This is a genomic window from Mangrovibacterium marinum, from assembly GCF_003046625.1.
GTDB classification, from domain to species: domain Bacteria; phylum Bacteroidota; class Bacteroidia; order Bacteroidales; family Prolixibacteraceae; genus Mangrovibacterium; species Mangrovibacterium marinum.
The window spans coordinates 115344-173014 of record NZ_QAAD01000002.1; the positions used below are offsets into that span (position 1 = coordinate 115344).

The 57671-nt window shown below is 47.8% G+C and carries 36 protein-coding genes (1 of these 36 only partly in view); 7 read left to right on the top strand and 29 right to left on the bottom strand.

Going from position 1 to position 57671, the window contains the following annotated elements; genetic code table 11:
• Window positions 1–23: 23 nt before the first annotated feature.
• The 18 genes from C8N47_RS02315 to C8N47_RS02400 all read right to left on the bottom strand — a co-directional run bounded on the left by C8N47_RS02315 (window position 24) and on the right by C8N47_RS02400 (window position 30746).
• Complete coding sequence (locus tag C8N47_RS02315; protein ID WP_107820907.1) at window positions 24–1223, bottom strand: glycoside hydrolase family 88 protein; 1200 nt, start codon at window positions 1221–1223, stop codon at window positions 24–26.
• 214 nt (window positions 1224–1437) lie between these two features.
• The gene (locus C8N47_RS02320; protein WP_107821096.1) at window positions 1438–2685 is read right to left on the bottom strand and encodes an alginate lyase family protein; all 1248 of its coding nucleotides are present in this window, start codon (window positions 2683–2685) and stop codon (window positions 1438–1440) included.
• Window positions 2686–2833: 148 nt separating this feature from the next.
• Window positions 2834–4453, bottom strand: coding sequence for a DUF4979 domain-containing protein (locus tag C8N47_RS02325; RefSeq protein WP_107820908.1), 1620 nt, complete (start codon window positions 4451–4453; stop codon window positions 2834–2836).
• A gap of 72 nt (window positions 4454–4525) precedes the next feature.
• A complete protein-coding gene (locus C8N47_RS02330) occupies window positions 4526–6310 on the bottom strand; it encodes a RagB/SusD family nutrient uptake outer membrane protein (RefSeq protein WP_107820909.1) in 1785 nt (594 codons plus the stop codon).
• A 15-nt stretch (window positions 6311–6325) separates the two neighbouring features.
• Window positions 6326–9727 carry a TonB-dependent receptor gene (locus C8N47_RS02335; RefSeq protein WP_170111263.1) on the bottom strand — a complete coding sequence of 1134 codons (3402 nt, stop codon included), beginning with the start codon at window positions 9725–9727 and terminating at the stop codon, window positions 6326–6328.
• 247 nt (window positions 9728–9974) lie between these two features.
• Window positions 9975–10949 (bottom strand): FecR family protein, encoded by a 975-nt coding sequence (locus C8N47_RS02340; protein WP_107820911.1) that lies wholly within the window; start codon window positions 10947–10949, stop codon window positions 9975–9977.
• A gap of 65 nt (window positions 10950–11014) precedes the next feature.
• Entirely contained in the window at window positions 11015–11608 is a 594-nt protein-coding gene (locus C8N47_RS02345; RefSeq protein WP_107820912.1) for an RNA polymerase sigma-70 factor, read from the bottom strand.
• A 1112-nt stretch (window positions 11609–12720) separates the two neighbouring features.
• Window positions 12721–13929 (bottom strand): glycoside hydrolase family 27 protein, encoded by a 1209-nt coding sequence (locus tag C8N47_RS02350; RefSeq protein ID WP_107820913.1) that lies wholly within the window; start codon window positions 13927–13929, stop codon window positions 12721–12723.
• 94 nt (window positions 13930–14023) lie between these two features.
• Window positions 14024–15424 carry an MFS transporter gene (locus C8N47_RS02355; protein ID WP_107820914.1) on the bottom strand — a complete coding sequence of 467 codons (1401 nt, stop codon included), beginning with the start codon at window positions 15422–15424 and terminating at the stop codon, window positions 14024–14026.
• Between the two features lie 6 nt (window positions 15425–15430).
• Entirely contained in the window at window positions 15431–16630 is a 1200-nt protein-coding gene (locus C8N47_RS02360) for an AGE family epimerase/isomerase (protein WP_245915657.1), read from the bottom strand.
• A 25-nt stretch (window positions 16631–16655) separates the two neighbouring features.
• Entirely contained in the window at window positions 16656–17807 is a 1152-nt protein-coding gene (locus tag C8N47_RS02365; protein ID WP_281257076.1) for a glycoside hydrolase family 130 protein, read from the bottom strand.
• A gap of 51 nt (window positions 17808–17858) precedes the next feature.
• Window positions 17859–18962 (bottom strand): glycoside hydrolase family 26 protein, encoded by a 1104-nt coding sequence (locus C8N47_RS02370; RefSeq protein ID WP_107820915.1) that lies wholly within the window; start codon window positions 18960–18962, stop codon window positions 17859–17861.
• 42 nt (window positions 18963–19004) lie between these two features.
• Window positions 19005–20774, bottom strand: coding sequence for an acetylxylan esterase (locus C8N47_RS02375; RefSeq protein ID WP_211316016.1), 1770 nt, complete (start codon window positions 20772–20774; stop codon window positions 19005–19007).
• Between the two features lie 9 nt (window positions 20775–20783).
• Window positions 20784–22187, bottom strand: a complete 1404-nt coding sequence (locus C8N47_RS02380) for a glycosyl hydrolase (protein ID WP_107820916.1) — start codon at window positions 22185–22187, stop codon at window positions 20784–20786.
• Window positions 22188–22254: 67 nt separating this feature from the next.
• On the bottom strand, window positions 22255–24537 hold the full coding sequence (locus tag C8N47_RS02385) for an IPT/TIG domain-containing protein (protein WP_107821100.1): 2283 nt from the start codon (window positions 24535–24537) through the stop codon (window positions 22255–22257).
• 21 nt (window positions 24538–24558) lie between these two features.
• Window positions 24559–25833, bottom strand: a complete 1275-nt coding sequence (locus C8N47_RS02390; RefSeq protein ID WP_107820917.1) for a glycan-binding surface protein — start codon at window positions 25831–25833, stop codon at window positions 24559–24561.
• A gap of 17 nt (window positions 25834–25850) precedes the next feature.
• A complete protein-coding gene (locus tag C8N47_RS02395; RefSeq protein WP_107820918.1) occupies window positions 25851–27539 on the bottom strand; it encodes a RagB/SusD family nutrient uptake outer membrane protein in 1689 nt (562 codons plus the stop codon).
• Window positions 27540–27557: 18 nt separating this feature from the next.
• Entirely contained in the window at window positions 27558–30746 is a 3189-nt protein-coding gene (locus tag C8N47_RS02400; RefSeq protein WP_107820919.1) for a SusC/RagA family TonB-linked outer membrane protein, read from the bottom strand.
• Between the two features lie 343 nt (window positions 30747–31089).
• On the opposite strand from C8N47_RS02400, the gene C8N47_RS02405 reads away from it, so the two are divergent.
• The 6 genes from C8N47_RS02405 (at window position 31090) to C8N47_RS02430 (ending at window position 44169) form a co-directional block, all read left to right on the top strand.
• Window positions 31090–31968 (top strand): AraC family transcriptional regulator, encoded by an 879-nt coding sequence (locus C8N47_RS02405; RefSeq protein WP_107820920.1) that lies wholly within the window; start codon window positions 31090–31092, stop codon window positions 31966–31968.
• A gap of 441 nt (window positions 31969–32409) precedes the next feature.
• Window positions 32410–34266, top strand: a complete 1857-nt coding sequence (gene bamA, locus C8N47_RS02410; protein ID WP_107820921.1) for an outer membrane protein assembly factor BamA — start codon at window positions 32410–32412, stop codon at window positions 34264–34266.
• A gap of 11 nt (window positions 34267–34277) precedes the next feature.
• Window positions 34278–38138, top strand: a complete 3861-nt coding sequence (locus C8N47_RS02415; protein ID WP_170111264.1) for a translocation/assembly module TamB domain-containing protein — start codon at window positions 34278–34280, stop codon at window positions 38136–38138.
• Between the two features lie 111 nt (window positions 38139–38249).
• Window positions 38250–40346 (top strand): ATP-binding protein, encoded by a 2097-nt coding sequence (locus tag C8N47_RS02420; protein WP_107820923.1) that lies wholly within the window; start codon window positions 38250–38252, stop codon window positions 40344–40346.
• 224 nt (window positions 40347–40570) lie between these two features.
• Window positions 40571–43024 (top strand): phenylalanine--tRNA ligase subunit beta, encoded by a 2454-nt coding sequence (pheT, locus tag C8N47_RS02425; RefSeq protein WP_107820924.1) that lies wholly within the window; start codon window positions 40571–40573, stop codon window positions 43022–43024.
• Between the two features lie 218 nt (window positions 43025–43242).
• Entirely contained in the window at window positions 43243–44169 is a 927-nt protein-coding gene (locus tag C8N47_RS02430) for a DMT family transporter (RefSeq protein WP_107820925.1), read from the top strand.
• A gap of 1284 nt (window positions 44170–45453) precedes the next feature.
• Here C8N47_RS02430 and C8N47_RS02435 read toward each other — a convergent pair.
• Window positions 45454–47415 carry an alpha-L-arabinofuranosidase C-terminal domain-containing protein gene (locus C8N47_RS02435; protein ID WP_107820926.1) on the bottom strand — a complete coding sequence of 654 codons (1962 nt, stop codon included), beginning with the start codon at window positions 47413–47415 and terminating at the stop codon, window positions 45454–45456.
• A 362-nt stretch (window positions 47416–47777) separates the two neighbouring features.
• On the opposite strand from C8N47_RS02435, the gene C8N47_RS02440 reads away from it, so the two are divergent.
• On the top strand, window positions 47778–48074 hold the full coding sequence (locus C8N47_RS02440; protein ID WP_107820927.1) for a YtxH domain-containing protein: 297 nt from the start codon (window positions 47778–47780) through the stop codon (window positions 48072–48074).
• A gap of 580 nt (window positions 48075–48654) precedes the next feature.
• Here the strand turns inward: C8N47_RS02440 and C8N47_RS02445 are convergent.
• From C8N47_RS02445 to tamL, 10 genes are all read right to left on the bottom strand, one after another.
• Entirely contained in the window at window positions 48655–49206 is a 552-nt protein-coding gene (locus tag C8N47_RS02445) for a 2-oxoacid:ferredoxin oxidoreductase subunit gamma family protein (protein ID WP_107821101.1), read from the bottom strand.
• A gap of 5 nt (window positions 49207–49211) precedes the next feature.
• Complete coding sequence (locus C8N47_RS02450) at window positions 49212–50018, bottom strand: thiamine pyrophosphate-dependent enzyme (protein ID WP_107820928.1); 807 nt, start codon at window positions 50016–50018, stop codon at window positions 49212–49214.
• A 3-nt stretch (window positions 50019–50021) separates the two neighbouring features.
• Entirely contained in the window at window positions 50022–51116 is a 1095-nt protein-coding gene (locus tag C8N47_RS02455) for a 3-methyl-2-oxobutanoate dehydrogenase subunit VorB (RefSeq protein ID WP_245915658.1), read from the bottom strand.
• A 17-nt stretch (window positions 51117–51133) separates the two neighbouring features.
• Entirely contained in the window at window positions 51134–51370 is a 237-nt protein-coding gene (locus C8N47_RS02460) for a 4Fe-4S dicluster domain-containing protein (protein ID WP_107820930.1), read from the bottom strand.
• Between the two features lie 195 nt (window positions 51371–51565).
• Window positions 51566–52126, bottom strand: a complete 561-nt coding sequence (locus tag C8N47_RS02465; protein ID WP_107820931.1) for a Crp/Fnr family transcriptional regulator — start codon at window positions 52124–52126, stop codon at window positions 51566–51568.
• 16 nt (window positions 52127–52142) lie between these two features.
• The gene (locus tag C8N47_RS02470; RefSeq protein ID WP_107820932.1) at window positions 52143–53456 is read right to left on the bottom strand and encodes an aminotransferase class I/II-fold pyridoxal phosphate-dependent enzyme; all 1314 of its coding nucleotides are present in this window, start codon (window positions 53454–53456) and stop codon (window positions 52143–52145) included.
• 143 nt (window positions 53457–53599) lie between these two features.
• Window positions 53600–54130: a flavodoxin domain-containing protein gene (locus C8N47_RS02475; RefSeq protein ID WP_107820933.1), complete on the bottom strand. Its 531-nt coding sequence runs from the start codon at window positions 54128–54130 to the stop codon at window positions 53600–53602.
• Between the two features lie 11 nt (window positions 54131–54141).
• Window positions 54142–54981, bottom strand: a complete 840-nt coding sequence (locus C8N47_RS02480) for a prephenate dehydratase (RefSeq protein ID WP_107820934.1) — start codon at window positions 54979–54981, stop codon at window positions 54142–54144.
• A 168-nt stretch (window positions 54982–55149) separates the two neighbouring features.
• Window positions 55150–56418 (bottom strand): hypothetical protein, encoded by a 1269-nt coding sequence (locus C8N47_RS02485; protein WP_107820935.1) that lies wholly within the window; start codon window positions 56416–56418, stop codon window positions 55150–55152.
• A gap of 192 nt (window positions 56419–56610) precedes the next feature.
• Window positions 56611–57671, bottom strand: partial view of a translocation and assembly module lipoprotein TamL gene (gene tamL / locus C8N47_RS02490; RefSeq protein WP_107820936.1) — the end only. Its footprint extends 1288 nt past the window's final position; 1061 of the gene's 2349 nt are visible here — the last part of the coding sequence; its start codon lies off the right edge, out of view — the gene reads right to left on this strand; it ends in the stop codon at window positions 56611–56613.

A 57671-nucleotide genomic window follows, 5' to 3' on the forward strand; every position in this document is an offset into this window, starting at 1 on the left:
TGTTTAGTTGGTATTTGGTTACTCTATTCCTGATAAAACTTTTTCAAACGCAGTAATGCCTCCAAATAATAATAATCGGCATAAATAATGGAGGCATCTATTTCGCTTCCATTCGGATGATGGCCGGTTGAGTGCAACAAGAACGATTGATTTTTATCGCCACTCAAATACCCGTCGGATGACAGTTTGGCCAATAAGGCGACCGCCGCACCTTTATATTTCGTTTTCAGTTTTTCATCTTTCACGTAGGTTGAAAGTTCCAACATACCCGATGCAGCAACGGCAGCAGCCGAAGCGTCTTTCGGTGAATTTGGGATCGCCGGATCATCAAAATCCCAGTAAGGCATGCCATCTTCCGGTAAACGCTCCAGAAAGTGGTCGGCCAGCTTCTCGGCCATGGTTAAAAATTCTTCTTTGCCGGTTTCGCGATAACATAAGGTGTAACCGTAGATTCCCCAACCCTGTCCGCGAGCCCACATGGAGCCATCGCTATAGCCTTGGTGCGTAACGCCTTTGATGAAATGTCCGTCAACCGTATCGAACACCGCGACATGGTAGATTGAATAATCCGGGCGAACCAAGGTGGTCATGCAGGTTTCGGCGTGTTTGACTGCCATATCGTACAGCTCGTGGCTTCCCCCGTTTTTAGAAGCCCAGAACAACAGCTCCAGGTTAATCATGTTGTCGATGATCGTATTATGCGGCCATCCCATTTTCTCCCGCATGGCTGGCCACGACAGGATTGTACCAACTTTGGGATTGTACAGCGTTGCCAGCGAATCGGCTGCTGTCAACAAAAAGTCGTGGTAAGCAGAATCTTTTGTCAGGCGATAGCCATTACCGAAACTGCAATACAACATAAAACCCAAGTCATGATTGTCAACCGGCACATCCAGTACACCGGTCAAAGGTTCGGTAAATTTTTGGGCATTCTGCAAAATCGCACTATCCCCCGATGCTTCGTAGGCATACCACAAAACGCCCGGCCAAAAACCGCTGCACCAGTCGTGAATACCTACTTTGTTCCATTCTTTCTGTCCTTGCAGGATATTGCGTGGAAGACTGTCGGCAGACGAGAGTGTACCCATCGTCGCCTTAGTCTTCTCCACACAATAAGCCAACTGTTTTCCTGAGTCAAACGTCTCTGTCGTTTTGACGGTCGTCGTACAGGAAATCATGAGCCCTACTACTATTACTACTACAAACTGAACTATTTTTTTCATCTCAACACCATTTCACTTTTAATTATCAACAACTTACCGTGAGATCACCTCTTCAAAAGCCCTAAAATTCAGGACTGAGAATCCCCACCTGACCAATATCTGCTAGATATAGATCCAGTAACTGACCTGCTGAATGCAACTACCGGCAACCAGCACTTATTGAACAAATATTCCGTTTAACCTAATCTCAGAAGAAATGCACCAATAGTCACCTCTATTCCCTGGTGAATAAAAGTGTTCCAAATCCAAATACATCGTATCCGCCGCTATTGGGATCGTAATCGCCACCGCCGCCTTCCGGACGATGCATGTTCAGGACTAAGCTTACATTCGGAGCAGCCGCCTTTGCTCGCTTAACATAGTGGTTGTAGATCATTTCCCAGATGGGCCGTTTTCCACCACGCCCTACATCGCTTACCTGAGTATGATTCACATTATCGCAGTTGTTATAGGGCTCGAAGTACACGCTGCCAAGGTTGAAATTATAGCGGGCTGTATATTCAGCTCCTTTCAGTACCCGGTTATCATCATAACCGTAAAGGTCGTCCCCCTGAGTCCAGGCCATTTCGCAGATTACACCCAGTAGTCCGACACATAGCAACGAGTGTCCCTGGTCGCGACCACTTTCCTGCAATTGCCCCAATCCATCGGGGTGCACGTAGTAGATGGCCTTTTTGAGCTGCCCGTTTCCTGTCCCATCAATCAAATACTTCATCGCAAAATTGTACATCGACGCATCATCGGTCAGAATACCGATTGCCATTAGATTGGCTAAGTTTGCCAGATCCCAGTTCGCCCAATAGTGACTGATACAGGTGTTCCAATGCGTATCGACAAAAGCTTTGCTTACCGGATAAAAGACATCCACCATCCACTGTTTAAACTTTTCAAAATCAGCAGTAGACCATCCATCGTAAGTACGCATAATTTCAGCAGCATTGGCAAACTGATAACCATAAATACCGGCAGCCAGTGCCCGGTTTGAATCTCCTGTAATCGATTTACAAGTAGATGCCCAGGCGTTCAATATCTGAATTGCTTTATTGGCATGAGCCACGTCACCGGTCACCTTCCAACGAATTGCATTTTGGTAGGCTGCTGCAACATCGTTAAATGCTCTGGAATAATTATCAGGATCCGGTTCTTCGCGGGAATTTCCACCACGAATCAACTTTTCGACCGGCCCCTGCATGGTATAATTAGCCGATGAATGGCTATTGGCTGTTAATTTATTCCAGCCATCCAACCAAGGCTGCGTGCCTGCATCAACCTTAGCCTTTACCCGATCAAAATCGGATGCGGAATGCAGCATCCCGGGATGCACAAATGTTTTGTTTTCATCAATGGGGAACTCCTCTTCTACCGGTGGATTTTCATTATCATCCGGCACAATATCATCATCTCCCCCACTCCCGCAACTGTACAACGACAGGATTCCACCTGCCAGAAGAATTGCGAGCATTATCAAATTTTTTAGATTTTTTTTCATGTCATTACTCTTTTCTGTTCCCATCAGAATGCCCAATGGCTTTGTTGATTAATTATTATTGGTTTCTGAAAAGGAGCAGCCACGCCTGATCAACTGGACATGACTACTCTTCTCTCACACCTTACTTGGTAAGAAAGGCTTGCAATTCCTCTTTCGTTTTAAATGTTCTGATCCAATCTACTTCATAGCCGGTTTCCTCGGTTGAAGTAATATCGGCTATTTTAAGCGTAAATGATCCCAGATCTGTGTCGGCTGCAAAATTAGGGTCTATTGAGCAATCGTAGTAGATTACATTCTTATCCAGAAAGTCTGTTAGGTACGCATTATTCTTGGCACCATCAAAACGGTCTAATTTAATGTTACCTGATCCGGGCTTTGGCGCACCAGTACCGGTAAATGAAATCTTAAACGCAAGAATCGGATAGGTCGAAGAATAATGCCATTTCCCATTGGGCGAAGTTTCCGGGAAAGTAGCGCCTTCAACGAAGTTCAAGTCTGCACGACGCTTCGATGTTCCTTCAAATTGTACCGGATCAAAGGTTACTTTCAATTTACCATTTTCAATCACATTGGCCGCGTTTTGCATACCCACCCAGTAATCAGTTGCACTTGGATCGTCAAACTCATAAATCAGCTTACCTCTTGGCGGAGCAACATACTCCTTCAAGGCATCCAGACTTTCAAAGGATTTCACCCAGTCAACCTGATACCCGGTCTCGTCTGAAGTGATATCGGCCACTTTCCATTGGAATGTAGTCAATTGGGTCGGTTCTGTTGTTGAAAGTGTTGCTCCGGCGCCAAAGGTGTTCCGCAAATCGTAGTAATAAACATCTCCAACCAGAACACCATCCCAGTTATTCGATCCGTCCTTGTACTTTCCGATGTTGGTATCAAAGATGAAGTTCCCGCTTGATGGTTTGTTGATCATTCGGATGGCTACAATAGGATACAACCCCGCATGCACTTCTGCTCCACCTTGCAGACTAAAATCGGCCCGACGTTTAGCGGCCGACATATCGTAGCTCACTTTCATCAAACCTCCTGAAACCTCCGTTGTGGAATTGTGGGAAGTGGTCCACCCTTCAGCGTCGCCGTCGGTACTAAACTCGAAATTTAAACCAACAAACGGATAGGAAAATACCGGTCCGGTCAACAATTGCGGACCAATCTCCAAGGTAATAGCACCGCGTATACCACCGTCGGGAACAGTTACCACAATTTCATTATCGGTGATGGATACAATCTGAGCAGTTACACCACCCCCAAATGTCACGGTTACATCATTCGCATCAGTACCAAAATTTTCGCCAGTGATGGTTAGCTGGGAACCAGCGGTTGCTTCGTTGGGCGATATTCCGCTGATTTTTGCTCCCGGTACAAACGCAAATTCATCTTCAAACTCCTTTGTATGGGTCCATACGCTCACGGCAACAATCCCGGTTCCGGCATCGGCAGGTACACGCACAACCATCTGTTCATCAGAATAACTCACAAAATCGGTTACTTTAACGCCATTGAATGTAACAACGGCTGCCTGAGAATACGTTCCAAAATTGGATCCCGTTATGGTAATTTGCTCTCCGGGACGCCCTGTCTTAGGGGTAAAATCCACGATTGTGATATCGGGATATTGATAAATATCAAGGTCCTCGCTCCTCATCATATCGCTACAGGATGTGTTAAAAATCCCTCCTGAGATGAGCGCAACTAAAATGAATATATAATTATATAGTCGTTTCATATCAATCTTATTTAATAGTTGCTCCGGTTGGTCTAATTCGCCGGAGCAACCACGGATGTTTTACTAAAATGATTAATTGTAACCTGGATTTTGTAACAAATTACTGTTCAAGTTAATTTCCTCCAGTGGAAGAGGGTAGAGATAGTCTGTGCGTTGGAAGTTGCGGTTACTTGCCGGATCCAGCAACAGGACGCTGCGATCGCCAACACCGGTAGTTTTAACGGTTTCCCCGTAAGGGTACGCACTTGGTGTGTAAAGGGCAGCATTACCTTCAAAATTAGTCCCCTGGATCACATTTCCGCATACATCCTGATTCAAAACCTGTTCGGCAATGCCCCAACGTTTCAGGTCATTGAAACGACTGTTTTCGCCAAACAATTCCACAGCTCTCTCGCGAAGAATCTCTTCGTAAACATCCAATCCGTTTGCGCTGGCAAACGCATTTGTTAACGGCGGCAGTCCAGCCCGTATTTTGATTTTATTGATTGATTCATTCAACTGTTCATCAGTAATACTACCATTCAATTCGTATAACGCTTCGGCATAAATCAAGTAAATTTCGGGTAGACGGATTATCGGATAATCAAACGACTCCTGATTGGCGGCTCTGTATGTGCCATATTCGTACGAACGGAATTTACGACATGAATAGCCAGCTCCACTCTGTCCGCCAGGGCCTGTCAATTTCACCGAACCGTCAGCCGGAGTATCCCATGTTGCAACATCTGCAAAATAAGAAGTTACACGATAGTCGCGGTTCTTATATTCGTCAGACACGTTAGTATACCCCTGGAAAAGAGGCGATTTATCAACCGGCAGTCCATCGGAACATAAGAACATGTCCATGAATTTACGTGACGGGGCAAAATAAAACGCAACAGTATGGCTGATGTTCGTATTTCCCTGTCTGAGTGCAAAGTCGAACTTACTGTAAAGAATATATTCCTTGTTGGTTGATTTATCCAAGCCGGCAGGATTCGAGCCTTCATCTTCCAGGTCAAACAGATACAAGTTACTCAGGTTACTCAATTGATCATTGTGATTCCAAAGCTCGTAACCGCCATTGTCCATAATGTCTTTGGCCAGATCTTTCGCTTCAGTCAGCATTTCCGTAGCTGAAGGATATTCGGAAGGTTTTGCGGAACCGGCACCTTCGATTACACCGTCTCCATCCGTTGTTTCACCAACATTCATTTCCCAGGTAGCCTCATACAACAGTGCTTTTGCTTTTAAGGCTTCGGCAGCCCATTTGCTGATTTTACCTTTATCGCTGGCCGGAATATTTTGCTCCAATGGTAAATCAGGAATCGCTTCCTCCAGATCTTTTATAATTTGAGCAAACACTTCGTATCGGCTATTTCGTTTCCCTTGCAGCTCCGGAGAATCCAAATCAAGCACTTTTGCTACAATCGGGACTCCGCCATAACGTTGTAACAAAAAGAAATGGTGATACGCCCGAAAGAACTTCGCGACCGCAACATACTGTGCAATTTCAGAATCATCTCCTGCGTATTCATCTGCTTTTTCCAAAACCATATTCACAGCTCGAAGTGCTTTGTATGTTTTTGTCCAATAATCATCTGTTGCGGAAGGAGTCACAGTGCCACGTCCGTAATCCCGGGCCAGGGCAGTTAAATCGGTACCCACATCCATCATGTCGGCGTTTATGCCAATATCTTGTGGCTTCCAGCCCAATAATCGATCGTAAAAATAGTTGGTTGCCGCCTTAAAGTGTTCAGGCGATTTATAATAGGCTGCTTCTGTAATCGCATCAAGCGGTTCCAGGTCGATAAACCGGTCTTCACATGCTGTAAACAGCATGATTGATGATAGTATAAATAATTGTATCTTTTTCATGTTGAGATTTTTTGATTAGAATGTTAGGTTTAAACCGAATGAATAGGTTCGGTAGAAGGGATACGCGCTATTGGTACTTTCGCCGTATTCCGGATCGTAACCATCTTTCAAACTGGTAAATTCAAACAAATCGTTTCCGGAGAAATAAATCCGCAACTTTTGAATATTGTATTTATAGACCCGAATATTCTCGAGATTGTAACCAATTACCAGCGATTTCAACCGCACATAACGGTTATTTTGCAACATGAAATCGTTGTGCCACCAGTTCCATCTTGCGCGATCTGTGTTATAAGTCATCCTTGGGTAAGCAGCACCGGGATTCTGCTCGGTCCAGGTTTTCCCGATATATTGAGGTGCCTGGTTGGTATACACCGTAAAGAAAGGAAACGACATATAACCACTTCGTTCTATTTTTTGAGACATCACCCCCTGGAAGAGCGCACTCATGTCGAAGTTTTTGTACTTCAGCCCCAGATTAATACCATAATTGTAGTGCGGGGCAGCGTCGCCCATGTATTTTACGTCTCCGTTCTTCTGATCGATATTTCCCGAGTCGGTAATATTATTTGAACCATCTAAGTCAATCCTTTTGGTATCACCCGGGCGCAGTGCTTTTGTGGCATCGGATTGAGCAGGAATCTGTCCGCCGTTACCGGTAGAAGCGTAATAAGCGTCAACATCGGACTGATCCTTAAAGAAACCATTGGTCTCGTACATAAACCAGGAGTTTAGTGCGTAGCCCTGGACACGACTGTTTTTACCCGCAACATATTTACTTACACCTTCCATGCTCACCAGCTCGTTTCTGCTATCACCAACATTGACTGAAACATTGTATTCAAAATCGCCGGACTTGTTTTTATAGCCCAATACAGCTTCCCATCCATGAGTTTTCAAATCCCCACTGTTTGTCTTCGGTGCAGTACCGCCCAACAAATCCGGATAGTTAACCTCAATTAACATGTCTTTGTTACGCTTAGTGTAATAGTCGAACGATCCGAATATTTTGTTGTCCAGCAAACGAAAATCGACACCATAAGTAGCAGTTGTTAAGCGCTCCCAGGTAGCTGTATTAGTCGTGATACTTTTCACTGTTGCAGCATTCTGCTGTGCGGCCGGTGTACCAAACACTGAAGTTGGTAGATCCATGATTGACAGATAATTTGAGAAATTGGAAATACCCACCTGGCTACCAATTTCTCCATAACTGGCCCTCAGCTTCAGGAAAGAAACCGGGCTAATGGATTTCATGAAATTTTCTTCTGTTACAACCCATCCGACAGAACCACCGCCATAATTAGCCCATCGGTATCCCGGAGCAAATTTGGATGATCCATCGCGGCGTCCATTCAATTCGAATAAGTATTTCGATTTGTAGGCGTAATTTAAACGACCAACATACGAATACAATCCCCAGATACCGTGTCCGCCGGTTGCTTCAACTTTTTCTTCAGTCGAGCCCAGGTTGATATCGTATACACCATAATCGATAAAGCCTTTACGGTAACCATACAAACGACTGTCTTCCCGTTTTTCAGAGGTAATACCGGCCATGACTGAGAAATCGTGGTCTCCGAGGGTTTTGTTATAGTTCAGAAAACCGCCGTAGTTTTGGTAAGTTGTGTTGATTCGCTCCTGGCGAATATCGGGAGTCGAATTGACAGACTCAGGTGTCAACTCGCCAAACCAACTGTACTGCGGAATGTTAATCCGGTACATCTGATAATCGTAAAATTCTTTGCTGATTGCGGCTGTTGCCTTAAAGCTCAAACCTTTCATAATGTCGACTGTTGCAGCAAAATTCAGTTTTAGCTGATCGCGCCACTTATTTTCACGTCCCCCTTCCGAAGTTGCTGCAACCGAGTTACGGTTACCAGCAATGTTAAAGTTGGCATACCATTGGCCATAAGGGTTTTTAGCAGGAAAAAACGGCGGGTCGAAGGTAATCGCGGTAGCATCCAATCCGGTGGAAGGAGAGCTCACATGCGTATTAAAATAAGATACACCTGACTCCAGTTTCAACCAGTCCGTTACATCATAATCGTAGTTGAACATGGCGTTGTATTGTACTTTACCGTCGTAAGCTGTTTTCAACATACCCACATCTTCAGAGTAGCCGCCGGAAATACGATAACTTGACTTCTCGGAAGAGCCAGAGATGCTTACATTCTGCTGATTGGAAACAGAAGAGCCGAACAGATCTTCGAACCGGGGAGCATTACCGATAAAGATATCGCCCCAGTACTGCGTAGTGTAAATGCCTTCTTTCCCGGACTGCATATCCAACAAGTTCTGCTTATTCATCCATCCCCAGTAGTTGGCCTGTGCACCATCCTGTTCAGCAGCTTCCAACCAAACGGTAGCATACTGCGACATACTGGGCGACGGTGGTTTAATTCCCACTGAATTTATTCGAACAGTGCTGTTGACATCAACTTTCATTTTTCCTTTTCCCCGCTTTGTAGTCACGAGAATAACACCGTTGGCAGCACGTGAACCGTAAATAGCTGCTGACGCGTCTTTCAGGATACTGATTGCTTCAATATCATCTGGATTCATGTTATAAAAAGTCTCGTTGTTGATCACAGGAGAACCATCGATCACGATGAGTGGATCACCTCCGTTTACTGAGGATACCCCTCGAATTTGAAAGTCAATCCCCTCATTCCCGGGACGAGCAGATGAACGGGTAACAACTAAGCCTGGGGACTGTCCTTGTAACGACAAAGCAGGACTACTTACAGCCCGATCTTTAAACGTTTCAGACGAAACCGTCTCGATAGAACCAGTCAATGTAGCTTTTTTCTGTGTACCGTAACCAATAGCAACGACTTCTTCGATGCCAATGGCGTCTTCCTTCATGGTAATATTGAAGGTCGAATTTCCAGCTACCTCTATTTCCTGGGTGAGCATCCCTACGAACGAGAAAAGCAGCACATCGGTTGAGGAAACATCTCCCAGTGTGAAATTACCGTCAAAGTCGGCGATAGTACCCTTGGTAGTCCCTTTTACAATGACCGTTACTCCGGGCAAAGGCTCTCCCGATACGTCTTTAACCTGACCGGTCACTGTTTTTTTATCTTGCTCACTCCTAACCGGTGCCGATTTTTCACCAGGTGTTGTTATAATAATGTGACGATCCATAATTTTATAACTCACCTGCTGCCCTTCGAACAACTTCGCCAGAACATCTTCAATCGATTTGTTTTCAATAGAGAATGTCACTTCGCGATTAACATCAAGTTGACTCGCATTGTACATGAAAGAGTAGTCTGACTGATCTTCAATTTGCTTCAGCACGTCTTTAACGACCTTACTTTCAACCTGCAAACTAATTTTTGATTGTTGACTATACCCCGCTCCATAAGAGCTTACCAGACCAACAATACACAGAAGTAGAAATGTCAATTTCATCTTTAGAAACAATTTTCTTCGGGAAATAGAATTTAGCCAATTCCTCCCCGAACTACAGTTTTTTTTCATAGTTTTGTTAGGATTACCAGTCATTAGCGGAAACGGTTGTTATGTGGCGTAACAAGCTTTTCCTGACTGTGTTAATAATTAATACTTTTTAGAAAGGCTTATCTTCGTGGTAGGCCTTTTTTTTTGATTTTACTTATACCGGATTTAAGTTTTTCATTTCACGACATGTTCAATTCATTTAAGGTTTAGTAATCTTGACGGTTTCACCATCGATTTGGTAATTAATCGGTTTTAACTCACGAATCAACTCCAGCACCTCGTGTAAAGACTCGGTCTTCACTCTAAAGGTGTATTTCTGGTTATCAATCAGCTCATTGGACAGCGCTATATCCACGCCATACCATCGCTCCAGATATTTACAAATCAGGTTAAAGGGTTTTTCATCGAAGACCAGTTCATTATTGGTCCAGGCCGAAATCATACTTATATCCGCGTTATTGACCCGAAACCGATTAGCCTCCTTACTGTAGGTTACCAACTGACCGGGCTTTATACGCAAGACTTCTTGTTTATTTTGCTCAATACCAACACTCCCGTGCTTTAAGCCAACCTCCACCGTGTGATCATTCGCGTAGGCATTCACATTGAAGGAGGTACCATACACTTTCACATCCAATTCGCGGGTATGTACAATAAATGCCTTACGGCTGCTTTTGCGCACATCGAAATAAGCTTCTCCGTCCAATTCAACAAACCGGTTTTCGGCTCCGAATGAATTATTGTAGCGCAGCATTGTTCCGCCATTCAGCCGAACGACTGAACTATCGGGAAGCATAATTTGTGTTTTTTGACCGGCAGGGGCCGAGACTTCGGTGTAGAAATCGCTCGACTGATTCGTGTCGGTTGCCAGAAAATAGGTGGTGATCCCGAGTGTCAAAAAAAGAAGAACCACCGATGCATATTTGAAATATTGCAGATAGACCGTTTTTTTCTTCAGGTCGGATTGGGATTGATGCAAAAGCCTCTTCTGGATTTTATTCCACTGGTATTGGCTTTCAAGTAACATCTCTCCCTCGAGTGCTTCTTCTTCCCAAGCAGCTTTCTCAACATTAAATGCCTGGAGGTTTTTCCCTTGCCGCAACCAAGTCAATAGTCGGGACTGGTCGTGACGATCTGCCTTCGCCGACAAGTATTTTCGAATGAGTTCTTTCATTTTATTGGTCTTTACTCATAAGGAGTACACCCAATCATGAAAATCACTACCTCGTTTTTCAAAAATTATTTCAGAATAAATGAAATCAGCAAGGTCAATAGCGGATATTTATGAACCAACGCACTCTTTATCTGCAACTTTGCTTCGTAGAGATGTTTTTCTACGGCTTTTGTTGAAATGCCCAGCAATTCGGCAATTTCTTTATTTTTCAGGCCTTCCAGTTTCGACTTTACAAACACCAGTTTTCTTTTTTCAGGCAAATTTTCGATTTCCTGCTTAATGGCATCAATCAATTCCTCTTCAATTGATTTTCCTTCAAGACCGGTAAAATCGAGTTCAAACAGGTGTTGCATATCGATCTCGGGGAGCGACAGCACATCGTCAACAGCATATTCGAGCTTTTTATCACGCAGGAAATTGAAGCAGCGGTTCCGAAGCATGACAAACAGGTAGCTTTCAACCGATTGATTGGGTTTAAGTGTTTCTCTTTTTTCCCAAAGTTTTAAGTAACACTCCTGCACCAAATCAGCTGCAACATGATAGTCGGGAACAAACAAGCGGCAATAGCTCAGCATTCGGGGATGGGTCAGCTTGAAAAGTCCTTCAAATGCTTCGGTATCTCCTAAAACCAGCTTTCTATGGCGTTCGTCCTTATTCACGCTTACAAAGTAAATAAATCCGATATAATTCCCATCAGTAATTATTCATTGCGATCACAATCTTCCGGCCTTAAATGCAGCTGTTTCTCATTTAGATGGAGCGCTGTGCTATTCCTTCCGAAATCAAAATACCAGTCGCACAAGCGATTTGCTCGTCGTGGAATTTGTTCATTATATGAAGAAGCAACGCAATTTGTTTTCGAAATATTACAAGGATTATCCTGTCCGGATCTTTTTGACCCCCGTTATGATTAACACGCGCTATCGTGCGCCAACCAATCCCTATTCACTCATCTCCCGGTTGATCTGGCGCCATGTCGGAAAAGAGACAGCCCGGGCTATTTCAGCAGAAAACGTCCCTTCATCGGTCATCAGAATGAGGACGTGCGAATCGTTGCAACACATTCGACATAAAAAACATTCATGATTCCCGGGAATCACCAACAGAAATGAAAGTTTCGGATTTTTTCAACGATGCTGTTGTCATTGTTTTCACAAGTTGTCGGGTTGTCGTTCTAAAACGCCATCAACAAGAAAGAAGGCGTTTCGATCAATGAGAAAACGTTGGGAACCGGTTGGCCTATTTTTTTCAAGGCCGAAATCAAATGAAAAGCTTAGAGAATCCCGATGATATCGGGATGAACTTAGCTTTTCGGCAGATGGCGGTTGCAGATAAAAATCAGCCATGACCTTTTTGTTTCGTTTTTGTGTCCCCGTCAGACCGGCCGGGCAGGACTACAAAAATGAAAACCCGTCCGGTAGGACAAAAGATCCGCGTTGAGAAAAAGTAGGAGAGAAAAAAGCAGGCTCTGAAACGTCATGGAAGGAACTTTCAAAGCGCATACCAGCAGCCCTCGGTAACTCTCCCCTGAAATGAACCAATCCTGTCGAATTGATTCAATTCTGTCCCCTCTCTGCAAGCAGAGCGGGGGCGACGGGAACCATCCCAAAGGCATCCCCGATGCGGTTGGAAACCCTGCCTACGCAGGCAGGCGCATCACCCGATGTGACTTTCAGAAAAATAGCCTCCAACAAAGCTTCACTTACCGAGCTCTGTTGGAGGCTAACTATTTATTGCCGTTTTCCGGATGGGACGAAAAAATCGGGAACGCTTATTTTTTCACCAGGCGCAACATCAGCACATCATGCACGCCGATTGTGGCTTTCAGCGGCTTCGAGGTATTGCCCAGATCCTGGTGATTAAACAAGTCGCGCAATTGGTAAGTTTCGTGCTCCAGATGGGCAAATTTCTGGTTCAGGTCGTCACCCAATTCATGCTTTTGCCAGTTGAAATCCAGCTCGAATGCTTTTTCATTCATATTCACAAAGGTGATGGCCCAGTCGCCGTTTTGCAGGGGCTTAATCCAGGTTTCAATGTTGTTCTCGTTCAGGAAACGAAATCCCTGAATGCCGAGCGAATCCTGATTCACTGCAATCACTTCTTTGTTGGTCAGGGTTTTGCGGGTCTCTTCACTCATCGTACGAATGTCATTCCCCATAATCAGCGGTGAAGCCAGCATACACCACATGGCCAGGTGGCTGCGGTTTTCAGCATCGGTAAATTCATTCCCCACCTCCATCATATCCAGATCGTTCCAATGGCCGGGGCCGGCATATTTGCGAATATCCTTGCGCATGTTAATGATTTTCCACACCCCAAAGGACGACCAGCTTCCGTGACCATACTCACAATCCCAGCAGTTCACAATGTCGCCCGACACGCGCCATAGCTGTCCCATTTCGGCGCCCCACTCCCAGGGTTTGTTGTCGCCCCACTCGCAGATGCTGAAAACAATGGGGCGTCCCGTTGCATACAAAGCATCGCGCATAGTTTGATAAGCCCCCTTGGCATTCAGATTTTCAGTGTTACACCAGTCGTATTTCAGGAAATCGACGCCCCAGTCGGCATACGTTTGGGCGTCCTGAAACTCGTGACCTCTTGTTCCCGGATAGCCGGCACAGGTTTTATTTCCGGCACAGTTGTAAATCCCGAATTTGAGCCCTTTGGAGTGAATATATTCGCCAAGCGCTTCCATGCCGCTGGGGAATTTCTTCGGGTCGCCAATCAATTTGCCCTCCGCTGTGCGCTCCATGGCCAACCAGCCATCGTCGAGCACCAGGTATTGGTAACCAGCATCGCGCAAGCCACTTTCAACCATGGCATCGGCAATCTCCTTCACCAGGTCTTCATCAATATCGCAGGCAAAAGTGTTCCAACTGTTCCAGCCCATCGGAGGCGTCAAGGCCAAACCTTTGGTTTTCTGACTAAATGCGCCCAATGCGCAACATACAAACAGACTTAAAATCAAATATTTTTTCATTGTTGTTTAATTGTTTTTTTAGGTCGCAGCTAAGAGTGGCACAACCTTATCGTTAAAAAAATCACGGACATGCCCGTGCCTTATATTCGTTCGTTTATTGTTCCACGCCGGAATTGTCGCCCTGCCGCTTCTGCTCCAGCTCGGCTGTTACCTGAACCATAAATTTATCACTCAGGCGATAAGCAACAATGAACAAGGCCGACACCAATGCTCCAATGGCCGGATAAATACTGAAGATCATTTTGATACCGGTAATTCCATCGGCGGTCTGGTCCAGGTTGGCCTGAAAACCGTAGGCCGCCAAAATCCATAAGGTGATGGCTCCTCCAAGCGCACCGCCCATCTTTTGGGACATGGACGAAGATGAAAAAATCAGTCCCGTTGCACGACGTCCGGTTTTCCATTCCGAGAAGTCGGCAATATCGGCATACATGGCCCAAATCAAGGGCATAATAATACCGGCAGCAAGACCAACAATAATATTCAACACAAAGATTAACGTAATCTGCTCCGGCTCGAGCAAATACATGAAGAAACTAATGCCGGAGCATAGCAACATCGACCACATGTAAGTCCATTTTTTCCCGAACTTGTCGGAAAGCGGTTTGGCTAATGCAACACCAGCCATATTGCACACCAGCCACAGGGTCATATAAACCGAGGCAAGCTTATCCCAGCCTACCTCTCCCCAAAAGGGCAACTGCTGATCCTTGATATAGTACTTGAAATAGTACATCATGGACCCATCGCGCAAGGATGTAAATATCAGGGCAAACACGCCGGTACCCAGCACAATGAACCAAGGCAGGTTTTTGGATAAATCTTTAAAGTCTTCTTTAATCGACGATTCTTTTTGCGGTGCAAGTTTCACCCGTTCTTTGGTCCAGGCGTAGGTTAACCAGAAAAATACAACAGCCAGAAAGGCATAAATTGCAATGGTATACTGATAGCCCTGCGCTTCGGACGCCCCTCCCTGTTTAAAGAAGTCGATCAGATGAGCCGCTGTGGCAGTCACGAAAATACCGCCGGCAAAAGCTCCCAAAAAGCGGAACGAGGCGAGCGTTGTCCGTTCGGCAGGCACCGGGGTCATCACCCCCATCAACGACGAATAAGGCACATTCACCGCCGTATACACCATCATCATCAAGGTATAGGTGATGTAGGCATAAATCAGCTTGCCGCTTGGGCCGAAATTAAACTTGGTGAAAGTGAGTACTCCGATAATGGCAAAAGGAATGGCGACCCAGAACAAGTAAGGTCTGAACTTTCCCTGCCGGGTATGGGTGCGGTCGCAGATGATGCCCATCATCGGATCGTTCACACTGTCCCATATTCGGGTGAGCAGGAGCATCGTCCCCACTGCCGCAGGAGTCAGCTCCACAACATCGGTGTAAAAAATAGTCAGGAACATGGTAAACAGCTTCCAAAACATCGACGAGGCAAAGTCGCCAAAGCTGTACCCGATTTTTTCTTTTAGTTTTATTGGTTGATTCATTTCAAATTAAAGTTTTGCGATGCGGTTTGTGAGCTCAATCAACGCCCGGCTATTGTGATAGGGGCATTTCCAGAATCCCGCCTTATCTTCATTTAATTTAGGATTTCCCTGTTCATCGACACTCCAAAACCACTCTCCGTTTTTTCGATCGACCAAATTTAGCTTAATAAATTCCCAAATCGCAATCAAATGATGAATGTAATGATCATTTTTTTCAATTTCCCAGACATCCATTAAGCCCACCATGGCTTCGGCCTGCACCCACCAATGGCGATCCTTATCGGTATGCGCTCCTTCCTTTTCGTACCAAACCGAGCCATCAGCAGCCAGCCCTTCGTCCAGGGTGACCTCCACCAGTCGCAATGCCGACTGGCGCACCGAATCGATCAGCTTGGTATCCTTGATCACGAGCGCTGCTTCGTGCAGCAGCCAGGCTCCTTCAATATCGTGGCCGTACGACACAATGTTTGACTGGACCGTCCAGTCTAAATTGAAGAACAGGTTGAAGTGGCCGGTTAGCGGATCGATGATTCGCTGTTGAAACAGTTTTACCAAAAGGCCGATCCGTTCTTTCAGCTGCGCATTGGGCCAGGCTCGGTACAGGTTGGTGTATGGCTCCAGAATATGCAGGTGCGTGTTCATCGATTTGGGCGAGTTGGCATCTTTCGGGCTCAGGCGCATATCGTCCAACGGTTGCCAATCGGCCGTAAGTGCCTCCAGATAGCCGTCAAACTGCGGATCGCGGAACTTCTCCTCGAGCAACACAAAAAGCTTTTGGGCATAGACCAAGCTTTCCTCGTTGCCGGTAGCCAGAAAATACTCCGAAAAAGCATAAATACCGAAGCCCTGCGCATAAGCCTGCTTGCGGGTATTTAAGGGATTTCCCTGATAATCGCACGCCCAAAACAGGCCTCCGTTTTCCTGATCCCAAAAATGAGTAATCAAATAGTTGAAGGCACGATCGGCCATGGATCGGTACAACGTGTTGGAGGTGCTTCGGTAAGCCGCCGAGAAGGTCCACAGCAGCCGGGTGTTCAGCACCGCTCCTTTAGTCGCCTTGGGGAAGGTTTGCCCGGCTGAGTCGATCTGGCCCACAAAACCGCCATATTCATGGTCAACCGCCTGGCTCGACCAGAAATCGAGGATGCGGGACAATTCGTCCTGCATCTCCGATGACAAAGTTTGAAGTGTTTGCATTTTTTTCATAAGAACAGGTTCTAAAAGCATCACACTACAACAGGTTCATAAAGTCTTGATTCTGATCAATCAGCTCATTGATATTTTGAACCGACAGATGTGAGTGCAGCTGATCCTGCGGCGAATTCATGCAATAGTCCACCAGCTTCTCAACCGTTGTTGTAGCCACGTGCATGCGTGTATCCGACGAGGCATAATAGATGAACACCTTGCCGTCTTCATCTTCAATCCATCCGTTCGAAAACACCACATTCGACACATCGCCAACACGCTCGCCCTTGAGCGGCGCAATGAAATGGCCGTTTGGCTTGTGCGTTACAATCCAAGGTTTTTCCAGGTCCGTCATAAACATATAAAGTGTATAGCGCAGGCCGGCAGCGGTGTTACGAACACCGTGAGCCAGTTGCAACCAACCGTGCTTTGTGCGGATCGGCGCAGGGCCAAGGCCGTTTTTCACTTCGTAAATGGTGTGATACGTTTTTGCATCCACAATCACTTCTTCTTTCACTTCAGGCTTTTCAATGTCATCAGCCAAACCAAAACCAATGCCACCACCTTTACCGGTGTCGATAAATCCGTCCTGCGGGCGGGTGTAGAAGGCATATTTACCGTCGATCAGATGCGGAAACAGCACCACGTTGCGTTGCTGGCCACTGGTTGAAATCAAATCCGGCAGGCGCTCCCACTTATCCAGATCTTTGGTGCGGGCAATGCCGGCTGCTGCAACCGCGCTCGACGTATCGCCATCGGGCGCGTTGGGGTCTTTACGCTCGGTGCAGAACACCCCGTAAATCCAACCGTCATCGTGTTGCGTCAGGCGCATATCGTACACGTTCGTATCGGGCTTTTCGGTTTGCGGAAGAACGATCGGCCGATCACGGAATTTGAAATTATCGATGCCATTTGGACTTTCGGCCACGGCAAAAAATGATTTCCGGTCGTTTCCTTCCACACGCACCACCAACACATATTTATCACCCAACTTAATGGCCCCCGAATTAAAGGCTGCGTTAAACCCGATACGTTCCATAAAGTAAGGATTGGTTTCTTTATTCAGATCGTAACGCCAATGCAGCGGAATGTGCTCGCGCGTCAAAATCGGGAACTCATACCGATTGTACACCCCGTTGTCGCTAAACAACTCATTATTCTCTCTCGTGATCAAATTCTGATGTTTCTGTTTCATCAGCTCCAATCTTTCCTCAAACAAATTAGTCGGCATATTCATCGTTCTTTATTATTTCTTAAATTGATAAAAGTCGTTTAACAACCAGATATGTGGTTGATGTAATAGGCTTTTGGCATCGTCTGCTGCCTTCTGCCCCGGATAGGGGAAAAAGAAGTGCTTCTCCGAGTCGTTTCGCCAAACCATGGCATAGCTCAGTTCTGCGCGCACCAGCGAATCGTTCAGCACCGATCCGAGCTTTTGCGAATACCAGTTCGAATCGGGAACCAGTTCCAAACCAGTCTCTGTCAACGCAGCGAGTTTATTTTTCTCTTTCGCCAGATCGATTACAAGATGTAGTTTTCTGATGGCTTCTTTTTCGCCTTCGGGTTGCTTCAGATCGTAATAATTGTCCATCCCTAAAATGTCGACCATGTCATCACCCGGGTACCATGTCAGGTACTCCCCGGTGGTGTTGAACTTACAGTCGGGCGAATAGGCAACCACCATTTGGCTCAATCCTTTGTTGCGCAGATAGTCGATCGTGTAACGAAACAAGCTCCTCAGCTCGTCGGGGCTACAGGCTTTGGATCCCCACCAAAACCAGTCGCCGTCCATCTCGTGCCAGGGGCGAAAGATGAAAGGAATTGGCCCGCCGCTTTTGTCCTTCAAGCTCGAAAAGAAGGCAGCGACAAGGTCGAGTTGGTGGTTAAACTGCGTATGAAAAGCGCCACCCGGGAGGATGTGCTTCACCACCACCGAGTCGCCGTGCCACGAGTTCACCGAGTCGATGGGTGAATGCGGATGCCAGCTGAAGGTGTTGATCGCTCCATGCTCGAAGCCCCAAGCTGCGAGCTCCTTCATTTTGGAAAACGGAACGCTGTCAAGATTTACGGCATGCTCCAGCTCCAGGCCGCCCAACTCCCAACCCAACAAGGCTGGATAATCACCGGCCACTCGTTTCACATCAGACTCCCCATCGATATACTCCCAGCCAACGCCATAGGCCAGATCGTCCTGGTGGCCAAAAAGAATCCCTTTCCCTTTGGCGGCTTGCAGCTCCGTCAAAATTGTATTTTGCTCGTCCGCAGATGTTTTCTTTCCGGCCGAAGTACCGCAAGCATTGGCAATAAGAAGACTGGCAGCCCCTGCCAGGACAGCTAATTTCGTACGCATTAAATGGTGTTTAAATGGTTTATAATTCTATTTCAAAAAGGCTTAGTCGACCTCCAGTGTCTCCCGAATAAATTTCATCGACGCGTTCCAGTAGGCTTCGCTGGTGCTGTGTCCGTAGTCGGGGCAGGCCATCCAGCGTTTTTCAGACCGCACCTGGTTGTAAGCCGCAAAATTGGTGTGCGGCGGACAAACATTATCCTGCACACCCATGCCCATGTAAAGCGGACAAGTGATCCACTGCGCCAGGTTTTTAATATCGAAATAGCTCAGCACCTCGTAAACCTGTTCCCAGGTCGCCTCAGGATGTTCTTTCATATAGGTGTCGAAATCGCTTTTGGGCCAGGGTGCAATCCGGAAGTAATCGGGATAATCCGACAAAAACGGGATGCCCGGAGCAGCGACCTTTACACGTTTGTCCAAGGCTGCGGAAGCGAAGGACAGGGCGCCACCCTGGCTGCTGCCGCGAACAGCAATCTTGCTTGCATCAACCTTGGGACGGCTGCACACAAAATCGACCGCACGAACAACATCCATAAAAGCTCCGCGATAATAGTAGTGTTCTTTACTGTCGGCGCCGGAAGTCACCCAGGTTCCAAAGCGGTTGGTGGGTTTATTGAGCGCCTGTCCGCGAATGGACAACACAAAATGGGCAAAACCGTCCCAGCTTTGCGTGGGCGGATAGGGCCCCGATCCATAACCCATATATTCAACAATAACCGGGAACTTGCCGTCGCGTTTAGGCTTTCCGTAGTAACCTCGAATCAACTCATTGTCGAGCGAGTACATCTCAACCAGGTACATGTCGTAATCCAGCTTCGAGTATTCGGGAACCAAGGTCAGCTTATAGTTGGGCGCTACTTTAGCCAGTTCTTTCAGGTTGTTGTCCCAAAAGGCCTTCAGGTCGGCTTTGGCATCAATCGGCGATTCAATTTTCTCGGGTTCGTAACCGAGGTTAAATTGCTTTTCGGCGGCCGTTTGCCCGTTTCGCTCAAAAGTAACCGTGTAACGGTAAAAGCCGGGTTCCGGATTCCGGAACGTAAATTCCTGCTCGCTGAGGGCCGATCCGTCAATGGTAATGGCCATCGAGTCTGCTTTCACCGCTTCGTAAGTGTCGGTGGTAATTTTCACCTTCAGCGTCCCGTTCAGGGCGAAGCTGTTCAGGTTTTGAAGGCTCACACCAATACTGAGCGGTTCGTCGCCCAGAAACACATAGTCCGAATCGTTCACCGCGACAGTCATCCGCAACCTATCGTTGGTTCCGGCCGAGGCGATGGTCAGCACCGATTGGTCAAGAAAACCGCCGGCTCCCCAGCCATCGTGAAACTTGATGGCCAGAAGGTTTTCTGTCTCCAGCTTCACGGAGTCGGCCTTCACAAAATAATTCCGTTCCTGATCGCTGTAGCCTTTATAGTCGGGGGGAAACTCACTGGTTTTCCCGACCCGAGTGCCGTTCCAGTACACTTCGTCAGCCGACGCAAAACGGCCCAGTTTCAGTACAAAAGCACCGGCCTCAGCGATGGCGCTCTTCAGGCTGTCGGGCAAAACCACCGATTTGCGGTACCAGGCAAAACCGTTTTGGGTTGCCTGTCCCTGTTCGGTAAATGGCTTTTTCGATGAAACAGTCGCCCAGGCCGAATCGTTGTAAGCGGGCTCCATCCACAAACTATCCTTCCCCTCTCCCGGCTGGAATTTCCAGTCTTCGGAAAAGGCTACTGAAACTACTTTATTCTCTTTCGGTTGCAGCAGGCTACTGCAGGATGCCAAAAGCACTCCTGCAAGCACCAAACTCACTGCATATCTTATCATCTTCATGATCCTTTTCTATTTTAAATCGGGCATTTCGTCTCGGGTGATGACAGCTGTGTTCGCAACTGCATCCGTCCACCAGGCTGCATTGGCGTGTTCATGATCGGTACTGGTGAAAGCCGCAGAATTGACATCAACCGTGCGGTCGTAATCGTACCAGGGCATAAAGAACGACCACTGTGCACCGGCCGACCATTGATCGGAAATTGTTGCCACGCTTCCACACTCGCTCAAGGTCACCATCTTGGTTGGGTAAGTCTCCTGAATCGATTGAAATTCGGCGGCAATATCCGACGCATCAGCGTTGTTATACACATCGCGGCCAACGATATCCACATAATCGTCACCCGGATAGAACGCTTGATCTTTCGTTTGCGTTGTCCACACCCAAATCAGGTTGTTCAGGCCTTCAGCCTCGAAATAATCGAAAACATATTTCCAGAGTGCCTTGTAGGCTTCAGCGCCATCGTTCCCCCACCAAAACCAGGCTGTACCGCCCGTAAATTCGTAGATATTTCCGGCTGCTTCGTGCAATGGCCGCCAGATTACGGGAATATTTTTAGCCTGAAGCAGTTTCAGGTAAGCGGCCATTTTGGCCAGATCAGCCTTTACCACGTCATTTTCCCAGGTACCTTCAACAGTTGCGTTGGCTGTGCTGAAGTTGGTTGCATCCGTGGCATAAGTATAAGTTGAAGAGCCTTCCGAAGCCGGTACCCGCCAGTGCCAACTGGCTGCCACCAGCCCGTTGTTGTTCCACCAGTCTTCCACCACCGTTGTGTTGGTGTAGTCGATCCAGTTGGCGGGCGACTCAATAAAATGAATATAGTCGAAGGCTGCCATTGCCGGATATTTACCGGTATGCTGATGTACCCATTCTGCCTCGTTGACATTCCAGTTCACGTTGGCCATGGTTGACGACACGATTTTCGTTCCGTAGTTTTCGAGCAGAAAATCGTACACATGCTGTGCTTCCGTTGATGGATTGGCCACTGCCAGGCTTGTGGTAATTTCCGAAACCACTTCTTCTTCTGTTGAAAAATGAATCGTGATTTCCGACGTTCCCACTTTTGTCGGCCCCTGGATAACACCCGCAGGAATCACCAACTCGTAGCTGTTTCCTTTTTGCAATCCGCTGGCCTGTATCGTTACAGTCGTCAAGCGGGCCGAAAACGAGCTAATGGTAGCTCCATCGAGGGAAACTGTGCTTTGTAAAGCCGAGGGTGAAGTCACATTTTGGTCGAAAGTCAATACCAGGGTGATTTCGCCGGCTGCAATACCGGTAGCCCCGTCAACCGGACTGGAACTCACCAGTGCCGGTGGATCCAATACAACCGGGTCGTCGCCATCACTACTGCTACAGCTCCATAGGCCTCCCGCAACTAAAATCAAACAGCAGAGTGTATACATCAATTTCTTCATCTGAATTCCATTTTTTTAAAAGAAAGGCCCCCTCATCGTGGGGCGACCTTCCTTATTGATAAGATTTCTATTTTATTTCAACTTTTGTTAGCGTGTAGCTGTAGCCGGAGAAAATCAATCCGACATCCTGCATTACGGCTAACAAATCAGCGGTGATTGGCATTTCAACCGTTGTGGCATCCTGTGCAACATCAAAGATCTGAATATCACCCCAGCTAGATCCGTTTTTCACCGCTACCTGCCAGTAATCTACGCCAGCATCCTGATCTTTAATGGTCAGGGTCAGCGTTTTGCCAACTTTTGCAGTGGCAAACAAGTCGGCCGACAACTGCACCCAGGAAGCCCAGTTACCCATCGCCTGCTCGCCTTCCCAAATTGTTTCGGAAGCGGCTGCCGAGGTGATGATACTTATTTTGGAGATGATCCAATCGGAGCCCTGAATGATCAGCGCGTTACCGGACGAGGCATTCGCCGTGATATTATCCAGTACATCCTGCGTCAATACCAGCTCTTGTTCCGAAACTGCTTTATCGCCGTAAGTGTCGGTTGTCATATAACCGTCGTTATTCAACTCGGCAAAAGGAATGACAGCCCAGCCACCGTTGTTAATTTGCGCCTGTCCCCAGTTATCGTTTTGGGTGAAGTAAATTTTCAGGATCGAACCGGCTGACACCCCTTCAAAAGCAGCATCGCTAACGAATACGCGTCCTCCGTCACCCCAGGTTAACGAAAGTGGCCCCTGATAAACAACCGTTTCTTTGGTGCTTGAGCCAATCACATCAAGCTGATACGTGATATCGCCATTAGACGACACGAGCTGTAAATCGGTTTGGCCACCGGCATCATTCGGAATCAGAACGTACAATTTTGTTCCTTCCAGAATAAATTGGGTTGTGGTGCCATTCACCTTCACATCAGTCAACTTATCTTCATTTTTCACGTCCAGGGTCAGCACGGTTCCGGCATTAATTTCGGTTTCCGCATCGGGCAATACCGGCACATAGCAGAACTCCGGTTTTTCAACCGTCAACAAAGGAGCTGTTACCGTTTCACCATTGGCCATGGTCAACACCAGCTCTCCGCTTTCGGCATCAACAGGAACGGCAACCGTGAGGCTGGTAGCCGATGCGGGGGTCACTTCAACCGTTTGATCACCGGCGAAGGTCACTGACACCACCAGATCCAGGTTGGCACCTTCGATGATCAATTCGTTTCCGGCCGATACGGGATCGGGATTGTAGGCTGAAACAGCCGGTTTTTGTGTTTCAATTTCAAAACCAGCTGTATTGCCGCTGGCGGTGTTCAGAATCACAGTGCCACTAATTGCGCCTTCGGGCACAAGCACCGTAATTTGATCAGCGGCAACCGATTCGGGGTTCACCGCATTGGCAACACCCGGGAAAGCCACTGTTGTTACCAGGTCCATATTCGCACCCGAAACCGTGATCAGGTCGCCATTGCGCAAATCAACAACCGGGGCGGCCACCAATTCGGTTGGCACAGCCATCGTTACTTCTGCTACCGGAACATGTACGCCCGAGTAGGCAATCATATTGATTGTGCCGTCGGTTGTTCCTTCGGGCAACACAAAGCTTATTGTATTTTCTTCAACCGTAAAGTCAATCGTATCCGAATTGGCCAGCACAATATGCTCAACCAGGTCCAGGTCGGCTCCGGCAACTTCAATCGCGTCGGCCGGTTTTTTATCGGCAAAGGTTTCAACCGAAGCTACCGACGGCAGCACCACGGCAAGTTCTTGTTCCGACTCCAACTCAACAGGTATTGCTGCCGTATCGGCCAGGGTAATGGTGCCGGTTTGAGCTTCGCGGGGAACGACAAGCTGAATGGAGGCGCGCTCCCATTTGGTGAAGTCTTTACTCATCACTTCAACGCCATCGGCAAAAATAACTTTGTGCATCAGGTTCAGGTAATCCCCTTCAATGGTCAGTGTTTGGCCGGCTTTCACCGGATTGGGAGCAATACTTGAAATACTGATTGGCTCGATATAGGACAAAACTGTTTTTGAGGTCAGCGTTCCGTTGGGGGTTTGCAATTTCACATAGCCAACCCCGGCATTTTGCGGGATTGTCACCTTAATCTTCTCGTTGCTCACCACTTCGATAGCCGTAATTTCGATATCCTCGGGCAGGATCACGCTGGTCACCTGATCCATATTGCGGCCAATAAAGGTTAAGTCGCTGCCACGCAGGGCCGGGCTGGGGCCAAAGGCCTCGAACACCACCTGTCCGGAAACTGCGTCATCATCGTCGTCGGAGCAAGCTGCAAAGCTCACTGCAACAACGGCCAGCAGCAAAGCCATCCATTGTTTGAATTTGATATTTAGCTTCATTACATTCATTTTTTAGGTTGATTAATTAGGAACGATACGAACGTTATCAATCAGCATCGTGGCATTACAGGGAGTTCCGCTTACCCCTCCGCCATTCAGGAACAAGGTCAGGCCCGAATAGTGTCCCGCGCCGTTTGGTGCAGCAATACTCTCGCCATTGGGGCCATACTTAAACTCGGTCATCGGAATGGTTACGGTTATCCAGCCATCGGTCGTATAGGTTTTGTCGCTGGTCTCGGTCCAGGGTTGCCATAAGGCGCGCGGATACTCGGAATCGGACACATAACCATTGGCACTGCCATACTTCGAATTATAGGTCAGGCCATTGCCGTTTTGCCAGTTCATCATCACGTCGTCGGCACCGGTGAAGATCACCTGCAAGGCTTTGGAGGACCAATCGCCAAGCACTTTCACTTCAAATTTGCAACTGTATTCATCCAGCTTGTTGGCGTTAAAGAAATCCGGATCAGTAGGCAGGTAAGTCCACTTTTCCCAAGCCAGGAAGCCGTCGTCCCAGGAGTCATCATTCAGCTCTTTTCCCTCGCCATTGATAATCAGATAATGGCCGTTGATACCGCTGTCATCCGAAACGCCACTGGCGCCGTGCCATCCGAAATAGTAATAATAATCGGGGTAATTATCCGGGTTGAAGTTGGCTATGAGATTGCGGTTATCGCGCAACCAAAGACTGCTCTCCTCCGCACCGTAAACCGACGTTACCGTGATCGGACCACGCTCAGCACCTTCGGGAACAATCACATCAATGCTTGTCAGATCCGATTCAACAATCTCACCCTGCACACCACCGGTAAAGCTTACCGTCAGCGGAGTTCCTTCGTCATTCACAAAGTAGAGCCCTTCAATATGTGCCACATCGCCAGCCTCAAGGTACTCACAAGTCATGGAGTTAACTGTAGGCGCAGGCACCTGGGTTTCAAACGTGTAATAACAGGAATCGTTGTTGGTATACAGCTTAATCAAGTCTTCCTTTAAATTCGGAATCCCGCTGGGTATGGACACGATAATGGCATTATCGGTAACCATATTGGGGTTTAGCTTGGCTTTTTGATCGTTGAAGTAGATCTTGTTGACATTGCCCAGCGACTCGCCGATGATGGCAATTTTAGCTCCCAGATAAGCGCTCGACAGCAGGGAGTCGGAAGCGTCCACATCGCAGGGGCGCACATATCTCACCACCGGAGTACCTCCGCCCGAGATGGTATCGTTATCCTCACAGGCCCACAGCAACACTGCGGCACATGCAATTGCAACTATATTTACTAAATATCTTTTCATAAGAGTTCGTTTTCTAATCAGTTAAATTCATAATCAACCGGATCAGCTGTAATCGAAGGCGTTTTGGTTAATGTTTCCGCCGGAATAGGCAAAACCAGGTTCGACGCCGTGACCGTAATTTGCCCGACATTTTCGTTCAGGTAAAAGATTGACCCTTTGCCGGTAACGTCGTCATTGGGGTTAACAGCTGTAAAACCACCGTGATAAGCTCCGGCAGCATTGCGTTCCTGCCAGGTAAATTGCCCGTTGGAAACATATTGCCGTTCCCGGTCCATATCATTCAAATAGGCCAGGGCTTTGTTCATATCGCGGTAGCTCATTCGTTTAATATCGAAGAAGTTGATACTTTCCAGCGCAAACTCTACCCGGCGTTCTTTAATCAACTGGTCGTAGGTAATTGTTTCGCTTGACCAGCCCAAGCCGGCCCGTGTTCGAATTTGCTTAAACACATCCAAAGCAGTTGCATCGTCGGTTGAGCTTCCTGAACCGATACAAGCTTCAACATAGCACAGATAAACATCGGCCAAACGCAGCAGGTAGATATTATTTCCGGCATCCTGGTTCGAAGCTCCGGCAACGCCACCACAGTCGGAGTTGGCACCAATCACATATTTACGCACGTGGGCCAGCATTTCGTTGGAGGTTTCAGTGCTTTCGTCTTCCGAAAAGTTGTAGTAGTCATACCCTCCGCCGCCGAGATTATCGTACGAATCGCCGTTGCGCATGTAGGTGTAATAACGTCTCAGGTCGCCGCGTTCAAAGGCATCCTGCAAACTCAATGTCGGGCCTTTACCGGCACCCCACGACGAACCGAGGGTGATCAGCGCATTGCGCGAAAGCGAAACATTTCGTCCGTTACCATAGCCGTAACCATCGTTTGTACATTGAATTGAAAAAAGCGACTCCGACGAGTTGTTGCCTGCCGGGTAAAACATGGTCGACAGGTCGTTGTACAGGCTCTGGCCGCTTTGGTTAATTACCTGAAGGGCGTATTGTTTGGCAGCCGTGAAGTTGGCAGCCGATTCAGCATCATCCAGGTGCGAAGCCATGGTCAGGTGCAATTTAGCCAACATCCCCAAGGCGGTGTATTTTGAACAACGTCCAGACTGGAAGGGTGAAGCAGGAAGATTTTCAGAAGCGAAAACCAAGTCGCGACGGATAAATTCGTAAACGCTGGCTTGTGTATTACGAATGACCTGATCGCCCGAAATGTTGTTATCGGTAATCAGCGGAACATCTTTCCAGTACTCGGTCAGGAAATAGTACGCAATACCACGGATACAACGGGCTTCGCCCAGCGCACGGTCAATCACGTCCTGCGAAATACCGTTGGCGCCGGCAGCCGAAGGCATACCGTTAATGATATTATTACAATAAGATACGACGCGGAACAAGCCATTCCAACCTTGCTTCAGGAACGAGTTGCCGTTGTTGAAGGTCATGTAATAGAATTGTCCTTCCTGATCGTAAGTATAGTACAGGTCGCCGGCCAATTCGTCACCGGCCATCCACATAAAGTTCATATCGAAATCGCCCCAAACATAAGCCGAGTAGAGCGAAGCCGTATTGGCATTCACAGCATCTTCCGATGTGTAGTATGTTTCCAGCACCTGCTCATCTTCGGGCACGATCGTCAGAAAATCGTTGCAGGAAACCATGGCGGCCGCAAGAAACAACAGATATAATGCTTGATATATTTTTTTCATTTCTGTAAGCTTTAAAAATTAGAATGTGATGTTTGCCCCCAGGGTATAAATCCGTGGTGAAGGATAACGTCCCATATCCACATTCGACAATCCTGCCTGCTGGTTATACGAACCGATTTCAGGATCCAGTCCGGAATAGTTGGTGAAGGTGTAAACATTCTGTGCATTCAGGTAAAGTTTACAACGCGACATCCCGGTTGGCTTTAACCAGCGGTGAGGCAACGAGTACGACAAGGAGATATTCTGAATGCGCAGGTACGAACCGTTTTCGATCCAGCGATCACTCATGCGGTTGTTCCCGTTAATATCGTTACCACTCCAGCGTGGCATCTCGGCACCGGGGTTAATCAGGTACGAATTGTCGATATTTTCAACATCCATATTATTGCCATCCAGATAGCCCAACTGTGCGCGGTTCAGCACATCAACAGCCTGGTTGTCCCATTGCGACATCAGTCCTTCCGTTTTTACGCGCACGTAGTTCAGCACATCTGCGCCTACCGATCCGGTCAGGCCAATGCCCAACTCCCAGCTTTTATACGAGAAGGTATTGGTAAAGCCGAAGGTGAAATCCGGGTTTGGATCGCCGATAACCGTCTGGTCGTACTCGTTGATGACGCCATCAGGAACGCCGTCGGGACCACTCAGGTCTTTAAATTTCACGTCGCCCACCCAAACGCCGGTTGTACGGTGAATGTTAATTCCTTCGGGGAGCGCCGATGTACGGATGTCCTCCGCATCCTGGAACAGTCCGTCGGTTTGATAACCGTAAAATACACCGATTGGTTGTCCTACGGCAATCATGGATACAGTTTGAAAAGCAGCATACCAGTCGAGTTTCCCGTAGATGGTTGTTCCCTGGTCGTCAAGCGCTTTTACTTCGTTGCGGTTTAGCGAGAAGATCACATTCGAGCTCCATTGAAAATCGCTTTTGCTGATGTTAACCGTATTCAGCGAAATATCAAGACCACGGTTTTCAACCTTACCAATATTCATAAACGGGGTTTGAATATCAACATACTCCGATCCACCCAGAACCGGCGATACAGAAGGTTGCAGCAACAAATCTTTGGTGGTTTTGTAGTACGCGTCAACCGTCAGGTTTACACGGCTGTCGAACAAGCCAAAGTCAATACCACCATTGTATTGTTCCGATGCTTCCCATTTCAGATCCGGGTTTGCATTGTTCGACATGCGGTAAGCGGTACCGAAGGCTGATGGAAAGGCCTGCATGGTTGAACCGTACAGGTAGGTTCCAATATTGGCATTACCAACCTGTCCGTATCCCAAACGCAATTTCAAGTTCGATAACCAACCTTTCGTGTTTTCCATAAACTGTTCACTGGAAACACGCCATGCCGCAGCAAACGAGGGGAAGTACCCCCAACGATTATTGTCGCCAAATTTAGAAGAAGCATCTGCACGCAAAGTCGCCGTCAACAAATAACGGTCGCCATAATTATAGTTCGCCCGTCCGAAGAACGACACATTACTGGCTGCATCTTTCCAGCCTGAGTTGGAAACCAGCTCACCGTCGGCACTCAACACACGAATGTCGTTCGAAGTGAGCTGATCTTTCACAATTTGGATTCCTTCCCAGGACGACTTGGAGGTTTCGGAACCGAGCATAAAGTTGATGGTGTGCTTACCAAACGTTTCGTAGTAAGTAGCATAGTTTTTCCAGATCCAGTACAGGCTTTCATCCTGACGCTGCATAATCTGAATATTGGTATTTTTCAACTGACCGTATTCGTAGCTGGGCTTAAACCCCTTATTCAGGTTATTCGACCGGTCGATACCGAATTCAGAACGGAAAGTCAGTGTTTTAAACGGCTTAATTTCCGCATAAGTGTTGGCCATGATACGCTCGCGAAGCAAGGTGTTATCCTGATCTTTTGTCAGGGCCACCGGGTTGTAAATAGACGAACCGTTTACAGATTCCGGGCCGGCATAGTTGCCGTCGAAATCATAAACAGGCACTTGCGGCGACATCAATGCAGCCTGCATCACCACCCCGTTGATCCCATCGTTATTGATAATAGATTCGTCGGTGCGCGAGTACGACAGCGAAGCTCCTGCTTTTACATAGTCGTTTACCTCGCTATCCACATTAACACGACCGGTATAGCGTTCGAAGCTCGAATTCAGCAACATCCCATCCTGGTTGGTGTAGCCTACGGAGGCGGCAAATTTGGTGCTTTCCGTTCCGCCGTTCATCGAGATGTTGTGCGTATGCATCCAGGCATCTTCCGAAACGGCATCCTGCCAGTCGGTACCTTTGCCAAGCAAGGAAGGATCCAGGTAGGCCTCATCAATAGTCCCCATCAGACCTTCATCATACAACTGGTTCTGATAAACGGCAAATTGTTGCAGGTTCATCATATCCATCTTTTCGGCCCGGTGTTGAAGGGCAACATAGCCATCGTAGGAAATCTGCGTTTTACCAGCCCGGCCCCGTTTGGTTGTTACAATCACAACACCATTCGCACCGGCGGCCCCGTAAATAGCGGTAGCCGAGGCATCCTTCAATACGTCGAGCGAAACAATATCACTAGGGGCAATTGAGGCCAGCGGGTTCACCACATTTTGGCCGTTAGAACCGCCCGACCAGGAGAAACCAGCCGTTTCGGTACCGGCACCACTCACCGGGATACCGTCTATAATATATAACGGTTCGTTGGTGTTGTTAATGGAACTGGCACCACGGATCCGGATGGAGTTCGCTGCCCCGGGAGCACCCGAGTTCGCCTGAACCTGCACACCGGCAACCTTGCCCTGCATCATCTGGTCGGGGTTAATTACAATAGATTCTTTCAGTTTTTCACCGGAAAGGTTTACAACAGCACCGGTTAAATCACTTTTCTTCATGGTTCCGTAACCAACCGCAACAACCTCTTCCAAACCGATCGATTCTTCCTCGAGCGTTGCATTAATTACGGTTTGATTTGCTACCGGAACCTCAACCGTTGTCATTCCAATAAATGAGAATACCAGCACATCGCCGGACGACACGCCATCGATTGAAAACCGGCCATCCACATCGGTTACCGTACCTTTGGCCGTTCCTTTAACCACGACTGTGGCACCCGGCAAACTTCGTTTGGCCGTGTCGAACACCGTACCGCTAACCATCCGTTGCTGCGCATAACTTGCTATACTAATAGCAAACATGAACAGCGTAAGAAAAAAGAGCAAACTTTTTTTCATAAAATACTCTGTTTTAGTTAGGTTTTATAAAATTGTTAAACATACAAAGATGAAACTTTCTTTACGAAACAAAAATAGACACCAAACACTTCATCTCACAAATACTATTTTATCATTTTTGCGTATTTTTCAATCATAAATAGCCAACAAGCATTCCAAAAACAAGATACAACCAGACTTTAAAAACACACCTAGACCCTCTACAACAATCCATTATATAAACCTCAACACACAAAAACGCACGAATAAAAGTCACAAGTACTATTATTAATAATATCTACACTTTTTTCACACCACACTTGACTTTTTGGATCACATCCTCTAATTTTGAAACAAAAAAAAGATGACTGCACAAATCCACCGTGAAATCACCCCGCTAACCACCAACGATTGTTTTCTGGTTTTCGACAGGCAACGAACCGGCTTTAATTTTCCGATTCATTTTCACCCTGAATTTGAGATCAACTACATCCGGAATGCCACAGGCGCCAAACGGGTTGTGGGCGATCACATCCGCGAGATTGGCGACCGCGAGCTGGTACTTGTGGGCCCCAACCTGTACCACGGATGGGAAAACATGCACAACTCGCAAACCGAAACCCTGCATGAAATCACGATTCAGTTCCCCACCGATCTACTCACAGACAGTTACCTGGGCAAGAACATACTGAAGCCGATTCAGGAATTGCTGACCAATGCCTACCGCGGGGTTGCATTTTCGGAGGAAACCATCAAGTTTATCGAACCAAAGCTACTGGGTTTAAGTCAAAAAAGAGGTTTCGACAGTTTCCTGGAATTTCAAAGTATCCTCTACGATCTGGCCATCTCCAGAGATCAGCAACTGCTGACCAACATCTCCTTTTCGCAGAAGGACAACTTCCTGAACAGCGAAAAAATCAAGAAGGTCTACAACTACGTTCAGGCCAACTACAATAAAAAGATAAAGCTCGAAGAAGTGGCCAACCTGGTTGACTTGTCGGTGGTGTCGTTTAGCCGCCTGATTAAACAACGAACCGGGAAGACTTTTGTCGATTTCCTGAACGAGCTGCGCCTGGGATTTGCCACACGCCTACTCATTGAGTCGAATAAAACAATTACAGAAATCTGTTACGAATGTGGCTTTAACAACATCTCCAACTTCAACCGGATCTTTAAAAAGAGTCAAGGCTGCACGCCTTCTGAATTCCGGGAAAATTACAACGGCACTAAAAAAGTAATCTGATTGGGCAGACCGGTGAACCCCTCCCGACTGGAAAAACTGATTCGTGAAGTCCGCAGCCCGAAAGCAGTGAGCTTATCCCGCTTCACAGGTCAATTTGCACCCGGCGCTATTCAGCAATCGTGCCGACAACCAGTTGCCCCCAACGAAGCCCGAACTGAAATCGAGGGGATAATTTCGACTACAAATCGGAATTACGGCCGGGGTGGGCGTCAACATTTGTGAACAACCTGCCCCGCAAATGATGCCATGAACAACCATTCAGGCCTCCACCAGGGAAGCCCCCCGCAATCAGCATCCCACATCCGCTTCTGATCAGTTCGAAAAGCGGAATAAGAATTGGAAAACAAGTCACTTTTTTGCTCGCAGAATCCCTCAACTCTCCTATCTTTAACAAAACAAGAATGCAAAAAAATTGCGCATTCAAACATTCGGCCGGAACCAATGTTTTTAAATAGCAAAGACCAAAAACAGCCCATGCAACGTCGCCTGATTCTTGCTGCAATATTTACCCTGCTCCTGTTTTTTAACAGCCATGTATTTGCTCAGGAGAACTACGAAATTCGGCATATCAACTTCGTGGGCAACGATTCTATCGACGATGATCTGCTGTTGGATGCCATGGTTATGCACCCCCTGTCGTACATCGAAAAAACATTTAGCAAAAAAGAGCCCGCCCTGTACAACCGGGAGATGCTGGAAACCGATCTGGAGCGGCTGACCCGCTATTACCAGCGCGAAGGCTTTATTGACGTATCAATTGAACTGGCAGCAATCAAACAAAACGATCAAAAGAAAAAGGTCGACCTGCGCTTCAGGATCGAACAGGGGATGCCCTTTACCATCGACTCCATCAGTATTTCCCAAACTGCATCCTCTACTGCTGTCAATATCGACTCGGTATTTCGATCCGTCAAAGCAAAACTTCAACTTCAGCCAAACAGCCGCTTTAGCGACGATGCGTTGATCAGCGACCTGAACCTGCTAAAAAATGCCTTCAGCGGAAACGGCTATGCATACACCACGGCCGATTATCAATTAAGCCTCAATAAAGACGCCCAAAAAGTCAGCATCCACTACCTGATCAACACCGGCCCGCTGTGCCATTTTGGCCCCACACAACTCGATGGCAATAAGCACACCGACGATAAATTCATCCGCAAGCAACTTCTCTTCAGCGAGGGTGACATCTACAGCACATCCCGGATCGACGAAAGCCGTCAAAAGTTGTACAAACTGCAACTTTTTTCAATCCTTTCCATTCAGCCCGAACTCACCCAACAACACGACACACCGGTTCCGGTGAAAATCTACATAAAAGAAGCGCCCCGCCTTAGTTCGAAATATGGTGCGGGTTACGGCACGGAGGATAAATTCAGAGCTTTTGCCGAACTAACTTACAAAGGTTTTCCGGGAGACGCCAGCCGGCTGAAAATGCAATTAAAGCACTCGGCGCTGAGACCCTACCAGGTCAGTTTAAACTGGATACAACCTCAGTTTCTCTACCCTAGGCTATCGCTGACGGTAAACCCCTTTATCAGCCGCAATAATGAGCCCGGTTACAAAATCCAGGATATGGGTTTGAATGTAAAATTAGCCAATGAGCTGTCCGATCAACTGTCGGCTCAAACCAACTATTATTTGGAGCGGGTAAAAACTTACGATGCCGAAGTTGACAGTCTGGGCTCGTCAACAAACGACATCCCCTACCAAAAGTCGGGCTTTATCTTCAGTGTTTTTTACGACAGCTCGGAGCCCAAATTTTCACCAACCCACGGCCTAAACATCACTCTGGCCTGTAAGTTGAACGGCTACGCCTTTGGCGGCGACTACAACTACTCGCGAATCTGGACCGACATCCGGCACTACCGGAAAATGGGGACGCTGGTGCTGGCCTCACGCCTGCGGGTTGGAGGCATCCACTCGGGCGATGCCGATCACTTCATTCCGGTTGAAGACCGCTTTTTTGCCGGCGGATCCAACTCCATCCGGGGCTGGCAATACTCCGAATTAGGCCCCCTGCGCGACAACGGAAAGCCACTCGGAGGCAGCAGTGTATTGGAAGGAGCGGTGGAGTTGCGCATTCCCCTGGCCTGGAAACTTAGCGTGGTGAGTTTCCTCGACTTCGGAAATGTGTGGGTCGACGAGTTCCAATACCAACTAAACGAGCTGGCTTATGCCGGCGGCGGTGGTCTGCGGTTCGACACTCCCATTGGCCCTATCCGCTTCGATGTTGGTGTGCCTTTGTGGAACGAAAAACGATCTGCCGCGTTTTTCATCAGCGTTGGACAAGCATTTTAGGAGATTAAATGATGAAACGATTTTTCAACATAGCAATTCGAATCCTGACCTGGGCCCTTGGCAGCCTGCTCGCCTTGCTATGCCTGGCAGCTCTGCTACTGCAAACCCGACCGGTGAAGCAGCAAATTGCCCGTATTGCAGAACAACAAGCCTCCCAACTGCTGCATGCCGAACTAAAAATAGAAGAGCTGGAAGGAGATTTCTTCACCCATATCAGACTGAAGCAGATTAGCCTTTGCCTGCAAAATGACACCATGGTCACCATCGGCCAAGTGGAACTAAAGTACCAATTGTGGTCATTATTGAACAAGCAAGTCACCATTACCAAGCTCGACATCAGTAAGCCGAAGATCAAACTAGTTCAGCAAAACGATTCCACCTGGAATTTTTCAAATTTACTGAAAGAACCGGATAGCCCCGCTACCAGCACTCCCGCCAGCCAACCATTCAACTGGTTGATCGATCTGCAACAGTTCGAGCTGCATTCCGGATTTATTGAGACCACCGCAACCGACAGCCTGCTTCCCCGCAAGATTGACGGAATTAACGTTCAGCTGCATGCAAAATACAGCGCCAACGAGCAAAGCCTGGCGCTCGACAGCTTCCGACTGGATTGCACAGCCCCCAACTTCTCGCTTGAACAATTCACCTTCAAAATCCGGCAGGTTGATGGAATCGTCACGCTCAGTGAGCTCCTGCTTCAAACAAAACACAATAGGCTAAACGCCCAGGCTCATTATGCCGCCAACACGCAATCGGCACTCGACCTGCACACAGCGCCCCTGACAATCGATGAGTTTCAATTCGCCCTGCCGCAGCTGGAGATCAAACTTCACCCTAAAGTTGACTGGAGAACAACAATCGAGAACGATCGGCTAAACACAACCATCAGCCTGACCGCCGAAACACAGAAAGTCACACTCACCGTTCAGGCTTTCCCCGTGATGGCCTGGATCGCGAAGCCCGACTCGATCCATTTACAGTACCAGCTCAGCAGTAGCTTCGAAAATGTGGCCATTGAAGCGTGGAGCGGTATTACCGAATTGCAGGGACTGCTAAACGGAACGATTCAACTAAAGGGTGAAGGCACCGATCCGAAAACACTGACAGCGCAGGCCAACGCTGAAATTTACAACTCGTCGGTTGCCGGCTATGAGATCGGGCAGCTAAGCAGCCAGCACGACTACCGAAGCGGCAACCTGCATACGACACTGAATGTAAAAACAAATTTTGCCACACTGACAGCAATAGCCCAAATCGACCATTTACTGAACGAGCCCGCCTACCAGGCCGCACTTCAGGCGTCGGTTTTCAGCCTCAGGCCGTTCCTGGAAAACGATAGTCTGGAGACATCGCTGCATTTCGATCTGCTAGCCAGCGGCAGCGGATTCGACCCGCAAAAGCTAACAAGCACCGTTCAACTGCAAATCGCTCCTTCCATGCTCGTGGGGATTCCGATTGATACGGCAAGCACCAGCATCAGCGTCAACGAGGGACTCATCACCCTGGACACACTGATGCTTCGGAATCAGTCGGCCGAACTTACAGCCAAGGGAATATACCGCCCCGAGGAACAATCGGAGTTGAATCTGCATTCCCACCTTCACTCATTCGATGCCTTCCGCGCCTACCTGGCGGACAGCCTGCACTTGACAACCAATACCAACATACAGGCTCAACTCCGGGGCCGCCCCGATTCGCTGCTAATAAAAGCTCGCGCAACTATGCAGAACAGTAAGTATGCCGATTTCAACATTGAAAAGGCCGAGCTGGAGGCTGCCGGCTACTACAGCTCAAAACAATTCGAAATGGAGACAGCCCTCAATGCGATGAATTTGAGTGGAGGTGATTTTGCCATCGACTCAATTACGGCCAAAAGCACCATTCACAACGACTCACTCGTTCTCCAAACAGCGGTTTACAACGATTTCGTGAACACCATACTGAATGCCCGGTTAAACTGGAAAGAACAATTAAAGGTAGATCTCGACCAATGGTTCCTCTCGGTTTATAAGCAGAACTGGCAACTGCGGCAACCCGCCCGGCTCGTCATCGACAGCACATCCTACCAGATCCATCATTTTGAGCTGTTATCGGAGAACGATGAGGCTATCACCCTTGCGGGCATATTCAACCAGCAAGGAGCTCTTGACATGCAGCTGCGTGTCGCCGGGCTGAAGCTGGCGCCCGCACTTCGCCCGCTGGAGCTTGGCACCGACATCAAAGGGCTTGCAGCGCTAAATATCGCGCTGGGAGGTACTGCACAACAACCGATACTGGATAGCCACCTGCAAATCGACAGTTTAGCCATTGCCAACTACAACTTTAAACAGGCCGAAGCAACACTCGGCTACAAAGCGGGGAGCCTGAATGTCGGCTCAACCCTCACCTTAAAAGACCAGGGTGAATTTACGGCACAGGGAGCAGCACCGGTACTAATTGACCTGTCGGCGTTTAAAACCCTTATCCCAGCAGATTCGCTCATCGATGCGAAAGCCGAAATCCGGGATTTGCCACTGGCATTGCTACAGCCCTTCATTCATGCCAGCCAGGTCGGCGGCCTCATCAACGGTCGTTTTACCGTCGGTGGCAGCCTGAACGCGCCCCAACCAAGCGGCTCGCTTCAGCTGGATAACGGCCGGCTCAGCTTTGCCCAATACGGCATCGACTACCAGGCCATCGAACTGAAAACATCAATCAACAACAGCACAATCAGCATCGACACGCTGGGCATAACAACCAGCGATGGAACAATGACCGGTGGCGGGAAAATCGTTTGGGATTTGGGACAGCTCAAAGAATCGGGGCTGAATTTGAAATTTGATCAGTTCAACCCCATCAACCACAAGCAAATCAACATGCAGCTATCGGGCGACACCCGGGTTTGGGGAGCCAAAGACAGTGTCTATTTTGATGGTGACCTGTTGATTCCGCAATCCGAAATTTACCTGCCGGCACTCATGAATCTTTGGGGACATGCTTACACGCCCGAAATTCCCAAAGCAATCCTGGTTGAAGAGCTCGAAAAGCTGAGCACTCATGCAGACAGCGCTGCGCAATCCCTTCCACCAATCGCCCTGGCCGATAGTCTGCCCAACGACTCATTCAGCAATATAACCGGCCGCATCAAGCTGAAGATCCCGAAAAACAGCTGGATCAAAGATCCCAACCTTCGCGTTGAACTGTCGGGCGATCTGGAGATTTTGAAGAATCCCCGTTATGTCGAAATCTTTGGAGCTATCCAACTGGTGCGGGGCCAGTACGAGCTCTTTGGCCGCACCTTCGTAGTTTCGGAAGGAAGCATCACCTTCGAAGGTGGCGAAACCATTAACCCGCGCCTCAACCTAACGGCAAGCTACAGCCTGAAACACCAGGACCGGGAGTCGCAAACCCTGGCCGTAACTGTCGGGGGAACAACCTTGGAACCGACAATTCAGTTCACCCTCGACGATCAAAGTATTACCGAAGGAGATGCGCTGTCGTACATCGTTTTTGGCCGCGGACTAAACGAACTAAGCAGCTCGGAGCAGGATGATGTTTCGGGAATGACCGGCGAGTCGATGGCAACATCGGCCGCAGCATCCTTGCTGGCATCTCAACTCACCAAATTACTGGGCAACATGATTAATGTGGATTACATCCAACTAAAAGCCCGCGACAATAACGACGATGCCAGCCTGGAAGTCGGGAAATACCTCACTCCGGATATTTTTGTCAGCTATGCCCAGCAATTCCGAAACAGCTCGAATGAGACACTCACGGGCTACGAAGTGAAACTGGAATACGAAATTTTTCGCTTTCTTTTCCTTCAGCTCAACAACTCGAGCACCGATAGCGGGTTCGATGTTATTTTCAAGATTCAGTCCCGGTAACCTACACGCCCAAATGCGTTTTCCGTCGGCATTTTCAAAAACTACATAATTATTTATTGACTTATTCACAGAAATGCTGTAATTTGCGTCTTTTAATTAACAACAGACTGAATGCTCTTCAACTCAACCGAAATTGATTTTCTAATACAGACTTATAGCGACGTGGGAATTGGAATCTGGCATGTTCGGATGCCTGACCGAAGGTTTTTCATCAACAAAACGATCGCCGATATTCTGGAACAGCCCTGGAATGAAGAAGCAGTAAGCCCCGGCACCAATTGGATGGAGCTTAAACCACAAGATGGGTTTGAATGGATTACACCACTTATTGGCCAGCTTTCGACGAACTACAATTGGTATGCGCAGACCCTTCAGATAAACAGCCGCGGAGGTCGTCCGCTAAATGTGCAAATCAACGGAAGGATTAGTGCCCTGGACGAGCACAATAGTCCTGCTCAGATCACCGGCACCTTTTTCGACCGATCGGCACTGGAGCAGACCAACCAAAGTCTGAATTACCGTTACGAGATTGAAAAGCTGGTTTCCGGAATTTCGAGCGACTTCATGGAGAGCCGCTTCGAAAACCTGGATGCCACCATCAACCAGTCGCTCGAAAAAATCGGCAACTTCTGTCAGATCGACCGAAGCTACCTGTTTCAGATTCATCCGGAGCTTGAGATGATGGATAACACCCACGAATGGTGTGCCCCCGGCATCAGCCCCGAAATTGAGAACTTACAGGGGCTCCCCTGCTCGACCCTGCCGTGGTGGATGAATCAGCTGAACAACAAAAAGCATATCTACATTTACGATGTAGCACAGATGCCCCCGGAAGCCAACACCGAAAAAGAAATACTGGAGGCTCAACAAATCAAATCGTTGCTGGTGGTTCCCATGCTCAATAAAAAAGGCCTGATGGGCTTTTTAGGTTTCGACTCGGTTTCGAACTATAAAACCTGGTCGAACTCCGACATTCAGTTGCTGCAAACGGTTGCCAACATCATGGGCAATGCGTTAACCGCCCAGCATGATCACCAACTGCTGATTATTGCAAAACAACGAGCTGAAGAAAGCGACCGTCAGAAATCGGCCTTTCTGGCAACCATGAACCACGAACTGCGAACGCCGCTTCATCATATTCTTGGCTTCAGCGATCTGATTGTACACAAAAAGATGGACATGCAGCAAGTGCATCGCTTTGCCCGCAAAATATCGGAAAGCGGCAACTATCTACTTCGGATTGTGGAAGACATCATTAGCTTATCGGTCGGGCGCAAGTCGGATGTTAAAGTGCGGGAAGATTTTATTAGCGGACTCGACTTGCTGATTCAGCACAAAGCATTTATGAACGAGCTGACGGCCAACTCGAGCCGCTCAAAAAAAATCCGGATTGTGTTGAGTCCCGACAGCGATTTTCAGGAACAATGCTTCATTGCCGACAAGCATAAAATCAACCAGATCTTTTTCAATCTTTTTAAAAATGCGCTAAAATTCACCAAAAAGGGAACTATCGAGTATAAAATATCCCTAAAGGACAACCGATTATCCATCTCGATAAAAGATGAAGGAATTGGCATCCGCGACGATCAGAAAGAGCTTATTTTTGACTTTTTCAGGCAAGGCGATGAGGGTCCAAGCCGGCATTTTCAGGGAATCGGCATCGGTTTGGCAATCTGCAAACACCTGGTTCAGGTGCTGCATGGAAGCTTAACACTGAGCTCCGAGCCGCGGCGTGGAAGCACCTTCCGGGTTTCAATTCCGGTAGCCCGAGCCAGCCAGCAAAGCCTGGCCGACGACAACCAGCCAAAGGCTAGTTTGCCCGATTTTTCGAATTATCGGTTTTTGCTGATCGACAACGACCCCAACAGCTTGTTCCTGCACAAAAATCTGCTGGCAGCCACACAGGCCAATATTATCACGTCGGGCACCGACATGGATGTCCTTTCGCTGATGGGTGAGCATTGCTTTTTGGACATCATTCTGATTAACCTGAACACCGAGCCGGAAGAAAATATCCGACTGATCCGGCAGATGACAAAACTCTGCTGTAAATGTTCAATAATCGGACTTACGGCGCACTCCCTGCTCGACCAGCGCGAAAAGGCCCTGGAAGCCGGTTGTGTCGATGTGCTGAGCATTCCGGTTGATGCCCAGTTGCTTTTCGAGGCCATTCGAAAAGGATTGAAAACACGCCAATGTTCCAAATAAATGCGGGGCATTCCTCTGTTTTCGCCCCGCAAAACAAGGACTCTTCAGATCGAATTTCGCAGTTGAAACCCCCCGTCAAATGAATGCTTCCGCCCGATAATTATTCCTGATCTCATTCTTTGCCCCGCCCTAAAAATTGTTTACTTTTGTCGGACTTTAAATGGAGCGTTCAACTCCGTTCTATCGAAAAATAAACTGATGAATTTCAGCATAAAAACAGAACTATGAATATTTCATACAAGTGGCTAAAAGATTATATCGATACTGACCTTCGCCCCGAGCAACTGGAAGATATTTTAACCCAGACCGGATTGGAAGTAGGCGGCATTGAAGAAGTAGAAAGCATTAAAGGCGGCTTGCGCGGGCTCGTTATCGGGCATGTTGTTACTTGCGAAAAACACCCGAACTCCGATCACCTGAGTAAAACAACAGTTGACGTAGGCACGGGCGAACTTTTACCAATCGTTTGCGGAGCCCCCAACGTTGCTGCCGGACAAAAAGTTGTGGTTGCGACTGTTGGTACAAGCTTGTATGATGGAGATCAGGAGTTCAAGATTAAAAAATCGAAAATCCGCGGTGAAGTTTCGGAAGGAATGATTTGCGCGGAAGACGAAATTGGCCTGGGCGCCAGCCACGACGGCATTATGGTACTGCCCCGGGAAGCTGTTATCGGTACGCCGGCCAGCGAATATTTCAATGTAGAGTCGGACTACAGCATTGAGGTTGACCTGACTCCCAACCGGGTTGACGGCGCATCACACATTGGTGTGGCACGCGACCTGGCTGCTTTCCTGAGCAAAACAACACCTGTAAGCTATAAAAAACCGTCGGTTGACGCGTTTAAAGTTGATGATACTTCATTGGAAATTCCCATTGAAGTAATCAACCCGGAGGCCTGTCCGCGATACTGCGGAGTGACCATCAGCGGAGTGGAAATTAAACCATCGCCGGAGTGGTTGCAAAACCGACTGAAAGCAATCGGCCTTTCACCCATCAACAATGTAGTTGATATTACCAACTATGTGCTATTTGAGTGCGGCCAGCCGTTGCACGCTTTCGATGCCGACGAAATCAACGGGGGGAAAGTGGTGGTTCAAACCCTTCCGGCGGGAACCAAGTTCACCACCCTGGACGAAATTGAGCGTGAGCTCCACCAGGACGACCTGATGATTTGCAACACCCAAGAACCGATGTGCATCGCCGGGGTGTTCGGAGGAATTAAGTCGGGCGTAAAAGAATCGACTAGAAATATTTTCCTCGAGTCGGCTTACTTCGATCCCGTTTATGTGCGTAAAACAGCCCGTCGTTTTGCACTGAGCACAGACGCCTCATTCCGTTTCGAGCGCGGTGTAGACCCCAACAATACCATTTACGCCCTGAAACGCGCTGCCCTGATGATCCAGGAGCTGGCCGGCGGAAAAATATCGAGCAACATTCAGGATGTATATCCCACGCCGATTGATGATTTCAAGCTTGAGGTCAGCTTCGCCAACATCACCCGTATGATTGGCAAAGATTTGGGTGCAGCGATGATCAAAACAATTCTGACGTCGCTGGAGATTAAGATTGAGCGTGAAACCGAAGAAGGCTTATCATTGAGCGTTCCTCCGTACCGGGTAGATGTAAAACGGGAAGCCGACGTGATTGAAGAGATCCTGCGCATTTACGGCTACAACAATGTAGAAATCCCAACCAAAGTGAATGCCTCGCTGCAATATGCCGCCCAGCCCAACCCGGTGAAAATACGCAACATAGCAGCTGATATGCTGGCGGCCTGGGGCTTCAACGAAATCTGGTCCAACTCGCTGACCAAAGCAGCCTATTACGAAAATCGCGAAAGCCTGTCGGACGACAATACGGTGAAACTGTTCAATCCGCTTAGCGCCGACTTAAACGGCATGCGCCAAAGCTTGCTTTTTGGTGGGCTCGAAACCATTGCCTACAACGCCAATCGCAAAAATGCCGATCTGCGCTTGTTCGAGTTTGGAAACTGCTACTTTAAAACAGAATCGGAACAAACGGAATCGCCCCTGAAGAAATACAGCGAGGAAGAACATCTGGCCTTATTTATTTCCGGCCAAAAGGAACGCGAGAGCTGGACTCTGGCTCAAACAGCCAGCAACTTCTTCCAGCTAAAAAGCTACGTGGAAAACTTGCTGGCCAAATTCGGGCTGGGGACACACCGCCTGAAAACCGAGGAGTTTAACAACGACCTTGTTGCCGAAGGCTTGTGCTATGTCGCCTATAATGGCCGTAAGATTGCCGAATTTGGGATTGTTGCCCGTAAGCTTCAAAAAGAATTCGACATCGAAAATCCGGTTTATTATGCCGATATCAACGTTGGCAACCTGATTTTGGAACACAAGAATACCAAAACAAGCTTCAGCGAACTACCCAAATATCCGGAGGTTCGCCGCGACCTGGCTCTGCTGATCGACAAAGCTGTTCGCTTTAGCAAAATCAGCGAGATTGCCTTTAAACAAGAACGCAAACTATTGCGCCAGGTCGACCTGTTTGACGTTTATGAAGGTAAAGGTGTTCCGGAAGGCCAAAAATCATACGCGGTGAGCTTCATCCTGCGCGATGACGAGAAAACGCTGAATGAAAAACAGATTGAAAAGATCATGGCCCGGTTGATTAAAACCTTCGAAAAAGAACTGGGAGCTCAGCTCCGATAAATCATTCAAAAAGCCATCGGAATTTTCGATGGCTTTTTTCCTGCTACTTAAAATAAATGCGAGGAGTTACCGTGCAATACGATTAGCTGTCGTTTCAACAAGCTTTCAATAAGTCGTCTTCCCGGTCACTTGGACTAAACAGGACAAGCACATTCGGGAATCAGCTTATTTTATCGTTCCATCCGCAACTCATTCAACATCTCCATTGTTCTCTACGCATGAACAACAACCAAAAAGGAATTTTATTTGCCTGCACTACGGCCTTATTCTGGGGCTTTCTGGCAATCTTTCTGAAAATAGCGGTTCAAAAAGTTGAACCACAGACTATCGTCTGGTTTCGTTTCACCACGGCTTTCACCGTGCTGCTTATATGGCATCTGATCGAGAAACCATCGGAGCTTAAGATCCTCGCAAAACCTCCGTTTTGGCTACTCATAGCGGCAATAGGCTTGGCTTGGAATTACTTTGGCTTTATGCAGGCGGTAAATTACACAAGCCCCAGCAATGCCCAATTGATTGCCCAACTTGGCCCTGTATTGCTGACCATTGCCGGGCTGCTGTTTTTCAACGAGAAACTTCGCCGCATCCAAATTGTCGGGTTTATTTTGGCGGCAATCGGGTTTGGCATTTTTTACAGTCAGCAGCTTCAACAGATGCTTGATCAAAAAAACACCTACAACATTGGAGTGCTGTTTGCGATTAGCGCTGCTGTTTCGTGGGTTGCTTATGCCGTAATGCAGAAGAAACTCGTTATAAAGTACTCCACGGATACGCTCAACTTATTTCTGTTCGGCTTTCCGGCAGTTGCTTACTTGCCATTTGTCAACTTCAACAACTTTAGCGGCCTGAGTTTAGGCTGGTGGATACTGCTGATCTTTCTGGGGCTGAATACGCTGATTGCTTACGGGTCACTGTCATTAGCTTTAAAATACACGCAAGCCAACAAGGTAAGCATCATACTTCTGCTAAATCCCACCATCACCTTTGTCACCATGGCTATTTTAACCAGTATGGAAGTTAGCTGGATTGAAGGTGAACGTTTTACCGCATTTAGCTTACTGGGGGCGTTTACCATCCTATTGGGGGCCGTGTTCGTAGTCAAACAAAAATCGAAGTGGAAAAAGCCCGAGGCTGAAATAAAGTAATTCAACCCGCACTGGCGGTAAATGGTTGCCACCTGCTGTTCGCCACAATGTTGGAGCAGTATTGCTGCAACCAACAGCAGTGCTCATCGCCCGGATGCCTCCATTGAACAGAAAAGGTGTTTATCGCGAATATTCTCCGATAAACACCTTTTTCTGTGAAAGTCCCTTTTTCGACACTTAAGCGAGCGTTCCGTCAATTCTAATTTGTATAAAATAGGATCTTTTGTCCTACCGGACGGGTTTTCATTTTTGTAGTGACACAAAAACGAAACAAAAAGGTCATGGCTGATTTTTATCTTCAACCTTCATCTGCCGAAAAGCTAAGTTCATCCGGGTGATCTCCGTCTCACGACGGAGCTTCCCGGATTCTCTAAGCTTTCCGTTTGATGGAGGTCTCGATAAAAACAGGCCAACCGACTCCCAACTTATTGGCATTGATCGAAACGCCTTCTTATTCGTTGATGCGTTCTTTGCAATCTACCTGCTGCTTCGGGGTTCCCCCGCTCTGCGCGCAGAGAGGGGACAGAATTGAATCGATCCGTTCGGATTGATTTAATTCAGGGGAGAGTAAAATGGGCGTTTGTGTTTGTTGTAAACATCAATTCGGGTGATGCGATTTTTAAACCGCATCGGGGATGTATTGAATCGCGGTTCAGCTTCAACCTAGGAGCAAAGACTCATCCTGTCGCCAACTTTTGTTGTTAGGCTTGCCCCGGCCCGAGCTGTTTTTCACTCCTACTTTTGCGCAATTCGGATCTTTTGTCCTACCGGACGGTTTTTTACTCTTTCAGCAATGGCTTTAGCCATTCAATACCGATTAGCTTCAAAAGTGTCGCATCGTATCACTTCGTTCCAATGCTCCTTTTTTCAGTCTATCGGCATTATACCGTCCTATTTCAAAGTATAAATTAGCCTGTAAAAGGGTATAATTTGGGTAGCACAAACGATAACACGAAGATTGTCCCGTCCCATACGGGACGGAATTTCTCCCCGTCTTCGTTAAGCTACCCAACTAGCATCCCTCCGGGATTGAAGGAAGCTTTTCGTTTGATTCCTGCCTCTTAAGAAACATCACTCTGTTTCTTTTCTTTATAGCATTTTCGAGTGTGAACACTCGATAAAACCAGGCCAACCGACTCCCGACTTTTTGGCAATGATCGAACGTCATTCTTGCTGGTTAATGCTTTTGGGAATGACACCCCGACAACTTGTGAAAACAACGACAACAAGACAACAGCACAACGAAATCTCCGAAGGCTTTCAGCGTTTCTGAACCAACTTCGCTTATTTCGTCGTCAGTTCAACCAACACAAACGACTGAGCTTTGAGTTCCAGGTTCAGGCTGCTTCCTTTTATGCTGGCAGTACTTTTTTGCGGAACAACAACATCGGGCTTTGGCAAGCTGTTGTATGCCATTAAATCCGGCTGATAAAGCGTTGTCACAGTCACTTCTTTCGATGCCGTTTTCGCACCTTTCAGCGCAATGGACACGGCTCTGCTTTGAGCTGAAGAGTTCACCAGTTTCAGATACACTTTTTTTGCAGCCTGGTCGGCCGATGCGCTGGCATACAAGCTATCCTGACCGGCCAACACGTCGCCACCCGACACAACCGGCACCACATAATCGCCGCGGTGAGTTGAATACATCTGCTGCACGTAATAGTTGGGCGTTTTCACCGACTTCAGATTGTCGAACCAAATCAGGTCGGGACGCCACTGCCAGGCATCAACATGGGCCAGCAAAGGCGCATACGAGGCCATCTGCACCACATCGGCATTGCGCTCCAGACCGGTCATAAAAGCCGCTTCCGACAAAGCTGCCAACCAGTTATTGTTCGAACTGGGATCCTGGTTTTCCACGCGGGTATGACTGGCATATTCTCCGGCAAACACCTTCAATCCGCCACGCTCGTAGTTGTCGTAGCGTTTGGCATTGTTGAAAAACCAGTTCGGGTCTTTGTAGTAATGCTCGTCAACTAAATTGGCGGTACGGCTCTTGAGTTCTTTCCACAGATACTCGAACTGATCGCCATCGGATGAGGGGCCCGAACCGGAGACGAGCTCTATTTCCGGATATTTTTCATGCACCTTTTCAGCAATAATATCGTAACGCTCCAGGTATTGTTCTCCCCATTGCTCGTTACCAATGCCCAGGTATTTCAGGTTGAAAGGCTCCGGATGTCCCATTTCGGCGCGCAGCTTTCCCCAGGTGCTTGTTGCATCGCCATTGGCAAACTCAATTAAATCCAGGGCATCCGAGATGTAGGGTTCCATTTCGTTCAGCGGAGCCAACTCGCCGGTGTTATACTGGCAGGCCATGCCACAATTCAGAATCGGAAGGGCTTCGGCTCCCAGATCTTCAGCCAACTGGAAATACTCATAAAATCCGAGCCCGAAGCTTTGGTAATAATCCGGCGTAAAACGATGTCTGAACTCCGTGTTCCACCGGTTGATCAGGGTTTCGCGGTCTTCGGTGTTACCCACTGTTTTTTTCCACTGGTAGCGTAAATCCAGGTGATGTCCTTCCACGATGCAACCACCTGGAAAGCGCACAAAGCCCGGCTTCAACGCAGCCAGTTTTTCGGCTAAGTCCAAACGCATACCATTGGGTCGATTTTTAAATGTTTTAACAGGAAATAAGGAAATAAATTTGAAATCAACGCTTCCGTTTTCAACAACAGAGATTTTCAAACTCCCTTTCGCGGCAGTTGCCTGTGCCTTCAGGATTAGTTCTTTTTTGCCCCAATCGTTGCTGTCGATCGTGACAACCGATTCGGCAACGGGCTTTTTATCATCACCTAAAAGTTCAACTTTAAGTTCTTGCTCATTCCCTTCAGGAACACGCGCATTCACCGTCAAGCGGTATTCTTCTCCTTCGCTGAAGCCCATTCCCCGAAAGCCTTCATTTTGAAGGAAGTTCTTTTGCGACGATTTCAGGGGCAACAAGCGCACAAAACGGCTGGCTGTTGATGCGCCGGTTTCGTTAATAATCCGAAGTGAATCTTTGCGGTAGCTTTTCCAGCCCATCAAGGGATCGTCGAAAGCAAACGAGCGGTTCTTCACCAGCTCGGCGTACAGCCCACCATCGGCCGCAAAGTTGATGTCTTCGAAGAAAATTCCCCACATCGTAGGCTGAATTTTCGGGCCGGGTTTATTCAATTGAAGTTCAATTTTTGTCTGCGCCTGCACTGCCGACAGCCATAAAACCGCCACCAGCAGCCCACTGACTTTCCAAACTTTAAACATGATTCGATTAGTTTTTTTTAATGTTAGTACGTGAAATAATTGTTCCGATTTCTTTTAAAATCGACTACAATATACGAAATAAGGGTAATATATACTTTTATCGTCTCACCATTGCTTTGCGGCGTCGTAGCCCTGTTTTGTCAATCGACATATTCAACAGTAAATAGTCCGCTTGTTTCGTTAAAACCGCGTCCCGGAGCTTTCAGAGCCTGTCTTTTCACTTCTACTTTTGATCAAAGCGTGTATTTTGTCCTACCGGGCGGGGTTAATCGTCAGAAAATTACGCTAAAGCGTTATCAAAAGGCCTCCGGTTACGTATAAAAGATTTGTAAGTCTAATTTTTCACATTAAATACAACCAATATGCACAAAGCGATCTATCTCTTAACCGGACTTGCAGCAGGAGCTGCAACCGGTGCCGTTAGCGGAATTCTTTACGCCCCGAATAAAGGAAGCCGCACCCGCAAAAAACTGATGCGGAAAACCCAAAAAATGACCCATGAAATTTCAGATTCAGTTCATCACAAACTGGATGAAATTGAAAGCCAGGTAAAAAACCTGAAGCACAAAGTTGAGAAGGAAATTAAGGACACTACGGATCATCTGAAAAGAGCTGTCCGTCATACCAACAATGTTGGAAAAAAAGTGGCCGCTCACTAATTTCATTGTAAGAGACTGACTTATGCAAACACAACCAAACTGAATCCCTTGGACGCAGCAAGCTCCGGGGGATTTCTATTTCAACATCATCATCTCTCCTTCGGCGTTTTATGCCTTTCTACTGGCGCAAACAACGACACACGGCCCCATTTGAACTTCATGCACAATCACATTCCTGCCCATTATTAGTACGCTCACCGGCCGTTCGGAAGACCATCATTAAATGATAACGGGCCCACCAGCCATTGGGGAAGACCGTCATTAAATGATAATGAGCCCACCAGCCATTGGGGAAGACCGTCATTAAATGATAATGAGCCCACCAGCCGCTGGGGAAGCCGTCATTAAATGATAATGAGCCCACCAGCCGTTGGGGAAGCCGTCATTAAATGATAACGAGCTCACCAGCCGTTGGGGAAGCCGTCATTAAATGATAATGAGCCCACCGGCCACTGGGGAAGCCGTCATTAAATGATAACGAGCTCACCAGCCGTTGGGGAAGCCGTCATTAAATGATAACGACAAAGCCTGCCTTGCGAACAAGACAGGCTCATATAAATATCGGTGATCAACGAATAAATCAGATGATATGAACTTCCTCCATCTGCTGCTGTCCGGCTTCAATCGCCTGCAGGTTCATCGGAATGAGTTTATGGTGCCGTTCCGGCAAGGATTTTTCCAGCCCTTTGCGAATGCTTTCCAGAGCCACAATCGGTTTGGCCTTTAAAAAGGCTCCAAGCACCACCATATTGAAGGTTTTCACATTCCCCATATCGGCAGCGATTTTCGTTCCTTCAATCTTATAAATATTGATGTCGGTGCGTGTTGGCGGGTGCACAATGCCATTGGGGTCGTACAGGAGGGTTCCTCCCGGCTTCACCTCAGCCTCAAACTTATCGAGCGATTGCTGATTGAGGATGATCGCCGTATCGAACTCGTGCAGAATAGGCGAACTGATCCGGTTATCGCTCAGGATCACCGTCACATTGGCTGTTCCGCCACGCATCTCGGGTCCGTACGAGGGAAACCAGGTTACCTCCTGCCCTTGCATGACGCCCGAGTAAGCCAGGATTTTGCCCATCGACAACACGCCCTGACCGCCAAAACCAGCTATAATAATTTCTTCTGTCATGTTCATTAATTTTTTAGGTTTTGCTGCATAAAGTCTCCGGCTTCCGCCTTTTGGCCATCCTTAATATCTCCAATCGGATAGAAGGGGAACATATTTTCTTCCATCCATTTGTTGGCCTCAACGGGCGACAAGCGCCAGCCCGAGCTGCACGTGGAGACCACCTCGACAAAGGAAGTTCCTTTTTTGGCCATGGCATTTTCGAAGGATTTTCTCAAAGCTTTGCGGCACTTACGCACCGCTGCGGGAGTATGTACCGATTGCCGGCTTACATAAGCCGCTCCGGGCAGCTGACCAATTAGCTCGGTAATTTTCAGCGGGTAGCCATTTCGTTCCAGGTCGCGCCCACAAGGCGTGGTTGCTGTGACCTGCCCCAGGAGCGTAGTTGGTGCCATCTGTCCGCCGGTCATTCCGTAAATGGCATTATTGATGAACACGACAACAATATTCTCGCCCCGGTTGGCGGCGTGCATAATCTCGGCAGTACCGATAGAGGCCAGGTCGCCATCGCCCTGGTAGGTAAAAACCACTTTGTCCGGATCGACCCGGGCGATTCCTGTTGCCACCGCGGGCGCCCGACCATGAGCAGCCTCCTGCCAGTCGATCTCGATATAGTTATAGGCAAACACGGCGCAGCCCACCGGCGACACCCCAATGGTCTTTTCCTGGATCCCCAGCTCTTCGATTACCTCGGCCAGCAATTTGTGCACAACGCCATGGCTGCATCCCGGGCAATAGTGGGTAATTTTGTCGGACAACAAGCTGGGTTTCGAATACACCAGATTTTCTTCTTTGATAATATCTTTTACATCCATTGCTTAGCCTCCAATCAGTTTTTGTTCCAAAGCCTCAACCACCTCTCCGGGGGTTGGAATAATTCCGCCCAAGCGGCCAAAATAGTGCACCGGATTACGTTCGCCGGCACAGTTAACGGCCAAACGCACATCTTCAATCATCTGTCCGGCGTTCATTTCAACGGTCATAAATCCTTTTACCTGCTTGGCCAGGCGGGCAATAGGCTCGCTTGGAAAGGGAAACAGGGTAATGGGACGTAACAAGCCTACTTTTATGCCCTTAGCACGAGCCAGCTCGACCGATTTTTGACAGATACGGGCTGATGAACCAAAAGCCACCAACACATAGTCGGCATCCTCGCAGCGAATAGCTTCGAAGCTCACTTCGTCCTGCTGCATCTTCCGGTACTTCTCCTGAAAACGCAGGTTATTCTGCTCCATCAGAGCCGAGTCGAGCTCGAGGGAAGTGATTACATTTTTGGCCCTTGATTTTTTCTTTCCGGTTGTCGCCCACGAACCGTATTGCGCATCAACCTGCTCCGTTGTTTGGCGGGCTACAAATTCGCCCAGCTCCACCTTTTCCATCATTTGCCCAATGGCGCCGTCGGCCAGGATCATCGCCGGATTGCGGTATTTAAAAGCCAGCTCGAAAGCAAGTCCAACAAAATCGTGCATCTCCTGTACCGAGGCAGGTGCCAGTACAATCAGCCGGTAGTCGCCATGGCCACCTCCTTTGGTGGACTGAAAATAGTCGGCCTGCGAGGGTTGAATAGTTCCCAACCCGGGCCCACCCCGTTGAACATTAACAATGACGCAGGGAAGCTCGGCCCCGGCGATATACGAAATCCCCTCGGCCATCAGGCTAATACCCGGGCTGGAGGAGGAAGTCATCACTTTTTTCCCCGCACCGGCAGCTCCGTAAACCATGTTGATGGAGGCCACTTCGCTCTCGGCCTGCAACACAACCATGCCGGTTTGGTTCCACGGTTCGCGCGCCATCAGGGTTTCCATCACTTCCGACTGAGGGGTAATCGGGTAACCAAAGTAGGCATCGCAACCACAACGAATGGCGGCTTCGGCAATGACTTCGTTCCCTTTCATTAATCTTAATTCTCCCATCACTCTTCAATTTTAAATTAAACAGTTTTTTCCGATTTCACACGGTACACCGTGATACAGGTATCGGGACAAACCACTGCACAGTTGGAACAACCGATACAGTTTTCGGCATGTTCCATAAATGAATAATGATACCCCCGACTGTTTACCTGTTTATTTTGCGCCAATACCTGGTGAGGACATGCCACCACACAAAGGCCGCAACCTTTGCATGCTTCAATATCGACCACCACAGCGCCTCTAACTTTTGCCATAATCCCCGTTTTTTATTCGATCAATAATCTTTGCGACACTTAAAGTTTTCAATAATTTTTGAGATAAAAAATGACAAAATGTCAACCTGTCGAACAACATGAAAAGTCGTGCATGACGAATCATTTTTGTTCATCTTCAAACAAAATAACCTTAAACAAACGGGACGTACCGCAACAATTGTTGCAAAAGGGAAATCAGATTTTATTGAGAATGCGGGTAAAGATATTCCGATGGATACCCAGATAAGATGCGACGTGTTGACGTTGCACACGGCTAACAATTTCGCTGTGTTCCTTGACAAACATTTTAACACGTTGCGAGGCCGAAAGCGACTGGAGCGAATGTACACGACGCAGCGCCTGCACATAACTTTCTTCGGCCATAATGCGGGCCAGCCGCTGAAGATCGGGGCTTTGTTCCAGCAGATCTTCGTATTCGTTACGATCGATATAGATTAGTTCGGAGTCTTCGTAAGCGCGAATAATTTCATTGGACTCGCGCCCGGTCATAAACGTTTCGTGGCTTGAGATAATCCCGTTATCGGGGCAATAAAAGAAGCGGGATATCCATTCCTGGCCCGACTCGGAGGTATAGGAGGCATACATCAATCCATCTAGCAGCAGCCCCAGCTTTCGGTTAGGCTCGCCGTAATCCAGAAAAATCTCTCCTTTTTTGAGCTTTACCGGTTCGCGGGAGGCGAAGAACTCCCGGAGTTGATCGAATGTTTGCTTATATCCTGCTCCTATACCCGTCATCTGCGTCCTTTGATCATTAGCTCAGGGGATAATCCTGATGAAACTGCTGCAAGCGTTTTTCGAGATCGGCGAACTGCGAACGTGCCACATGCGACACACAAGCCCGAAGTCCTTCTTTTTCACTTCCGGTATTTTTCAGCGTTATGGCACTAACGCCATAATACAACAAATTGTGCAGCAATTCGCCTCCGGTCATTCCGGGATAGCCGATTGTGAAGTAGAAACCGTCGGCTACAGCCTGATCGCCGTCCTTCTCATAAACAATCTGAAAGCCGTTTTTCACAAATAAATCTTTCATGATTTTGGCTTTCTCGCCGTATTCCTTCACTTCGTCAACAAAGTTAAACTGCCCATCGTTGGCTGCTTTAAACATGGCTGCCAAGGCATGTTGTGCCGAATGGCTGGTCCCCGAAGAGAGGGCATATAACACGCGCTGTGTAACCGTATTGCCAAAAGTATTGCTGTGGAAGCGCGATTTCAGGTTTTCGTAGTCGCGGTTATACAAGGCATCGGAAATGGCCATGATCCCAATCCGTTGTCCGGCATAGGAGAATATTTTTGAGCTGGAAATAAACAGCACATAGTTATCGGTATAACGAGCTACAGTTGATTGATAAGGAGGCTCACCGGGCGTGTACAAATCGCGCCGGAAGTCCATGGCAAAGTAAGCCAGATCCTCCATCACAATGATGTCGTACTTGGTAGCCAGCTCACCGATTATCTTTAGTTCTTCTTCGGTAAAGCAGATCCAACTGGGGTTGTTGGGGTTTGAGTACACAATGGAGTTGATATGGCCCTTGCTGAGGATGCTTTCCAGCTTGGCCCGCAATGCTTCGCCCCGGTAGTTGAATACATCGAAGGTTTCGAAGGGGCAGCCCATCACCAACATTTGTTGTTTTTGCACCGGAAATCCCGGGTCGATAAACAACACCGTGGTCTTTTGCGGATCGAGATGACAGGACACCATGAAGGCAGCATAAGTTCCCTGCATGGAGCCTACCGATGGAATACATCCTTGCGGCTTCACATCCACATCCATGAACAGCTTCACAAAGCGCGAGGCTTCTTCCTTCAGCGGCTTAATACCATCAATCATCGGGTATTTTGAAGCCACACCGTCTTTCAGTGCTTCAATTTCTGCTTCAACGCCAACTTTTGCCGGCGGCAATCCGGGGATGCCCATCTCCATGCGGACAAACTTTTCCGGACTTTCTTCTTCAATTGCGTTGACCAATGCTACGACTTCACGAATCGTTGCATTTCCAACTTCATCAATACGTAGGCGTGAAATGCACTGATCAACTAACTCACGACTTATAGGTGTGCTCATTTTACTGTAGATGTAGGAATCGCGTTAAACGCGTATTTTTCAAGATAAGAGAAGTCGACTTCTGTAAAGCCGATCGCATAAAAAAGGATGAAAGTCACAGAGCCCAATGCGAGCTCGGTGACCTTCCCCTGCTATTTTCGGAATTAAAGGCCGAATGCTGATTTAACTTCTGCGGCCCAGGCAACAACGCGCTCATCGGTCATTTCGGGCTCAAAGTCTTCATCAACCGGTAAACCAACAAATTGACCATCGATCACCGCTTCGGACTCTTCAAACTCGTAGGCTGAAGGGTCAACCGGGGCAACGACTTTCGCCTCGGGAGTTGTCTTTTTGATTTCCTTGTACAAACGCCCCATGGCATTTACAAAATGTCCCGGATAGGTTATATGATCGCCCAGGCCATAAATAGCCAGGACTTTTTCGGTGTAGTCCACTTTGGAAACTTCGGGAAAGAACTTGGCCCAATCGGTATTGGAATATTCCGAATCCCAGGTTTCTTTTCCTACGGTAGAAATTCCAAAGATAACCTTATCATATTTTTCCAAATCGGCCGCTGAGGCATCATTTACCGACACCAAATCCACCAAATCGGTACCAATTGCTGTTTTAATTTTTTCAGCTACGCGATGAACCGACCCTTTCTCCGGCCCAAAAAACAATCCTATTTTGCTCATATCAAATATTTTTACTGGTTCGTGATTTCGATTTCTGCTCGAACATATTCGCCTAAAATAGACAAACTCGACACATTTTTCAAGACCCGATGGATCGCTTTCTCATAATTTTGCTCCGATTTGTACTCGACATCCACATGAATGGTGTACTCGTTGGGCTTGCCAATAATTGGAATGGACTGGATGCGAAGCAGGTTAATTTCGTTTTCGGCAAAAATATTGAGAACCCGTGCCAAGGCACCGTAATAATGTCCTACTTCGAAAGCCAACGAAGCTTTGTTGCTTCCGCCGTTTTGTTTGGGGTGTTTACTGAGGACCCAAAAACGAGTATAGTTTTTCTTATTGGTTTCGATACCGCTGTCCAGCACGTTCAACCCATAAATCTCGGCTGTCCGCAGGTTCCCGATTGCTGCGGCATCGGTTAATTGATCGACCGACAGTATTTTTCCGGACATGGCAGTGTCCTGATTTTCGATAATCCGGGCATTGGGGAAATACTTCTCAATATACTCGGCACACTGACGGATGGCTACCGGATGCGAATAGATGGTTTGAACATCGTCTTTTTGCGCTCCGGGCAACATCATCAGGTTCATCTGAATATGCACATACGTTTCGCCAATGACATGCAAATGGTAGTCGCGGATGAGTGAATAGTTCTGGAGGATACTTCCGGCGATGGAGTTTTCAATAGCCATTACGGCAATATCCACCTGATCGGAATCAACCAATTCACAAACACTTTGAAAGGAACGACACTCCACGATTTCAATTTCTTCGTCGCCGAAATATTTGCGTGCAGCATCTTCATGAAAGGAACCCGCAATTCCTTGTATCGCTATTTTCTTCATAATAACAGAGTCAATTCAATGGAAATCCGCTCTCGGGATTTTTTATCCGGCACAAGTTACATAAAAAAGCTGCTCGAAAGGCAGCTTCCCAAACGACCGACGGGGAAAATTAACAAAAAGGCTGGCTTTCGGTTAACTTTCCCCGTCGGTATCAAAAGCGGATTCAGGCTAGAAGGCGTAAACCATCGATAAGCTGACACGCTGATTGGTTGCCCGATGTGTATCACTGTAGGTTCCATCGGCAAAGTCCAGTCCGTCCACGCCATAATCGGCGGTGGTGATCTCACATTCTGCCACAAAGCGCAGTTTATCCACATTCAGCGCAACATGAACCGACGCGCGTGCTGCTTCCTGAATTGCTGGCAACAACCCAGCCGTAATTGCTGCACCATTGTTGTCATAAACGGCATCCGAAGTACCCAAATTTTTCAGATAAGCGGCAAACATACCCACCTGCCATTTTTTACCGTAAACAACATTCAGCAAGCTGGAGCTGGTGTTAAAGTTGGTGTAAGTTTCGGCTCCGGTTGACTCGTTCTTTGTGGCCACGGCATAACCTCCCAGGATACACAGATGTGTCATATTCTGCCCATAGAAGGTTTTGGCGGTAACCGACAACTTTTCGTGCTGGTACTTCACATAGCCCATCACAGCATGGCTGTTTAAATACGCATCGGCTTTATAGGTTCCCAAGCTACCCTCAGTAAGCATGCGGGGTTTAATCCGCTTCCACTCAGCCCCAGCGCCCAAGGTCAATCCGTTGGCTTTGTATTCGGCGGTGAGCGTCAGTTCGGGCAAAACGCCATTTCGCTTGGCCTGATTTGCAGTTGAATAAGAACCGGAATCGAGCGACTTGGAAGCATACTGATTCTCGTAAATGGCCGCTGCTCCCACGGTCAGCTTTCCGAGCTTATAGTCGTAGCGTACTAAGGGCGAACGGTTAAAAGCCTGAAATGGGGCACCTGTATTAAAGGCACCCACAGCCGGGAAAACACCTCCGCCAAAGAAAGGATGCCAGGTTTGTCCAACGGTTAGTTTCGATTGGTCCCAACTAAAGGCAACATAAGCATGGCGAATACGAAACAAAGTCGGTTCGGTTTTAGTAATGCCTCCAAAATCGAATTCCAGCACAGCAGCTGTTTGGGCGCCCAGTAGTTCCGGGCCCTGAATTTTCGCCCCTAAACGCGATGCCAGGGCGGTCAGGTTGGCACTGGTCTGTTCATTTAAATCTTCGCCATTGGCATCTTGCCCGGTATACCAGGGCACCAGGTAAAAATTTTCGTGGGCAACATCGTTCCCCTTATAGGTATCAACATAGTAATCGGTACGGACAAAGCCATATAACTTCAAATTGAAATCATTCAATCCGACTTGTTGCGCCGATGCCGAACACAACAAAAATGAGGCGGACAAAGCCCCTGCAATTCGTTTAAACATGCGATTATTTCAGTTATTTGTTTTGGTTACTCTTTTTTTGAGCCCGCAAAAGTAGCCAGTTCAGCAATACTGAAAAATCGGAAAGCCCTTAATTGATACGATTTTACATTTTTTTCAAGAAAAGCATCTTTTTATTACCATTAACCAGCATCCAGCAACCAGCATCCAGCAACCAGGAACCAGCATCCGGCATCAAAACGGATATCCAATGGCTACGTTGAAATTAAAATGTTCGTTTCGGATGGGGTAATGTCCCCAAATAAATCGTTTGCCGGCCGGTAGCGAGGGGTCGCGCATTTTTAGCCCCAGGTCGAAACGGAAAATAAAATAACTGAAATCGAAACGTAAGCCGGTGCCGGTACCGATCGCAATCTGCTTGTAAAACTGGTCCGGCTTAAACTGCGCTCCTTCGCGGTTATCCTTCGAGTTAATCGCCCAGATATTACCGGCATCCAGGAAGAAGGCCCCCTCAACAAAGCTCAGCAAGCGAAACCGATATTCCACATTCGCTTCCAGTTTAATATCGGCCGACTGGTTTGGATACTCGTCTTCGGAGGCTTTATAGGTACCGGGGCCCAGGGTGCGCACCTGCCAGGCACGAATGCCGTTGGCGCCCCCGCCAAAATATTTCTTTTCGAAGGGCAACACATCAAAGTTTCCGTAAGGCAGAGCGACGCCCAGAAAAGCGCGCGATACCAAACTGTTAAACTTGTCGAAACGATAGCCGTAGCGAAACTCGAAGTCCGTTTTCAGGTATTGTGCAAAACGGGTGTTAAACACTTTATAGTAACTAAGCTGATCACCGGTATCGGCATCTACCGTTTCAAACTTCGAGCGACCGGTTAATTTGACGAGTGCCGACAACAAGTTACCGGCCGACTCAATCGACCATTTGAAATAATGGTAAGTATTGTCCTTTTCAGTGTTCTTCGTATTATCAACCAAGGTATAATTGGTGGCCATGATCAAGTGATCGGTAAAACTGCTTTTGATGTACAAATCCTTTATTGAGCTGATAAAATCTTCGTTGAAGGCCGACAAACGCACATAGTTCCAATCCAGAATATTCAAATAATTGGTACGGAACGACTGACTCTTCCACTGGTATCCCAAACGCAAATTGGTGATGGTGCGGGTATAGTCGGGGCGGCGCTGATAATTATAGCCCGTTGAGAAAACCGTTTGCGGCACCTGGTAACTGAAAATACGGTCGGCGCTGAAAGGAGCCCAGAATTTCGGCAGGGTAACCGAAG

What these genes read in the sequence shown, in the direction of transcription:
- C8N47_RS02315 (WP_107820907.1), bottom strand. Translation starts at nt 1,223, where the DNA reads ATGAAAAAAATAGTTCAGTTTGTAGTAGTAATAGTAGTAGGGCTCATG.
- C8N47_RS02320 (WP_107821096.1), bottom strand. Translation starts at nt 2,685, where the DNA reads ATGCTCGCAATTCTTCTGGCAGGTGGAATCCTGTCGTTGTACAGTTGC.
- C8N47_RS02325 (WP_107820908.1), bottom strand. Translation starts at nt 4,453, where the DNA reads ATGAAACGACTATATAATTATATATTCATTTTAGTTGCGCTCATCTCA.
- C8N47_RS02330 (WP_107820909.1), bottom strand. Translation starts at nt 6,310, where the DNA reads ATGAAAAAGATACAATTATTTATACTATCATCAATCATGCTGTTTACA.
- C8N47_RS02335 (WP_170111263.1), bottom strand. Translation starts at nt 9,727, where the DNA reads ATGAAATTGACATTTCTACTTCTGTGTATTGTTGGTCTGGTAAGCTCT.
- C8N47_RS02340 (WP_107820911.1), bottom strand. Translation starts at nt 10,949, where the DNA reads ATGAAAGAACTCATTCGAAAATACTTGTCGGCGAAGGCAGATCGTCAC.
- C8N47_RS02350 (WP_107820913.1), bottom strand. Translation starts at nt 13,929, where the DNA reads ATGAAAAAATATTTGATTTTAAGTCTGTTTGTATGTTGCGCATTGGGC.
- C8N47_RS02355 (WP_107820914.1), bottom strand. Translation starts at nt 15,424, where the DNA reads ATGAATCAACCAATAAAACTAAAAGAAAAAATCGGGTACAGCTTTGGC.
- C8N47_RS02360 (WP_245915657.1), bottom strand. Translation starts at nt 16,630, where the DNA reads ATGAAAAAAATGCAAACACTTCAAACTTTGTCATCGGAGATGCAGGAC.
- C8N47_RS02365 (WP_281257076.1), bottom strand. Translation starts at nt 17,807, where the DNA reads ATGAAACAGAAACATCAGAATTTGATCACGAGAGAGAATAATGAGTTG.
- C8N47_RS02370 (WP_107820915.1), bottom strand. Translation starts at nt 18,962, where the DNA reads ATGCGTACGAAATTAGCTGTCCTGGCAGGGGCTGCCAGTCTTCTTATT.
- C8N47_RS02375 (WP_211316016.1), bottom strand. Translation starts at nt 20,774, where the DNA reads ATGAAGATGATAAGATATGCAGTGAGTTTGGTGCTTGCAGGAGTGCTT.
- C8N47_RS02380 (WP_107820916.1), bottom strand. Translation starts at nt 22,187, where the DNA reads ATGAAGAAATTGATGTATACACTCTGCTGTTTGATTTTAGTTGCGGGA.
- C8N47_RS02385 (WP_107821100.1), bottom strand. Translation starts at nt 24,537, where the DNA reads ATGAAGCTAAATATCAAATTCAAACAATGGATGGCTTTGCTGCTGGCC.
- C8N47_RS02390 (WP_107820917.1), bottom strand. Translation starts at nt 25,833, where the DNA reads ATGAAAAGATATTTAGTAAATATAGTTGCAATTGCATGTGCCGCAGTG.
- C8N47_RS02395 (WP_107820918.1), bottom strand. Translation starts at nt 27,539, where the DNA reads ATGAAAAAAATATATCAAGCATTATATCTGTTGTTTCTTGCGGCCGCC.
- C8N47_RS02400 (WP_107820919.1), bottom strand. Translation starts at nt 30,746, where the DNA reads ATGAAAAAAAGTTTGCTCTTTTTTCTTACGCTGTTCATGTTTGCTATT.
- C8N47_RS02405 (WP_107820920.1), top strand. Translation starts at nt 31,090, where the DNA reads ATGACTGCACAAATCCACCGTGAAATCACCCCGCTAACCACCAACGAT.
- bamA (WP_107820921.1), top strand. Translation starts at nt 32,410, where the DNA reads ATGTTTTTAAATAGCAAAGACCAAAAACAGCCCATGCAACGTCGCCTG.
- C8N47_RS02415 (WP_170111264.1), top strand. Translation starts at nt 34,278, where the DNA reads ATGAAACGATTTTTCAACATAGCAATTCGAATCCTGACCTGGGCCCTT.
- C8N47_RS02420 (WP_107820923.1), top strand. Translation starts at nt 38,250, where the DNA reads ATGCTCTTCAACTCAACCGAAATTGATTTTCTAATACAGACTTATAGC.
- pheT (WP_107820924.1), top strand. Translation starts at nt 40,571, where the DNA reads ATGAATATTTCATACAAGTGGCTAAAAGATTATATCGATACTGACCTT.
- C8N47_RS02430 (WP_107820925.1), top strand. Translation starts at nt 43,243, where the DNA reads ATGAACAACAACCAAAAAGGAATTTTATTTGCCTGCACTACGGCCTTA.
- C8N47_RS02435 (WP_107820926.1), bottom strand. Translation starts at nt 47,415, where the DNA reads ATGTTTAAAGTTTGGAAAGTCAGTGGGCTGCTGGTGGCGGTTTTATGG.
- C8N47_RS02440 (WP_107820927.1), top strand. Translation starts at nt 47,778, where the DNA reads ATGCACAAAGCGATCTATCTCTTAACCGGACTTGCAGCAGGAGCTGCA.
- C8N47_RS02445 (WP_107821101.1), bottom strand. Translation starts at nt 49,206, where the DNA reads ATGACAGAAGAAATTATTATAGCTGGTTTTGGCGGTCAGGGCGTGTTG.
- C8N47_RS02450 (WP_107820928.1), bottom strand. Translation starts at nt 50,018, where the DNA reads ATGGATGTAAAAGATATTATCAAAGAAGAAAATCTGGTGTATTCGAAA.
- C8N47_RS02455 (WP_245915658.1), bottom strand. Translation starts at nt 51,116, where the DNA reads ATGGGAGAATTAAGATTAATGAAAGGGAACGAAGTCATTGCCGAAGCC.
- C8N47_RS02460 (WP_107820930.1), bottom strand. Translation starts at nt 51,370, where the DNA reads ATGGCAAAAGTTAGAGGCGCTGTGGTGGTCGATATTGAAGCATGCAAA.
- C8N47_RS02465 (WP_107820931.1), bottom strand. Translation starts at nt 52,126, where the DNA reads ATGACGGGTATAGGAGCAGGATATAAGCAAACATTCGATCAACTCCGG.
- C8N47_RS02470 (WP_107820932.1), bottom strand. Translation starts at nt 53,456, where the DNA reads ATGAGCACACCTATAAGTCGTGAGTTAGTTGATCAGTGCATTTCACGC.
- C8N47_RS02475 (WP_107820933.1), bottom strand. Translation starts at nt 54,130, where the DNA reads ATGAGCAAAATAGGATTGTTTTTTGGGCCGGAGAAAGGGTCGGTTCAT.
- C8N47_RS02480 (WP_107820934.1), bottom strand. Translation starts at nt 54,981, where the DNA reads ATGAAGAAAATAGCGATACAAGGAATTGCGGGTTCCTTTCATGAAGAT.
- C8N47_RS02485 (WP_107820935.1), bottom strand. Translation starts at nt 56,418, where the DNA reads ATGTTTAAACGAATTGCAGGGGCTTTGTCCGCCTCATTTTTGTTGTGT.